This window comes from Bacillus sp. BS1807G30, from assembly GCF_040047675.1.
GTDB lineage: Bacteria > Bacillota > Bacilli > Bacillales > Bacillaceae > Bacillus > Bacillus altitudinis.
The window spans coordinates 1,900,683-1,957,036 of sequence record NZ_CP157353.1; the positions used below are offsets into that span (position 1 = coordinate 1,900,683).

Sequence of the window (56,354 nt, forward strand, 5' to 3'; positions counted from 1 at the left end):
GTAATCTCAATCCTGTCAATCTCATCTAAACGGTCTTTTACCGCGTCATGTAGAATGACAGCGGCCTCAGCGGCAGTTTGCGCATGAAATTCTGCTGGATAAGCAATTTTAAAGAGTACATTTTCGATCACATATGACCCGAGCGGCTGGGCAAGTGTGAGTGGTTTTCCTTTCATTAACACATCTTCAAATCCCCACTTTTCTGCACTGAGGGGCGTTTGATAGCCCATTTCTCCTTTCAATGTCATCATCGCCAGTCTCACCGCACGGCTTGTAGCATCCCCTGCTGCCCACGATTTCCTTGATCCTGTGTTCGGGGCATGCCGGTACGTTCTAAGCGGTGAATTATCCACAAATGCTTGTGATAACACATACTGCACATCTTCTTTCGTTCCGCCAAGCATTGCACAAACGACTGCACTTGATGCCACCTTGACAAAAAGAACATGATCCAAGCCATTTCGATTCAAACAATTTTCTAAAGCAAGCACACCTTGTATTTCATGTGCCTTTACAATCGCATGCAGTACGTCATTCATCGTTAGCGGCTCTTCTCCGTTTGCAAGGCGAGTTCTGCTGATATAATCGCTTATAGCCAATATCCCGCCCAGGTTATCTGATGGATGGCCCCACTCCTGTGCAAGCCACGTGTCATTATAATCTAACCAGCGAATCATACAGCCAATATCAAAAGCCGCTTGAACAGGATCTAATACAAATGAAGTGCCGGGCACTCTTGCTCCGTTAGGGACAACAGTTCCAGGTACGATGGGTCCAAGATGCTTCGTGCATTCTGGAAAGTTGAGCGCCAGCATTCCGCAGCCGAGTGTATCCATGAGTACATACCGAGCTGTTTCAATGGCCTCTTTGCTCGTAATTTCTCCATCCACGGCATAGGCTGCGATGTCTTCTAATAGTTGATCTGTTTGATTGGCTACTGCTGTTTTATTCATATTCATTCCCCCGTTTTTCCATCATCATTTGAGACTTTTAATCCTCTTGGTCCTAAATACCGTACTCTCGGTCTAAAAATCCGATTGTGTGAATGCTGCTCGATGACATGCGCTGCTAATCCGCTTGCTCTCGCAGCAAAGAAAATCGGTGTATATAGTGAAATAGGAATGCCGAGCACGTAATAAATCGGTGCTGCGTAATAATCAAGGTTTGGATAGAGGTTTTTCTTTTCTTTCATGTATGCCTCGCCTGCGACGCACATGTCATACAACGTCGTGTCTCCTTTTGATTCGGTAAGCGTTTTCAACGATCGTTTTAAAAGAGCCGCTCTTGGGTCCATTTTTCTCATATATACCCGGTGTCCAAAGCCCATCATTTTTTCTTTTGCGGCTAATTTACGTTCGATGAGCGCAAGGAAACCTTCTGTTGTTTTGCCTTCGAGCAGCATGTGCATGACTGCTTCGTTTGCGCCTCCGTGTAAGTCACCTTTTAATGAAGAAATCGCTCCAGTAAAAGCACCATACATGTCAGAATGAGTAGATGCAATGACTCTTGCTGCAAATGTTGAATTCGGCAGCTCATGCTCACTATAAAGCGTGAGTGTTTGGTCAAATGCTTTGATTTCGTCTTGTGCCGGAGTGCGGCCTGTTAACATCGCTAGAAAGTTTTCAGTGTAGGATTTGGTCTGGTCTGGAGTAGGTGTGGTGTCTTGTGTGAGAATATGATAGCTTCCCGCAACAATCGCTGGCAGCTGGCCAAGTAATCGAACGGCACGCGCTTGTTGGCATGCTTCTGATCGATCATTCAGTTGTTCATCGTACCCTGCAAGAGCAGATAAACACGTTCTCATGGCATCCATTGGGTGAGTGGTTTTTGGCAGTTTTGTCAAAATGGTTTGAATGGTTGGATGTAAGCTTGTTTGTGAGGAAATATCTTGCTGAAATTGGTGATATTCCATTGCATCTGGTAATCTTCCATAAATGAGCAGATAGGCTGTTTCTAAGTACGTCTTGCTTTGTGCCAGCTCGATGAGGTCATAACCGCGAATCACAATTTCTTCTTGCTGGACATCTAGGAACGAAATTGACGTTTCGCTTGCCACAATGTCTTCAAGCCCCGGTTTGTACTGCAATTGTTCAGTCATCATATAACCCCCGTTTCGTTCAATTGTGTTCTCCAAACGAGCAAACGGCCAGACATGATGTGATTCTATAGGTGGGAAGATACCGTGCAAGTCGGATACCCAATTCCCATTTTATCCAAAGCACTTCATCTTGTAAATAAAAGAACGTATGTCCAGATGGACATACGTTAGCTGTAATATGGAGAAATCATAATATATACGATGACACCTGTTAGACTGACATAGAGCCAAAGAGGCATGGTCCATCTGGCAATTTTACGATGACGTTCGACTTGCATTTGTGCGCCTCTAAAGAGAGTGATCAGTGCAAGCGGTACAATGACGGCAGATAAGACGATATGTGTGATGAGAATAAAGAAGTAAATCGGACGAATGATTCCTTCTCCCCCAAAGTGTGTATCAGCTGCCATTGAATGATACGTCACATACGAAATTAAAAAGACAAGTGTGGTTGAAAAAGCCGCAAAGATAAATCGTCTATGGGCTTTAATGTTCTTTTGTTTAATCATAATGAGCGCTGAAAGTAAAAAGATAAACGTAAAACTGTTCATCACGGCATTCAGTAACGGCAGAAATGTAATATCCAGATGACTAAATTTATCTGTTTTTGGCATGAAAAATAATAAAGCAATTAAGCCGTTTATGGCAATTGTTAAAAAGACAACAATGCCGGTGAAATTTTTCGGTTTTTGATTCTGTTCGTTCATGTTTGAAAACCTCTCTTTATTAGTTCCGACTAAGAGTATGTTATTTAACTTTCTCTCTAAAGTCAATGAATTCGCTGTCTTCGTCGAATTTTAGACAAACTTGCCGATTGCCTGCCTTCTAGCGGCTTGAAAGATCCACACACTTCCTTTAGAATGGGAATTTGTGTGGTTTTTATCAACTCTTCTATGAAAGGAGCAATAGACTTGTCAATCTTACAGGAAACAACAAAAGATGTGAAGACATTAGAGCAAGAATTACAGCAATTGCAGTTCCAAATGTATCGAATGCAAGAAAATATAAAAGATATTTCAAAAAAAGCAAAGATTATTGGCATTGATCAAGCGAAGGAAGATGAATGGATGATCGTCTCTGCAATTGAGAATGCAGATACGTGCAAAATCATGTTAAGCGATTGTGAAAAAGCTTTTCGCGGACAATCTGATTTTTCCTTGATCGCGGAATATCCTGAAGAAGGAAAGATTCACATTGCCGATATTAAAGGCCCGCCTGATAATGGCTATGGATCAATTTGTATGAAGCATTTAAAAGAAATCGCAAGAGAGCAAAACATTCCAGTCATTACTGGGGATCTCGTCAAAAGAGATTGGAACCATGTGGACCGCCTGATTCATTTTTATGAAAAACACCATTTTGATGTCCAAATTAATTGGAAAGAGCAAAGCGGAGAAATTTATTGGGTGGACAGCTAACGACACAAAAACCAGCGTTGAGATGGGCTTATACGCTGGTTTTTGTCGAAAATGCGAATTTTTCAGAAAAATATGTGTATTTCCGGCCAAAAAAAGGTATAATAAAAGCATCAGGCCGCCACCTGATGCTTTCTTCCAAAAACAATAGACTACTAGTTAAGTACTTTCACTTTGACTGATTTTACGCCCCAATTTTTAGCTTGGGATTTGCTTGGTACGTGTACATCAATTTTGTTACCTTTAATTGCGCCGCCAGTATCTGCTGCGATGGCTTCACCGTAGCCTTCAACATAAACCTTACTTCCTAATGGAATGACATTAGGATCTACTGCGATTACTTTTGCATTTGGGTTTTTGTTTAAGTTTACCCCTGTTGCAGTGATACCTGAGATGCCACCATCATTTGCTGTATAAGCCGTAGCCGTTACAGTCATTTCTTTTTGTACACTTTGACTAGCAGAAGATGATTCTGCTTTAGCTGTTTCCTTTTTAGGAGCAGCTTTTTTCGTTGTTTGCTCTTTTTGGACAGGTGCCTGTTTTTGAACAGGTTCTGAGCTTACCGGAGCTGAGCTTTGACCAGCAACACTTAGTGTTGAACCAATCATAATTATATCTGAGTTTAAGTTATTCCAAGACTTAAGATCGCTAATTGACACATTGAATTTTTGAGCGATTTTCCAGAGGCTGTCCCCCTTCTGGACTTTGTACTGCTCCTGAGTTTTCTCTTTTGAAGAGATTGTCAATTTATCTCCTACATAGATCATGTCTGTAGATAAATTGTTCCAACCCTTTAGGTCCTTTAGAGACACATCATTTTTTTGAGAGATTCCCCAAAGTGTATCACCTTTCTGTACAGTGATTTCCTTTGCAGAAGCTTGCTGTGCTCCTAATGCTGTTGTTGAGATTGCTGCAACAGCAACCAAGGACATAATAGTCTTCTTCATAAAGTAAATCCTCCCTTGTTAGCTTTTTATGGCGGCTAACGAGTGCTATCGTAACATATGTAAATGTCATTTCAATAACAAAACGATATGTTTTAGATTACAGTTCCTTTACATGAAACATCTCTCTCCATTGGTAATTCAGCCCACTAAATGGCTCAATTCCGCATCATATCAAGGTTTTGAAGGGATGGAAATCATCATGATGAAAACGCGTCCAAGTGAAACGAAAAAAATTTATTTTCCTTCTTCAAACTCTTTATTTTTTCTCTTTTTCTATAAATAAACGAATTTCTTCTAAAAAAACATCTCCATATTTCTCTCTTTTTTGTGCGCCGACACCTTTAATATTTAAAAGTTCTTCTTCTGTTTTAGGCTCTACTGCTGACATTTCCTTCAATGTTTGATCAGAAAAGACAACAAATGGCGGAACGCCCTGTTCTCTTGCCAACTTCATTCTGACCATTCTTAACTGCTCAAATAATGCATCATTTTCTTGAATAGCTTCTGCCTTTATCGCCTGCTTTTTATAGACGGTCTCCTGCCCCACTAACACTTTCTTTCCTTTTTGTGTCACTTTTAGTGTTGGAAAAGCTCCTTCAGACATGTGTAAATACTCTTCCGTAATTAAAAATTCAATGAAATCACTGATATGTTGGGCTGAATGCTGTTTCATTAAAGCATAAGTAGGAAGCCGGTCGAAACCAAAATCAAGCACTTTTTTGTTTTTAGAGCCGGCTAATACTTGAGCAATCATCATTTTTCCGAATCGTTCGTTCATTCTAACGGTACACGACAAAACCATTTGTGCTTCTCTCGTGACGTCTTCACGCTCTCTCTCGTCTAGACAGTTGCTGCATTTTTGACAAGGGGCACTTGATGATTGGTCAAAGTAGTCCATCACAAATTGCTGAAGGCACTGTTCCGTATGACAGTAGTCTACCATTTGTCTCAGCTTGAGCAATTCATGCTGATACCGTACTTCATCTTCTGTTGATTGTTCAATGAGAAAGCGCTGCACGCGTACGCCTTGCGGTGAAAACAGCAAAATGCATTCACTTTCAAGCCCGTCTCTCCCGGCACGTCCTGCTTCTTGGTAGTAACTTTCAATATCTCTTGGAATTTGATGATGAATGACAAAACGTACATTAGACTTATTAATCCCCATACCAAATGCAGATGTAGCTACCATTACTTGAATATCATCATTTAAAAAAAGATTTTGCTGTTCTTCTCTCACTTCATCATCTAATCCTCCGTGATAAACACCCGCTTTGATCTTTTGCTTTTTTAGACGATGATAAATTTGATCTGCTTCTTTTCGTGTGGCTGTATAAATAATGCCTGACTCAAGACTGTTTTTCTTCATATATTGTGTGATGAATTGGTCGCTGTTTTGCCCTTTCACTACTTGAAAAGACAAATTTTCTCTAGCAAAACCAGTAAAGATTGTTTCTTCTTCGTCCATGCCAAGTTGCTCACATATATCCTGTTGGACCTTCTTTGTAGCAGTGGCTGTTAATGCTACAATAACAGGCCTTTTTGAAAGCTTGTTTACACATTCTTGTATAAAGCGATAGCTCGGTCTAAAATCATGTCCCCACTCAGATATACAGTGCGCTTCATCTATAGCCATTAAAGGAATCGTCAATCGATCAAGCAGCTGAAAAAAACGTTCATTTTGTAAGCGTTCAGGGGTGATATAAAGCAAATCATACTCCCCCTGTTCACATTTTTTCAGCCTTGTATTCATTTCACCTGCTGAAAGTGTACTATTTAAAAAGGACGATCGTATTCCCATCTCATTTAACGCATCAACCTGATCTTTCATTAAAGAAATAAGCGGAGATACAACGATTGTCGTTCCTTCCATCATAAGGGCAGGAATCTGGTAGCAAACCGATTTCCCTCCACCTGTCGGCATAATGCAGACCGTATCCTTCCGTTTATTCACAATCGATTCAATGGCTTGTTTTTGTCCTTGTCTAAAAGCATCAAAGCCATAATATTGTTTAAGAAGTGCTTCAGCTTGTTGTAACATCCAATTCCCTCTCCGTCGTTTGTTTTGTCTATTTTAACATACATTTGTCCATCCACATTCGGTCTGTTCAAAATCGTATTTTGGACAAAATAAAAAGCCATTTTCCAAAAATGGAAAATGGCTTGAATCATCCTAGGAAAAGCTGCGGATGCCGTAATCTAAGTAAGAAAGTTTTAAACCACCACTCCTCAAAGTGGGTGTTTGCAGAAACGTTCCTGTCTTCCTCTCGAAGGAGGCGTGACATTCCGGATTCAATATAAAACTCCCTATTACAGCTTAAAGGTTAAAACTTAATTAACATTACGCGCATCGCAGCCTTTAAACTATACTACACGAAAGTTTATTAAATTTCAAGATATGTTTTTTCTAAAAAAATACTCATGTATACAAGATTTTTGTCCATGTAGACGTAGGAAAACATTATGTTGAGAAAACATAAATTCCTCTCATCATGTTATTTTTCCTCATCTACATCAACATCTTGCTCTTCTTCTAGCCTTTCATACGTATCTGAATGTAATTGATCCATTGTTTCTCTATTTGTTAAATCACGCATTTGCTCAGAGAACGAACGGTCAAATTCATTTGGATCTTGATTGGTTTCTTCATTTTTCTTTGCATCAATTGAATAACGAGTATAGGGTACTGCTTTCAAACGTTCATATGGAATGTCTTTTCCTGTTTTTTCACAAATTCCATATGTTCCGTCTTCCATCCGCTTAAGCGCTGCATCAATTTCACCTTCGAGCTGATCATCGACTTGATCCAGCGTCTGTTCGGTCATGCGGTCTAAATAGATGCTTCCGTGATCTGCGATATGGTTTCCAACACCATTTGAAATCTCATTCGATTCGGCCAGCATGGATTCTTCTTTCTTTTTTGATCCTTTCACATCTTCTTTTAATTGAATAAGTCTTTCATATAAATCAGCTTTTTGCTCTTTCGTTAAGCTCACGGTCAATCACTCCTTTCTTTTTACCTTCCCGCTCCATGCGAAATGAAAACATGAAAAAAGCCGCCGCCTCTTTGGCAGCAGCTTTCTTCATTTAAAGATTGCGAAGTGCTTCTTCTACTGGTGTATCACCTTTGATTAAGTCAAAGGCTTTATTTTTCACATTGGATTCCGTTAAGCTTTCCACTAAGACAGTGGCTACATCTTCTCTGGAAATCTCAATGTCACGATCGTCTGGAATATGAGCCGCCGCTTCTATTTTCCCTGTCTTCTCCTCATGCAGCAGTGCTCCTGGCCGCACAATGGTGTAAGAAAGACCAGACTGTTTTAAATGTTCATCGGCTTTTCTTTTCGCTTCATAATAAATCTCCATACTGCCTTGTCCTTTTCCTTGATGAGGATCGTCGGCATTATAAGAACTCAGCATCACAAAATGCTGAATATTTTCTTTTTTGGCTGTATCAACGAGGCGTTTTGCCCCCTCTTGATCAACAGCGATGGTTTTATCTGCACCTGTTTTTGAGCCTGAACCAGCTGCAAAGATGACAGCTTCTGCTTGCTTCACAGCATCTGTCACATCCTTTTCAAGATCACCGATGACAGGCGCTGCACCAAGTTCTTTTAGCGCATCTGCTTGTTTTTCATCTCGAATGAGAGCAAGCGGCTCATGTCCTTTTTCTTTTAAATATCGAATGACAAGTCTCCCTGTATGTCCGTTTGCTCCAGCAACTAATACTTTCATTGTTCATTCTCCTTTCTGTATCTGTTTCATCTTTATCCTTTTTTGTTGGGATTCAAACACATGAATAGAAAAAAGCCTTCCCCACTGTAGTGGGAAAAGCTCAAGAGATGTGCGATAGATAAAAATAAGAACAAAGAATGAGAAAAGTGCATGTGATCTATGTAATCGCATCGTTGATCAGCAAAGATGTTTTGTTAAAATGGCCTGCACGTCACTCAAATCTGTATCTTTAGAAAAATCGAGTTCAAATACTTTTGAGCTTGTAACAAGCAGCATACCAGTGTCCTGATCAAACACGCCAGCTTCTTGAATGGCAAAACTTTCAATTGATCGATACGGCAAGGAGACCCTGACTTTCTTTTTAGAAAATACGCGGTTATCGCCAAAGATCAGTCGTTTATTGGTGAAACAAATTTGGTCGTGACGCAGTCTGTAAACAGCCTCAATTCTTTCTCCTTCAATTAATAAGGATTCGAATTTTTTATGATCATTTTGTTTACTGACAGAAAAAATACCCACGTAAACCCCCTCTTCCTGCATCAAATTCCTTTATGACAAAACGGCCACACGGCTCTGTGGGTACGTTTTATTCTCACTTATAGAATACGCTATAAATCGTCGTTATTCCATTACGAATAGATTAAATTTCATTTAACTTTTTCTTTTTGATCCGATGCTCTTTCCTCTACTTATTTAGACTGTTAAAGCAGGAAAAAAGTTTCATTTTTTTTCAAGAAATCATTCGTTATGAGACCATAAAAAAACAGTGATTATGTAAAATCACTGTTTTAAATGACTATTCATCTTTCGGGGTATCAATCGTTCCTTCGGCATACACATCAGAAATCTGCTCAAGCGTAATCGCCATATCAGCATCTTCATTGTCATGCCAAGCATTTTGATGTTTCTGCTCTTCTTGCTGCTGCTTTTTCATCATCATCACCCTTTACTGTTTTTCTTAGTATGAGTGATGACCCTCAAAATCATTCAGCAGAATTGTCTTCGAAATACTCTTTGTAATACCCGCCTACTTTACCTGTATTATCAACGACAAAGAGAAATTCCTCTGTTTCATTTTTCACATCATATGTGTGTCCAACCGTTAATGCTCGGTCAACCATATATTTTTTCGCATTTGTATGTACACATTTTACTTGTTTTACCGTTTCAGCCGTTTGCCAGTTTTGATGGATCATGATTTAAAAACTCCTTTTTTCATCTATACATTTATTGTAGCCAATTTTTCGTGAAATGCAATGAGTGTTATCGATTGCTTTCAAAGATGTCGTGTAATATGATAAATGTATACGTTTACATATGTGTGCGTATAAAAATTGCTTCATGTCCACTTTTTCCACCTAGAACTCGCAGAACAACCCATATCTTTAAGGAGGTTTGTTTATTTATGAGCTCTACAACACTTCAAATCAGTTCAAAACTCGAATCTTTTCTCCAAGGGACGAAAAAACTCTACATTAACGGTCAGTTTGTCACAAGTCATGATAACAAAACATTCTCTACGCCTAACCCTGCCACAGGAGAAACCCTTATTGATGTATATGAAGCAGGTGCAGCCGACATTGATGAGGCAGTAAAAGCTGCTAAAAAGGCGTTCCATGGACCTTGGCGTTCTATGTCTGCAGCCGAACGTGCCCGCTTGATGTTTAAGCTGGCAGATTTAATGGAAGAACACCAAGAAGAACTGGCCCAGCTGGAAACAATTGACAATGGAAAACCAATTAATGAAACAACCAATGCGGATATCCCTCTTGCCATTGAGCACATGCGCTATTATGCAGGGTGGACCACGAAAATGACTGGACAAACCCTTCCTGTCAGCCAGGGATATTTTAATTATACCCGCCATGAGCCTGTTGGCGTTGTGGGACAAATCATTCCTTGGAACTTCCCGCTGCTCATGGCCATGTGGAAAATGGGTGCTGCACTAGCAACAGGCTGCACCATCGTTTTAAAACCAGCCGAACAAACACCGCTATCTGCTTTATATTTAGCTGAATTAGTGGATAAAGCCGGATTCCCAGAAGGCGTGATTAACATCGTTCCTGGATTTGGTGAAACAGCTGGTGAAGCATTAACCGATCACCCTGATGTCAATAAGCTGGCTTTCACTGGATCAACAAGTGTTGGGAAATTGATCATGGAGAAAGCAGCCAAATCCATCAAGCGTGTTACTTTAGAGCTTGGCGGAAAATCGCCGAATATTATTTTACCAGACGCCGATTTAAAGAAAGCCATTCCAGGTGCATTAAACGGCGTGATGTTTAACCAAGGCCAAGTGTGCTGTGCAGGATCAAGGGTCTTTGTGCACCGGAGCCAATATGATGAAGTCGTCGATCAAATGGCTAAATATGCGACATCCTTAAAACAAGGAGCTGGTCTTCATCATGATACCCAGATTGGGCCTCTAGTGAGTAAAGAGCAGCATGAACGTGTGTTAGGTTATATCGAAAAAGGGAAGTCAGAAGGTGCAACAGCCGTAGTCGGTGGTGACTGCCCTTATGAAGCAGGCTATTTCGTCTCCCCTACTGTCTTTAAAGATGTAGAAGATGAAATGACAATCGCAAAAGAAGAGATTTTCGGCCCAGTTCTATCTGCGATTCCTTACGATTCCATTGATGAAGTGGTCGAACGGGCCAATCAATCTGACTATGGGTTAGCGGCAGGACTTTGGACAGAAAACTTAAAGCATGCCCACGATATCGCTGCACGCCTAGAAGCAGGAACCATTTGGGTCAACTGCTATAATGTCTTTGATGCCGCCTCCCCGTTTGGCGGATATAAACAGTCAGGCCTTGGCAGAGAAATGGGATCATATGCCCTTAACAACTATACAGAAGTCAAAAGCGTGTGGATTAATCTGCAAGACTAATCATTTAAGAAAGCCGGTGACGATGTCATCGGCTTTTTTTGTGCTGGCATGTGACAGGCCGACTCCTGAATATAGTGATAAAGGAAAGGAGCATGGCCGAATGCAAGATTTAAAAACGAGAGTCAACGAATATATCGATGAACTGCACATGCAGGTAGAACGCAGACAAAGAGAAGATGGCGCATTTATTTTCTGCTTTGAAGGACCTATGATGACAAATTCTTTTTTCATTATGCTACTAAAAGCCGTTGGTGACCCTGATCAGCAATTGATCCATCAATTGGCCGAAGCAATACATGCCAAACAAAATGAAGATGGTTCCTTTTCTTTGTATCATGACCAGTCGGGACATCTCACAGCTACAGTACAAGGTTATTGCGGAATGCTCGCATCTGGCAGATTTCAAAAAGACGAGCCCCATATGGAAAAAGCAGCACAATATATTCGCTCAAAAGGTGGACTAAAGAACGTTCATTTTATGACAAAGTGGATGCTTGCCGTAAATGGCATGCACCCTTGGCCCTACTTCTATGCACCTCTTTCCCTTTTACTCATCCCTACGTCTTTTCCGCTGCACTTCTACCACCTTAGTGCCTATGCAAGGATTCATTTTGTACCTATGATGATCGCACTGAACAAACGGTATACCTCTCATGCTGCGTTTCCATCATTAGCCCATCTTGATGAAAACATGTCTAAAAATCCATTTGACTGGTTTATGGCAAGAGAAGAACGTTTGACTGATCACTTCCTCATGTATATGCGGTCATATACAGCCCTCGACAGCCGGCTCGACTTTTTCGGATATGAAGCGGCAAAGCGATACATGTTTGACCGTCTTGAAAAAGATGGGACGCTGTACAGTTACTTAAGTGCAACCATCTTTATGGTCTATGCCCTCATGAGCCTTGGATACTCCCCTGGACATCATCTCATCCAAAAAGCAGTCAGGGGTATGAAAAAGCTCGTCACCTCCTGTCAAGGCAAGATATATGCTGAGAATTCCACCTCGACTGTGTGGGATACAGCGCTTGTCAGTTACGCTTCTCAAAAATCAGGAAGAAAACGAGAAGATCCCATGATCATGAATTCCTTCATCTATTTGCTGGACCGGCAGCAAATGAAGAAAGCGGATTGGGCAGTTCATAACCGGCATGCTGCTCCTGGTGGCTTTGGTTTCTCACATATCAATACGAATAATCCTGATTGTGATGACACGCAAATTGTGTTAAAAGCGATCCCAAAGGAATACACTCCACTTCAGTGGAAACGAGGATATGACTGGCTTCTCTCCATGCAAAACCGTGATGGCGGCTTTTCTGCTTTCGAAAAAAATCAAGATCACTTTCTGCTTCGTCACCTTCCGCTTGAATCTGCGGAGGATGCGGCGATTGACCCGTCAACTCCTGATATTACTGGCCGTGTGCTCCATTTGATTGGTTTAGAAGAAAAAGATACTGCTTCACCCACGATTCTCAGGCAAAAAAATCGATGTGTAAAATGGCTCATTGACCACCAAGAGAAAAACGGATCATGGTTTGGCAGATGGGGTGTTTGTTATATTTATGGAACTTGGGCAGCATTAACAGGACTGAAAGCGGCCGGCATCCCCTCCTCACACCCTGCTGTGCAAAAAGCGTGCCGTTTCCTAAAGCAGATTCAGCTTGAAGATGGCAGTTTCGGAGAATCGTGTAAAAGTGCAGAACTGAAAACCTATGTCCCGCTTCCCTTTGGCACAGTGGTTCAAACCGCATGGGCGACAGAGGCGCTCCTCCAATATGAGAAAGCAAATAACGCAGGCATTTTGAAAGCTGTCTCCTTTTTAGTGAACCATCACCATACTGAAGAAGCCATGTACTATCCGGTCGGCATTGGACTACCAAAACAATTTTACATCACCTATCATAGCTACCCATTTGTGTTTCCGATGATGGCTTGTTCTACATTTTTAGAGGAAATGAGGCGTATACATGAATAAAGAAGAATATCGCTCACAGCTCAAAGAGTGGCTTAGCACGATTCAACATGTTTGGCAAGATGATAAAATTCATCGAAAAGTGGAACATTTACGACTCAAAATGGAGGATGACCATTCGAGTGAACAAGAATGGTACGAACTAGCCGAAAGGATTGCAGAAGACATGCAGCCACACGAAGAAGTGCGCGATGTAGCAGCTGGAAATCATCAGTTACCACCACTGCCTTATCGGTATGACGCGCTCGAACCTTATATTTCAAAAGAAATTATGTACTTGCACCATCAAAAGCATCATCAAACTTATGTTGATGGTCTAAATCAAGCTGAACTTGCGCTAAAAAAAGCAAGAAGAACCAACGACTTTACCATGATCAAGCATTGGGAACGTGAGCTTGCCTTTCATGGGGCAGGACATTATTTACATTGTATCTTTTGGTTTTCCATGAGTCCTTCAGGGAAAAGAAAACCTACTGGTCAAATGCTTCGTCTCATTGATCAATCATTTGGCAGCTATGAGGCGTTCAAGTCACATTTTTCAGCTGCTGCCAAACAAGTAGAAGGTGTCGGATGGGCGATACTTGTATGGTCTCCTCGATCTCAGCGTTTAGACATTTTACAAGCAGAGCGCCATCAGTTCCTCTCACAATGGGACGTCATCCCCCTTCTTGCTCTTGATGTGTGGGAGCATGCCTATTACCTCCAATATCGAAATGAAAAGGCGCAATATGTAGACCGGTGGTGGAATGTCGTTGACTGGCGTGAGCCAGAAGCAAGACTAAAACAGGCTCAACAAGTGAAATGGACACCTTTTTGATCGCATACTCCACATAGTTCATTTGCTATGTGGGTTTTTATTAGTTTACATAATAATATTATGAACACCCATTACAAAATCATAGGTTGTTTTTTCAGAAAATTCATTTAAAATAGAAAAGATATGAAAAGAAAGAGAGTTGAAAGATAGTATGAACACCCTTTTACACATTAGTCACTTTGCAGGAAGAACATTCGCTATATGGGTCATTGTCTTTGCTTGTCTAGGTTTTACTTTTCCTGCGGCATTTTCTTTGATTGGACCTTATATCCCTTTTTTACTTGGCATTATTATGTTTGGCATGGGGCTGACGCTGTCTTCTGAAGATTTTAAAGAGCTTTTTAGAAAGCCTCTTTATGTATTGATCGGGGTTTTAGCGCAGTATACACTGATGCCACTCATTGCATTTTTATTGGCCTATGGGTTACATTTGCCTTCTGAAATCGCTGTTGGTGTCATTCTCGTCGGCTGCTGTCCAGGCGGGACTGCATCCAATGTAATGACCTTTTTGGCGAAAGGAAATACGGCCTTATCTGTTGCCGTGACAACGATCTCGACCCTACTTGCTCCCATTTTGACCCCTGTTTTCATTTATATCTTTGCAAAATCTTGGTTATCTGTATCACCGGGTGCTTTGTTTTTGTCGATTGTCCAAGTTGTCTTAATCCCGATTATTTTAGGTGTCATCGTCAAATTGTTTTTTAAAAAACAAGTGACGTATGCTGTACAAGCACTCCCGCTTGTATCTGTTACTGGCATTGTCGCCATCATTGCAGCTGTTGTCAGTGCAAATAAAGAACAGATTCTGCAATCTGGACTGCTTATTTTTGCCGTTGTTGTTTTACATAATGCTCTTGGTCTATTATTGGGTTACCTCATTGCAAAATGGTGTAAAATGGACATTCCTTCTCAACGAGCAATTTCAATAGAAGTAGGGATGCAAAATTCTGGACTTGGCGCAGCCCTTGCAACCGCACATTTTTCTCCACTTGCCGCCGTCCCCAGTGCCATTTTTAGCGTATGGCATAATTTATCTGGCTCTTGGCTGGCAACATTTTGGTCAAAAAGAGGCTACCCAGAAAATAAAGACCAAAAAAGCTAGTACCCTCATCGGTACTAGCTTTTTCTTTCGATTATCCTTCAAGCAATAGCTGTTCAGGATCTTCAAGTAGATTTTTAATCGTGACAAGGAACCCAACAGCTTCTTTTCCATCGACAATACGGTGATCGTATGAAAGAGCTAAATACATCATTGGACGGTTTTCAAAGCGTTCTTCATCAATTGCAACAGGACGAAGCTGAATTTTATGCATACCTAAAATTCCAACTTGAGGACTGTTTAAAATTGGTGTTGAAAGCAGAGAACCAAATGTTCCTCCGTTTGTGATCGTGAATGATCCACCTTGTAATTCATTGAGCGATAATTTGTTATCTCTTGCTTTTTTCGCAAGATGACCGATTTCTTTTTCAATTCCAGCAAACGATAGTCTGTCTGCATCACGGACAACTGGTACCACAAGCCCTTCATTGGCGGCTACAGCAATACCGATGTCATAGAATTTTTTAATGACAAGCTCATCACCTTGAATTTCTGCGTTGAGAAGTGGATATTTTTTAAGTGCTGCTACCACTGCTTTTGTGAAGAAGGACATGAAGCCCAGTTTCACATCGTTTTGTTCAAGGAAGGCATCTTTGCGACGCTTTCTTAAATCCATGACAGCTGTCATATCGACTTCATTAAATGTTGTCAGCATCGCTGCCGTTTGTTGAACTTCAACTAAACGTTTTGCAATGGTTTGTCTGCGGCGTGACATTTTTTCACGCTCAACTGGTTTCCCTGCTTGATCATTTTGCACCGCAGCATTTGCTTTTGGCGCGGCTTTCGGTGCACTTGCAGGAGCTTCATTCTTTTGGTAAGAAGCTACATCCTGCTTTCGTACCCTGCCCAGCGGATCTGCGGTTGGAATCTCAGATAAGTCTAACCCCTTCTCTCTTGCTAGTTTTCTAGCTGCTGGAGAAGCGATCGTTCTGCCATTACCAGATTTCGGCTCTTCTTTTGCTGCCTCTTCTTTTTGTTCAGCTGCTGGTTCTTCTTTCGAAGCTGGTGCAGAATCTTGCTCAGGTGCTGGAGCTGCGGACTCGCTTCCGCCAGCTTCACCTGCTGCAATCGTTCCGATGACTTCTCCAACTTGGACAGTGTCACCAGAATCTTTCAGTACTTCTTTTAGAACACCAGATTCTTCAGCTGTCAATTCGACATTGACTTTATCTGTTTCAAGTTCTAACAGGTATTCCCCCTGCTCAACATAATCGCCCGGCTGTTTTAGCCACTGAGCAATTGTTCCTTCCGAGATTGATTCCGCTAGTTCAGGTACTTTAATTTCCGCCATTTTTCATTTCCCCCTTAGTTTTTGCGAGTCAAGCTATCAGATACAATTCGTTCTTGTTCTTTTTTATGAACAGTTGGATCACCCTCAGCCGTACTTGAACGTCTTCTGCGGCCGATGTAACGTACTTTCACTTTTTCAGATGCAATTTCACGTAAATATGGCTCAATATATCCCCAAGCGCCCATATTTTGCGGTTCTTCTTGCACCCATACGATTTCTTCTAAGTTCGTCAGTTTTGATAAAATAGCTTTAATATCTTTGGCTGGGAATGGATATAATTGTTCCACTCTCGCAATATGAAGCCAATCTTTTGGGTCTTCCATTTGAGTAAAACGATCACTAATATCGATCGATACCTTCCCGCTCGATAGCACAAGGCGTGTTACTTTTTCATGATCATGCACAAGGCCCGGCTGTTCAAGAACTGGACGGAACTGTCCATCTGTTAGTTCTTGGACTTCGGATAATGTGTTCGGGTTTCGAAGCAGACTCTTCGGTGTCATGATGACAAGAGGACGAATCTCTTCACGAAGCAGCATTTTCGCCTGTCTTCTAAGAATATGGAAGTATTGAGCTGCACTTGTCAGGTTCGCAACTGTCCAGTTATTCTCAGCAGCTGATTGCAAGAAACGTTCTGTTCTTCCACTAGAATGTTCTGGACCTTGTCCTTCATATCCATGTGGCAAGAGCATCACAAGCCCTGACTTTTGTCCCCACTTGGCGCGGCCTGCTGAAATAAATTGATCAAAATACACTTGAGCCGCATTTGCGAAGTCTCCAAATTGAGCTTCCCAAATCACTAATGTTTCAGGAGAATAGACATTATAACCATATTCAAACCCGATGACAGAGCCTTCTGACAGTGGACTATTATGGACTGTAAATGATGCATTTGCATCACTCAGTTCATGAAGAGCAATGAATTCATCACCCGTTTGACTGTCGTGAAGAACAAGGTTTCTTTGAGCAAATGTGCCTCGCTCAGAATCCTGTCCGGTCATTCGAATCGGCGTACCGTCTTTTAATATAGATGCAAATGCCAGTGCTTCACCAAGTGACCATTCCACTTTGCGATCATCTGTAAACACTTTTGCACGTTTTTCAAGGATCCGCTTTAGCTTACCGAATACTTGGAAGTCTTTCGGCCAGCTAATTAATTCTTCATTCAGCTTTCTTAATACATCAAACTCTACAGATGTATCAACTGCAGGGAAGCCGTTAGATACAGGCTCTGGCAGTTCGATTTCTTGAATCGTATGTTCTTTCTTTGAAGGTACTTTTTTATAAGCTTCTTCAATTTTTGCCGTGACAGCCTGCTCAATTTCTTCTCTTTGTTCTTTTGACAGAAGGCCCTCAGTGACAAGCTTATCTGCGAAGATATTCTTGACCGTTTTGTGCTTTCTGACCGCATCGTACAGCATTGGCTGAGTAGTAGAAGGCTCATCCATTTCGTTATGGCCATATCTGCGGTAGCCAATCAAATCAATTAAGAAATCCTTTTTAAACCGTTTACGGTATTCTACCGCCAGCTGAACAGCTGCTAAACAGGCTTCTGGATCGTCTGCATTGACGTGAACAATTGGAATCTCGAAACCTTTTGCAAGGTCACTAGCGTATTTCGTTGAACGAGATTCATTGCTTTCTGTGGTAAACCCAATCATATTGTTGGCAATGATATGGATCGTTCCCCCCACTTGATAGCCGACTAATTGACTTAAATTTAATGTTTCTGCGACAATTCCCTCTCCAGGAAATGCAGCATCCCCATGAATTAAGATGGCTAACGCTTTTTCAACGTCTTGAACTGGATAGCCTTTTTGAGTACGCGATTCTTGCGCTGCACGAGTGCTTCCTTCAATAATCGGGTCAATAAATTCCAAGTGACTTGGGTTATTGGCAAGTGTGACTCTTGCACTCTTTGTATCTTCATCTTTGATTTGGCGGTCAGCACCGAGATGATATTTTACATCCCCTGTCCATCCGTAGCTGATGCCAATAGAGCCTTCTGATGGTACAAGCTCTTTATTAGGTGCATGCTGGAATTCTGAGAAAATGATCTCATATGGCTTTCCTAACACATGTGCTAATACATTTAAACGGCCTCTATGTGCCATTCCAATGTTAATATTTGAAGTCCCTTGTGTAACAGACTCGGATATAATTTCATCAAGTACTGGAACAAGTGCGTCTAATCCTTCTATAGAAAAACGCTTTTGTCCAACAAATGTTTTATGAAGGAATTGCTCAAATTGCTCGACTTCTGTTAATCTTTTGAGTACAGAAACTAGTTTATCTGCTGGTTTTTTCTTAAATAATTCACCAGACTCAATAGATTTAGAGAGCCAGTTTCGCTCTTCGAAGTCATGTACATGATCAAACTCAAATGAAATGGTACGCTTATACGTATTTCTCAAATGGTTAATGGCTTCTATGCCGTTTGAAATGTGTTTAGGTGCATCTGGACTAATAATTGATATTGGAATATTCTTAACGTCTTCTTCAGTTAAACCGTATTCCTTTAATGGAAACAGCTCTTGTAATTCCTTTTCTTTGCGAAGAGGATTGACGGAAGCATTTAAATGGCCATACGTTCTGATGTCTTCTGCCAGTTTAACGACTGATGCTATCTTTTGGATTTGTTCAGAAGTAACTACGCTATTTTCTTTTTTCCCAATTTCCTCCTTCATTTCACTCGGTGGTGCACCAAGTTCATCAAATATGCCTCTTATGTCTTCATCAACACTAGTAGGATCTTGGACATATTGATCGTAGAGCTCGAGCACGTAGCCGAGGTTCGGACCATGAAATTCTTCCCAACTCAACGGTTGTTTCACATCATTTTGAAACATTTTGAACACTACCCCCAACTTTGATCATCAAGTGATTGAACACTATCTCGATATAACTTCCAGAACACAATGACCAAATTTATGTAATAAAACGCTTCCAATCATATTCTACCACTGTTTCGGATTACTTTCTACATTCTTTGTTCAATTAAAGATAAAAAATTCAAAGAAAAACAAAAAATTTAAATCATTCCGAAAAATATTTTAAAGAAAGGGGCAAAACCTTATGCCCCAATGCTTTTATGCAGCAATTTCTTGAGTAATGGATAGAGCACATCTGGCAATGTATCGACATCCGGTACAAAAATGCTGAACTTGCCATACATATCTTGGATCGTTTTCATCTGCGCCTCTTCAATCGGAGAATTGGATAAAAACACATTGATCACTTCAATTCCCTTTTTTCTCGCTTCGAGAACCGCTTCATGTGTATCCACGATCCCATTTTGTTCGTAGCTGAATGCAGCCGGCTCTCCGTCTGAGAAAACAATGAGGAATTTTTGCTCTTCTCTTCGTTTTAAAATCATTTTTGTCATTTGGCGAATCGCATATCCATCCCGGTTATCCTCTTCTGGCTCAAGTGACATAATGGATGGTCCTGCGTCAAATAAGGAATCTTTGAACGATACGACGGTGTTAAAGTAGTTCGGTTGACTTGTTTCAGTTGCGTCATTTGTATCTTCCCAGAACCCTACAATTTGATGAGGTACCTGAACTGATTTTAATGCTTCATGAAACAGAACAATCCCTTTTTTTGTCTCATCCATCTTGTCAAACATACTCGCAGAGCAGTCAACTAATAAAGTGAACACAGCATCAATTTGAGAAGATGGCGCTTGTTTTTTATAAAATAGTCGAGGATTGGACTCTGTAAAATAACGAATAAGCTTTTTGCTGAGACGTCCTGCATGAAGATCTGTTTTTGGCCATGATTTTTTATGCTCAAGTGTTTTTTGAATCATTTGTTTTAAGCGTTTCTGATAAGGCTCGATTGCCTTTGCGTGCTGCTTGTACACATCTATTTGCTCTGGTGCAGGAGGTTCTGGTGAAATCATGACTGGAAATGCATATTTGTTTTCTTTTCCATTCTCATGCGCATCTGCCCCGCTTTCTTCTCCTTCTGCCTCTTCTAGTGCTTCAAGCTTTGAATAGTCTTTTCGATGGGTTTGTTTGGCTGAACCTTGAACCGTTCCAAGCGCCTGATCTCCATCGTCACCTTCTCTTGCCGCATCTTTACCGAGATCGCTTTTACCACCGTGTTCTAAATCAAATTGAAGGAAACTTTTAGATGGTGCTTCTGTTTCTCTATGCCATACTTCCATATATTCATTATGGATGTCTTCATCCCCCTCTTTTTCCCGATCGACTTTTATATCCTCACTTAATTTAGGCTTTCTTTTGAGGTCATGGAAAAGCGGTTCTTTTGCCGCTTTTTCATAGTCCAATTCTGGGAAGAAAAAGTATGTGTTCAGCATATCCTTTTCAAGGAGCTCATCGAAGCCTTCTGTCAATTCCTTCACAATGATGGCGATATCAGATGTCGAGCGTGCGTCATATACACGTTCAAGACTTGACTCAATAAACGGAATCATTGGATCTATCCGCTCATGAAGGGGTGGAATTTCTTCAAGCGGAGATTCGGCTGTCAGCTTCACGTATATCGCACAAAAGAGTGCATCTGTTAAAATACTGCGCTCTTGGTTAATCGTTAATTGTGTTTTAAAGTGACGTCTGTAAAGCTCTCTTCTCCGTTTAAATACCTTTTTTGTTCCTGGGCGGTCACGTTTAATCCGCTCTTCAATCCGGATATCTTCAAACAGCATAAACAATTGTTTGCACACATCAGGAATGGATAATGTGTGGGCATAGCGAATGATGTCTTCAAATACTGTAAGATCGCTATACACTGTCCCTACTGCTCGCAGAAACACATCACTTTTTAGGCCTGCTATCATATCCTCTTGATGACGATCATCCCAAAAATGGCTGATGAAAATTTTCTTTTCAAACGGTTCATAGTACGACTGAACTCCGTATTCAAGCTCCACATCATCACTTTTGGCAAGTGTTTTGGCTAAATCCGTTAATTCCATAAATAGAAATGAATCGATTCTGCTGTCATTAAATTTGATGAATTTCAAAAGTCAGAACCTCACTCGAATAATGTTTGAGCGATATTTCTTACCGCTGCTTTTTCCCGGTCATCTTCTAGCTTCTCTACAATTCCTCGTTCAATTGCACGAAGCGGCGGGATATATTGCGCAAGATCACATGTATCTAACAGTGCGCGAATGGATGCGGCTTCTTCACTGACCTGTCCATTGTGTGCTTGGACGATGAGATCTGATGAGAGCTGTACGAATTGATCGATTAAACGCTCATCCTTTAATACGGATTGAGTGTGCAGTACTTCTTTTAAAATGCCACCGCCAATGTAAGGAACTTCAATGACGACAAAACGATTTTTCAGCGCTTCATTGAGCGGCACTGTCCCCACATATCCCTCATTGATTGCTGCAATCACGCCAAAACCTTCTTCTGCTCTAACGACTTCACCTGTAAATGGGTTTGTCATCATTTTTCTGTAATCAAGCACACCGTTTAAAATAGGCAGTGTTTCTGGTTTAGCCATGTTGATTTCATCAATATATAAAAGGTGTCCTTTTTTCATTGCTTTTGTAACGGGTCCTTCAATGAATTCTATAGAAGCAACTTGCCCATCATTATGGATGGTTTTATAGCCAATAAGACTTTCTGCATCAAGGTCAACTGAGCAGTTTATACTGTGCATCGGCTGTTGAAAGAATGCGGATAAAGTTTCTGCTAGTTTTGTTTTACCTGAGCCCGTCGGTCCTTTTAACAGAACATTTTTTCCTAGGGCAAGTGCAATCATGGCATCTTGAATAATAGACGTATCTTGTGATTCATAGCCGCCTGTTCCGATAAGCGGACGAAATTCTTCTTCGAGAACTTTTCCTTTTGCTTCGATCATTGCTTGAATTTCTTCTGGGAGTGATGGTTGGTTAAACATATATGATTAATTCCTCTCTTCGATCATTTTCCTCACCAAGTATACTAAAAAAACCTTTATGCACTCAATACATAAAGGTTCGTCTTCTGTTATTTTACCATTTCTTTTGTGATGGCTCCGCAAGCAATGCGTTTCCCTGAGTTGCCAGAAGGGTTGCTTAAGTAATCATCTGCTTCTGCATGGATGATAAAACTTCGCCCGTTTTGATTAACTAATTGATTCTGGCCTCCCTTTAACGTCACATCTGGTACATTCACGACAACATCAATTTGTCCATCTGCCCCTACCTCTAAATTAGGCATATCTCCAGCATGGTGCCCCTTTGGGTTGTCGAAGCCATGCTCTCTATGGGTCGGATTAAAGTGAGCCCCCGCCGTTTCAAAATCTGGCGTTTCACATATTCCTGTTTCATGAATATGAAAGCCGTGAGGACCTGGCGGCAGTCCTTTCGCTTTCACATGCAGATCCAGCCCATTTTCTGAGGACTCTCTTATTTCAATGCTCCCTATTTTTTGACCGCTTTCGTTTATGAGTGACGTTGTGACTGGTGCTTGTTTAGGTGCGGCAACTTCTCTTGTTTCTTCTGTCGTTTCTTTTTTCGGCGGTGCATGACATGCTGATGCGGTAAAGATCAAACATATCATGATCATCCACACTGACTTTTTCATTTATGACTGCCCCCTTTTGCTATCAGTATGGACAAACTGATGAGAAGGCAAACAAAAAAAGCCGAAAATCGGCTTTTTTAGAAGAAACGTTTCGCACCTAGGTACGCTTTTTTCCAATAAGGATTGCTTAAGTTTGAAATTCCTACTCCGCTGTCACTTGCATGAAGGAAATCTCCTCCACCTAGGTATAGTCCCATATGAGAAGGACCTGCTTTGTACGTTGTGAAATAAACAAAATCTCCAACTTGTGGTGTGCTGACAGGCGTCATCATATTCCAGTATCCTGCTGTACTCAATCTAGATACTGATGAAACCTTATTAATGAGATAGTAAACAAAGCCGCTGCAATCAAATCCAGCTGGTGTATTGCCGCCCCATCTGTAAGGAATGCCTGTGAGTTTTTTACCTTCTTGAATCATTGTCGTGATTTTTGCATTCATTGGAACGTCATTTTTATTATTGTTGACCGGTGTTGTTGAACCGTTTGACGTAGAACCATTAGATCCAGTTGAACCGGAAGCTGTTCCGTTGATTTTTAATACTTGTCCAATTCTAAGCACATCACTTTTCAAGCTGTTTGCTGCGCGGATTGATTGAACCTGCACCTTAAACTGATTCGCAATTTTCCATAATGAATCACCTGATTTAACCGTATAAGATGTTGTTTTACTACTTGAAGACTGATTGCTGTTTGAAGGCGTGCTAGGTTGAGCAGGTGCTTTCGGCTGACTTGGTTTTGACGTCACCGTTCCTTTTACCTTCAATACTTGATTTGGATAAATCGTATCAGATTTTAGCGAGTTCAATGTTTTAATTTCACCAATCGACATATTTAACGAATTGGCAATTTTCCAAAGTGAATCGCCTAATTTCACTTTATATGTACTAGATGCTGACGACGAACTATTAGAATTCGTTGATTTGTTACTTGAGCTAGAATTAGATGTTGAGTTTGAATTTGTGGACTGGCTGCCGCTCGTTTTCGTCGTTCCAGACACTTTCAGCTTTTGTCCAGGACGAATGAGGTCACTGTTTAAGCTGTTCAAACTTTTCAAACTTGCAACTGACATTTTGTGATTCTTCGCAATCAGCCATAATGAATCCCCAAGCTTGACTGTATAGCTAGATGTTGTTGAAGCACTTGATTTCGTTGCTTTTGAACTTGTTGATGAGCTGGATTTTGAACTTTTTGCACCAGGAATCTTTAAGCTTTGTCCTGCAAAAATCATCGTCGTTTTTAATTGATTAAGAGATTGAAGTTCCGAAATACTTGTGTTGTACTGTTCGGCAATCTTCCAAAGTGAGTCACCGCTTTTCACCTTGATCGTCTGTGCTTCTGCCGGTGCAGCAATAACAGCTGAGCCTGCGATCGCTGAAACTGTGAGGCCGGTTACTACTTTTTTCTTCATAGATAAATCTCCGCCTTTCATGATTTCGTTCCATAAGACTTATGTACTAGTTTTGAGTTTAGCATTTAATGGTTCTGCTTCTCTTGCACTATTTTATCTTTATTTCTATTATATTACTCGACATGAAGACGTTGGGCAATACTAAATAGGTTAGAGCAGCAAACTCAAAATGCTAAAACAAAGCCATATCGTTTCTATCGGCTGTTTGCTGTATTTATCAACATTTTTTAAGGAATTTTTAAGTTGACGTTTAGAAATTTGTCAAAACAAGCACGTTGCTAGTTTCATAGTTCTATTCTACATGACAAATTTTTCTGTATCAAATGACTTTTTACTTAATTGCCTGTTTTTTCTTCTCAATAAAAAAAGCACCCTTCCCAATGAAGAATGCTGTGTTCATGTTTACTTTCTGATTTCTTGATCTTTTACAGTTAACGGATAGAGGACGCCTTCTTTCGCAAACGACATTTTCCCTGTTTCTTCTGATACAACAAGAACAAGGGCATCGGTCATGCCAGAAAGTCCAATGGCTGCCCGGTGTCTTGTGCCAAGAGAAGGGCTGACTTTTTTTGAGGTGAGCGGTAGAACGTTTGCAGCGGAAACAAGCGTATTTTCTTTTACTAAAAGAGCGCCATCATGAAGTGGGTTTCCAGGATAGAAAATGCTTTCTATTAATGATGCGCTAATTTTCGCATGGAGGTTTGTCCCTTTTTGTATATAATCCTCAACCTCGTCTCTCCTTTGAATCACAATCAGTGCGCCATGCTTTTGTTTTGATAAGTTCTCAATGGCTAAAGAAAATTGAGCAAAACCTGGTGTGAATTCTTCCATATATGCTTGTAAATAAAACGAGGAAGCCTCTGCATGCATTTCATTAAACTGATCATGCAATGATTCGAGTTCACAAAGAAGGCATTGTTCGGTCTGGTCAAGCGAATCGACGATTTTCCTTGCATCCATCATAATTTGCGTCAAATGAGATTTCATTTCTAACTTAAACATCGCTTCTTCATTTGTGCGATTGATCATCTCACCATGTCCCTCCTTCTTTCGCTTGTGTCATAAAATAACAAATTGTGCACATTCTATTTGTATGGAGGTGAATTCAATATGACCATTCAAAAAGTGATTCAATATGCTTGCAGCATTTTAGGTGTTGTCAGTCTTTCTTTTATTTATGCCCAAATGTTCAAAAAAACGAAGCCCTCAAAGAAAAATAATCCGACAGAGAATTGATTTTTTTACATAGCATGATATAATTCCTCTCGTTATTTCTGTTCAGAGAGGAACTTATGATGAGAGAAACGAATAGTATTCGAGCAAAATTGGCACAATTTTTAACCATATTGATTCCGATTTTAATTACACAGGCAGGTCTTTCGCTTATCACATTTTTAGACACGGTGATGTCTGGAAAAGTGAGTGCAGAAGACCTGGCAGGTGTAGCGATCGGTTCGAGCATTTGGACACCTGTTTATACTGGTCTTGCTGGTATTTTAATGGCTGTTACCCCTATAGTGGCTCAGCTGATGGGCGGCGGCCGCAGAGAAGACGTTCCTCGGGCAGTCTTCCAGGCCATTTATTTATCTTTTCTTTTAAGTATCGTGGTGATTGTTATTGGATCGTTATGTGTTCCTTTTATTTTAGGGAGACTTGGGCTTGAACCATCCGTAGAAACCATTGCCCGTCATTTTCTCAGCTTCCTTGCTATTGGAATCATCCCGCTTTTTGGTTATTCAGTCATGAGATCGTTCATTGATGCATTAGGAAAAACACGTGTGACGATGTTCATTACGTTAACCGCACTTCCTATTAATTTTGTTTTAAATTATCTCTTTATTTTTGGAAACTTTGGGTTTCCAAAGCTTGGCGGTGCAGGGGCAGGTCTTGCATCTGCGCTGACGTATTGGGCGATTTTCATCATGAGTATTTGTATTGTCATCAAAGCCGAACCGTTTGCATCCTTTCGGTTGTTTCAGACATTACCTCGTTTTAACGTCTCCCGAATGGGTCAAATACTGAAAATCGGTATCCCTATTGGGTTTGCGATCTTTTTTGAAACAAGTATTTTTGCAGCTGTCACGCTCTTAATGGGTCACTTTGATACCGTGACAATCGCCAGTCACCAAGCAGCGATGAACTTTGCTTCTATTTTATATATCCTGCCGCTTAGTATCTCAATGGCTTTAACGATTGTTGTAGGTTTTGAAGCCGGTGCCATGCGGTATAAAGACGCAAAAAGCTACAGCTATATTGGCATTGCAACAGCTGTTTTGTTCTCATTATGTACCGCAGCACTCATCTTGTTATTTAGACCTGAGATCGCTGGTTTATATACAACTGAATCAGCTGTTTTACAAATGACACAGCACTTTTTGATGTATGCGATCTTTTTCCAGCTGTCTGATGCGATCGCTGCACCCATTCAAGGGGCTCTGCGCGGCTATAAAGATGTGAATTATACACTGATTGCTGCGTTTGTCTCTTACTGGGTCATCGGCCTTCCAGCTGGCTACTTGATTGGCACGTATACCTCATTTGGAGCGTTTGGTTATTGGGTTGGGCTGATTACTGGGCTTGCCGCAGGTGCCATCGTCCTATTTGTTCGTCTCAGGTTGATTGAAAGACGTATGCATTCTGCTACAACAGGAAAAGGCAGCTGACTGAAGTCAGCTGCCTTTCATTTAGTCATTCCATTGATACGTCCAGAAAATTTCTTCATCAAACCATTTTTGAACGACTGGTTCTTTGTTTTTCAGCTTTTGTTCAAGCTCTCTTAGCATGCCTTCTGTTTGTGTTCTATGCGCTCTTAGTGCATTTAATTTGATATCGGCTACATCCGTAATATCAATCACAATATCGGCATTTCCTAGCACTTCTTCTCGATTTTTCGTAATGGCCATGCAGTATGTGACAGGACGGTCTTCTTTTTTCTTGCGGTATAGAGCACGAATGACCGCTTCACCTGTCGCATCATGATCAGGGTGTACGCCATGACCTGGATAAAACGTGACAATAAGAGTTGGTTTCACTTCATCAATTATGCTTTCCATCACATCCGCTAAATACTCATCATCTTCAAATTCCAACGTTTTATCCCGAAGACCAAGCATTCGCAAGTCTGTGACATCCATTTCTTTACATGCATTGATTAATTCCTGTTTTCTTAATTCAGGAAGTGTCTCACGGTTAGCATATGTTGGACTTCCCATATTTCTTCCCATTTCTCCAAGTGTCCCGCATGCATACGTCACTGGAATTCCACGTTTTCTGCTTTGCGCGATGAGCCCTGCGACCCCGAAGGATTCATCGTCGGGGTGAGGCAGCATCACAAGTACATGTTCGTTCATCACTGTTCCCCTCTCTCCTACACCTGAAATGGTGTTTCACTAATTTGTAATGAGATCGCTAGTTTTCCGTCTGGCAGGTGTCCTGCTAACAGCAGGCGACCTTGTTCATCAAACACGTAATCGGTTAAACCTTCTGCGTAAATCCAGCCATCTTCTGTTTTCATCCCGACACGGTATGGACCTTGTCCTTTTATTTTTGCCTGTGAATAGACGACTTTTGCGTTGCGGATATACGCCACGACCGTCATATTTTGCTCATTCACATGCGCTGAATAAGAACCAGTTGTCGTTTCAAGATGAACGAAGACTGGCCGATTTAAAAACGATTCAAGATGTGCTGTGACATCTTCCGTTTGAATTGGTTTCATGAGTGGTTCCTTCCTTCATTTTGAATTAGTTCTCGCAGCTTTTTCGTATGTAAGCTGATCAGCTGTAGTTGATGACCCTGTTCAATCGTGCTTTCTAAAATTCTTTCCACAGCGAGTACATACTTTTGATGTAATGACTTTCTTGCGCGAGGATGGGTGCGTGCATCAAGCAAATCATCTCGTATCGCCTCGTGTAATGAAGTCATATCCACTACATCAAGCTGCCGATTTTTCCATAAAGATTGATAAGCGTGTGCAAGCTCATCGACTGATGACATGTGATCACCTCTACAGTTTTGGTAACAACTTATTATGACATGATCCGCCTGCAAAAAAAAGCAAACTGCTTCGTCTCTTTAATGAGAATTCGCTGTTTTTTTCATTCGCAGTTGAGAGGTTGTAAATAGTAAAATCGCCACCCAAATACAGAGGAATGTCACGATTTTTGCTGCAGATAAGTGTTCGTGATACACAAACAGCCCCAAAAAGAGTGTAATGGTCGGTGCAATATACTGCAAAATACCAACTTGGTATAAAGGAATTCTTTTGGCCCCTTCAGAAAATAAAAGAAGCGGTACAGCTGTAAAGACACCTGCAAAAAATAATAGCCCAAGAGAGCCGAAGCTGCTCGGATTCATCGTGACAACAGGTTCTTTTAAGAAGAAGAATAAGTAAACAAGCGCAGCTGGTGCAAGAAGCAGTGTTTCAATGGTTAATCCAATGGCACTCGTAAAACTCATTCTTTTTTTAATCAGTCCATAAAACCCAAAACTAAAAGCCAATACGAAAGCCACGACAGGAAATGAGCCGTACTGAACAGTTGAGATGATGACCCCAGCTGCGGCAATGAGAATGGCGGTGGTTTGTATTTTATTCAGTCGTTCTTTTAAGAAAATGATGCCTAGTAAAACTGATACAAGCGGATTAATATAATACCCTAAACTCGCTTCCAGCATCAGATCGTGATTTACCGCCCAAATGTATACATACCAGTTGACCGAAATTAAAATAGCCGATAAAAGTAATGAAAAAAGTGCTTTTCCATCTATCATCAGACCTTTCACAGTCTGCATCGCTGGACGGACTTGCTTTAAATATAAAAGAATACCGCACATAAAAACAAAGGACCATACGATTCTGTGCGCTAAAATTTCGCCTGACGAAATATGCTCCATCAGTTTCCAATATAATGGGAACAACCCCCATAATGTAAAAGATGCAGCCGTATACAAGACACCTTTTGATTGTTGTTCGTTCAATCTAACCATTCCTTTCTAAACCTATCGTATATTATAGCACGCACATCACTTTATGGGCATATACTAATTCAGGGCATTTAGAAAGGATGATTTGCATGTTTGACTGGAACCGATTATTTCCTTTTCAAAAGCAATTTTCAAAAGAAGCGTTAAAAAATTCAGATCCTAAAGACGTTGAGCAATATGTCAATCAAGTCATGGAAAGTGTTTTCGGCTCCAATTATTCTGCTCAATTCCCCTTTCAGGATCCGCTGTCTCAGAAGCAGAAAACAAGAGAGACAGACGATAAAAAAAAGAAAGAGCCGAATGTTGAAGTATTTGAGACGACAGATCACGTGTTTGTCAAAATAGAGCTCGATCGTCCGAACACTGAAAAAGTAAAAATCAAACATACAGCCAATCTGCTGTTTATTGATCATTTTCCTGAAGAGAATAAACAAAAGAAGGTTGTCCTGCCTGCTGCTGTGAAAAGAAAAGGAACGAAGGCTTCGTATCAAGATGGTATTTTAGAAATTATGTTTTTAAAGCATGATGATCCAGGCATCTCTGAAATTGATATTCCATTATAAAAAGCCTGCTTTGAAATGGAAGCAGGCTTACTCTTTTTTCTTAATAATATGGTGGATATCCGCCGCCATAAGGTGGTGGAACAGGCGGTGGTGGTGGCGGGTAATATGGACGAGGATAATTAAAAATCGCACTTCCTAGAAATCCGCCAAGCAGTCCGCCGACTAAAGGAGCGCCAAAACCAAAAAACAAAGGGACTCTAGATTCATATGGCGGAATGCCAGGTGCACCGCCTCGAAAATACGGAGTATGAGGGTACATGCTTTTCTCCTCCTTTGTCATGTGCCTAACATCAGCATATTCATTAGGAGACAAAACGTTTGGGCAAACCTAAAACTAAGCTTGCTCCTTTTTTACATGAGATCCAGCATACTCCCCTGCCCAGCGCGATACTTCTCCGAACACACCATGTAATGCACTTCCTTTTTCGGTTAGACAATAGATGACTTTGACTGGCGTTTCAGGAAGTACAGTGCGCTTTATGATTCCTTCTTGCTCAAGCTCTTTTAAGCGTTCTGCGAGCATTTTTTGACTGATGGATGGAATAATGTCCGTCAGGTCTTTAAACCGCTTCGGACCATCAAGCAATACATGAATGATGAGACCATTCCACCTTTTGCCAAGAAGTAAAAAAGCTTGCTGAATGTTTGGACATAATTGAAATTCCATATTTTTCAGCCTTTCTTTTCATGATCGTTTGACAAACTAACGGTATACAATTTAAAATATATCTCTAGTTACAATAAGTAAGTTTCTCACTTTTTTATTTATTGTACCATACTATTTGCAAAAACGGGAGGAAATATCCATATGGCGAGCGATCAAAAAACGATTGACATTTTAAAAGAAAGAGCTTCAGTAAAAGAGTATGATACAACTCATGAAATGACAAAAGAAGAGTTAAAAGAGCTTCTTGATATCACAACAAAAGCACCATCTGCTTGGAACCTTCAGCATTGGCATTTCACTGTTTTCCATAGTGCTGAATCAAAAGCAAAACTTCTTCCAATTGCTTATAACCAAAAACAAGTCTCACAAGCATCAGCTGTGATTGCAGTGCTTGGTGACCTTGAAGCCAATCTAAATGGTGAAAAAATCTACAGTGAGCTAGCAGAACAAGGTTTCATCACAGAAGATATTAAAGAAACACTGATGACACAAATCAATGGTGCTTACCAAAGCGAGCAATATGCACGTGAAGCTGCTTATTCAAACGCTTCGTTAGCTGCTATGCAATTAATGATTGCGGCGAAAGCAATGGGATATGATACATGCGCAATGGGCGGTTTCAGCAAAGAAGCGTACGTGAAAGAATTCAATGTGAGCGGTCGATACGAACCAGTGATGTTGATTTCTGTCGGCAAAGCAGCAAAAGAAGCTCATAAAAGCAATCGTTTTGACATCGAAGAAGTATCTGATTTCCTATAAAAAACGGCACAGTCTCAGCTTCATGCTGGGGCTTTTTTATTTGCTCTAAATATTATTCTTCCATACTTATTTTCAAGTCTTCCTTTCTCTCTATTCACTATTTACCTCTTTTTAAAAATGAAAGCGTTATATTAGTATGATATTCATAAAAATGATTGTTTTTTCTGAAAATGGTCTTGTGATCTAATCTGACAACTGCTATTATTATGAAATTACAAAATATTAGAGGAGGAAAACATGAACAAAAAACTGATACTGACACTACTCATCGCGATTCCATTCATTGGGCAGCTTGCACTGCTCCCCTTTGTGAATCGTATTCATCCATTTGTCATCGGGCTGCCCTTTTTCCACTTCTGGCTCTTACTATGGATTGTACTCACACCCGTTTGCACATTTATCATTTACAGGATGCAACATTCAAATGGAGGAACTGACGAATGCAAGGAAACTTAACAGCTTTATTGATTACTGCAAGTATTATTTTTATCGTCGTGGTCATCGGTTTTGCCGCTGGTCGTGATAAATCATCAAGACAATCAGTAGAAGAATGGTCTGTTGGCGGGAGAAAATTTGGCGGGCTTCTCGTCTGGTTCCTTGTTGGCGCAGACTTATATACTGCTTATACCTTTTTAGGGCTCACAAGTACAGCTTATACAGCGGGAAGTGTTGCTTTTTTCGCTATCCCCTATTCAGTTCTTGCTTATTTTATTGCGTATTTCTTCTTACCAAAACTTTGGACGGTTGCAAAAAATCACAAGCTGACAACACTTGCTGATTATGCACGTGAGCGATTTGACAGTAAACTGTTATCCAGTTTGATTGCCATTGTCGGTGTACTCATGCTCATTCCATACATTTGTCTTCAGCTCAGCGGGATTCAAGATACGTTAACTGTCGCTGGAACGGGTTATATTAATGTAAATGCAGTTGTTATGATTTCATTTATTTTAGTTGCACTTTATACATTTTTCAGTGGTATTAAAGGTCCTACATATACAGCTATTATTAAAGATATTCTTGTTTGGGTGATCATGCTCTTTATGGTGGTTTCCCTCCCGATTATTCATTTTAACGGCTGGACGCCGATGATGAATACGTTAGCTAAGGAGGCCCCACAGCTTCTGACGATACCTGAAGGAGGCCCTAAAGGCATTTTGTGGTTCATTACCGCATCAGGTGTTTCTGCACTCGCATTATTTATGTGGGCACATGCAGCAACTGGCGTTTTCACAGCCAAAAGCGCAGATGCCATCCGTAAAAACAGTATGTTTTTACCTCTTTACAACATTGTATTGATTTTGGTCATCTTCCTTGGCTTCATTGCCTTTTTAGTCTTACCGGAAGATACAAATCCAAGATTTGCTCTTCTTCATTTAATTCAGACGTCATATGGCGGCGTGATGCAGGGGCTTGCGTATTCAACGATTGCACTTGCTTCTCTCATTCCATGCTCGATCATGGCCATTGGGGCGTCGAATTTATTTGCCAATAATTTGTACCGTGATTTAATCCATCCAAATGTGTCACCTAAACGTTTAACGATCATTACACGTTCGATGGTATTTATCGTGATCGGGCTTGCTCTTTTATTCGGTATGCTGTTCCCGACTGCGCTTGTCACGCTTCAGCTGATCGGTGTTTCTGGAATGGTTCAAATTTTCCCAGCCATTGCCATCAGCTTATTCTGGAAAAAACAATCTAGAGAAGCAACGATCGCAGGGCTCATCGTAGGAATTATCATTACCTTTACAGCGAATATGACACAAATGACATTCGGCCTTTATGAAGGCTTTCTCGGCTTACTAGCAAACGTTGTGGTCATCTTGATATTGAATCCATTCTTCCAGAAGAATGTCGCATCTAATTCTGTGACAAGTGATTTGTTTGAAAAGAATGGGAAAACAACGGAACCTGTGGCTAACAAAGCGTAACACAAGAAAAAAGCAGTCCCCTGATAAGGACTGCTTCAGCGTGTAGACAAACCCTCGCATTCTTTGTCAGTCCTGCGTGCTGGTGCTCACGAATGTCAAATTCGCTCCGCTCCAGTACTCGTCCTTCCTAGACTTCAAAGGTTTTCTATCACGCTGAGCTGAAAAGAAGACAAAGGGCTAAAATAAAGTTCATTTTAGCCCTTTGTCAACAATTTGAAGCAGTCCCCTGATGAGGACTGCTTTTTCTATTTCATTTCTTTTTTCAACACTTCAATGGCTTTTTTCATTTGCGTGTCATTTTTCTTGAGCTTATCTTGGATGTTTGTCATCAGTACCGTCGTTGTGTCCCCTGTCAGAATACCATCAGCCTTTAGATCGTGATCTGATTGGAAACTTTTCACGATCGACTGGAATGCTTGATCATATTCTCCATTGGCTTTTGCTTTGTAGCCAAGCGCTTGGAACATTTTTTGAGCTGCTTTGACTTCATCTCCATGATCATTCAGTTGATATGTCTTTTTCGGACTTAAGTATGGCAGCTTCGCATAACTCGGCAGAGATGCTTTTACCTGTGGCTCAATTCCTTTTTTGTGAATCCAAGACCCGTCTGGTGTCAGCCACTTGGCAATGGTTAATTTCACACTAGAGCCATCATTGTAGCTTTGCGCATTCTGAACAGTTCCTTTACCAAATGTCTTTTCTCCAACAAGTTGAATGCTAGAGGATTGGTGTAGAGCCGCCGCCATAATTTCAGCAGCACTCGCTGAACCACCGTTTACAAGGACAACTGCCGGCTGATGAACTTTACGTTCTTTTTCCGCTTTGTACACTTGTTTCTTTCCTTTTTCCTCAACTTGCATAATGACTTTTCCTTTATCGATAAAGTCATTGCTCATTTCAATCGCTTCTGTCATAATGCCGCCTGGATTATCTCTCAGATCAATGACAAAACCTTTTGCCCCTTTTTTCTCGAGGTCATCAATCGCTTTATCCAATTCTTTAGACGTGGTTTCAGCAAAAGAAGTGATTTGGATTTCGCCTATTTTATCTTTTGTTAGTTTTGCATAAACCGTTTCAAGCGGAATGGTATCTCTTGTGATCGTGACATCCACATTTCCAACACCTTGTCTGTTCAAATGCAGTTTGACATCCGTTCCTTTTTTCCCTCTGATAAGAGAAACGGCTTTATTCACTGACATGCCTTTTGTACTTTTACCATCCACTTTTAAAATACGATCATGAGGTTTCAAACCAGCTTTTTCAGCAGGAGAGCCTTTAATCGGTGCGACAATTAAAATTTGTCCATCCTTCTCTTCTACTTGTGCACCAATTCCTTCAAATGAAGATGAAATCGTGTTGTTAAATCCTTCGGCTTCCTCCTGATCCATATATGTAGAGTATGGATCATCAAGTGATGCAATCATTCCTTGAATCGCACCGTCTACTAGTTTTTGATCATCCGTTTTTTCGTAATACTCGTTTTTTACCTTCGTATATGCAGCCATGAGTTTACTAAACTTCTCATCTCCTGAAACGCTGACAGCACCTTGTTTTGTCATAACAAATGTAATCGCTGAGGAAAGCGCTGCTGTCACCAGAATGGCTATCACGAACTTGAATTGTTTTTTCAAAAAAACACCACCTTTATCTCCTTTCATTATTATCAAGGACGATTCTTCATCCGTCAACCAAAGGATCAAACTTCTATTTGAAAAGATAAGCCATTTAGCCCTGCAATGCATAATCTTTAGAGAGAAACATGATAAGGAAAGAAGGGATTCCATGAGTGACTATGTAGAAATGCTTGCCTATTTTGGTGTATCAGGTGCCCATCCTGGTGGAATTGAGCTAACAAAAACGATGATTGAGCAACTCAACTTGACGTCTGAAGATCGTATACTGGATGTTGGATGCGGCACAGGACAAACAGCCGCATATTTAGGACATTTAGGTTATGAAGTAGAGGCGATTGATACACACCCTTTGATGATTGAAAAAGCCAATCTGCGATTCGAGCGGGAACAACTACCTTTCCGTGCACAGCAAGCATCGATCGAACACCTGCCATTTGCGGATGACTCGTTCTCTCTACTGATCAGTGAATCTGTTTTAAGCTTCACCCATTTACCTGCTGCGCTTGCTGAGATGAAACGGGTACTTGCTCCTGGAAAACAATTGATCGCTAATGAGGCTGTGTTAAAAGTGCCGCTTCCCTCAAAAGACCAGGCAGCCATTCGGGAGTTTTATGGGTTTCACTCCCTCTTTTCATTTTCTGAATGGCAAAAGCAGTTAGCGTCCGCAGGATTCCGTGAGATTCGGATTCTCTCATTCGATGAGCACATGGTGCAAGAGGAGCCGACCGAAATGGAATTATCAGATCAAATACCACCTTCTCTTTATGATACATTGCAGACACACTATGACCTGATTCAAACACACCGAGAACATCTGAGTCACCTTGTATTTGAATGTACAGTATAAAATGAGCGAATCTCCTATATGTTTTGTCCAAACTCTATGAAGTCTTTCGCATAGGATAAGAGTGAAAAGAGTTTGTCATAAGGAGGAAAAACATGGAGCGCTACTATAAACTTTGTCAGCAGCATATGGGGAAAGTAGCTAGAATTACTGATCGAAATGGCAGAGTACATGTTGGACGTATTGAGCGGGTGTCAAACCGCAAAGTTTATATCCGGCCAGTCGGCGGGTCCCGCGGGGGCTTTGGTTATGGATATTACGGAGGTTATTATGGCTGGGGTGCAGCTTATGGCATCGGTCTCGGTTTTATTACCGGCTTCGCTTTAGCAGGTTTGTTCTTTTTTTAAAACGGCGTATAAAAGAAGGCCTCCCAGCTTCGGGAGGCCTTTTATTTGTTTATATTTTCTTCACTTTGTTCATATACTCTTCGAATGTTAAATCATGATCATGCATCGCTTTTGCAGCTTCTTTCCCTACATAGCGCAAGTGCCACGGCTCATATTCATATTTCGTGATGTCTTCTTTCCCTTTTGGATAACGGATGATAAAGCCATATTTATAAGCGTTTTTGGCTACCCATTTACCATCAGGTGTTTCGCCAAATTTTTCAGAGATTTCAAAGCCGGCACTTTTTGAGGAAATATCCATGGCAAGACCTGTTTGATGCTCACTTTCGCCTGGTAAGGCTACGGCTTCTTGGGCTTTTTCTTTCCCTTTTAGTTTCACTTCACTATCAAAAATGACTTTTTGACGATCATAGGAACGATAGCCAGATACTGCAGCAAGCTCAAAGTTTTCCTTTTTAGCACCTTTGAATAACTTTGCAAGTGCCTCCGCTGCTTCTTTTCGAATATATCGTTTTTCAATATCCTCTGAAAAAGAGAATTCCACTTTTGGTACAACGAGATCAGAAGGTTTATAGGTTCCTGGCAGTGCATATTCTTTGTTCACTAAAGCAAGCACATTTTCAGGGTTTTGAATGGTCTTCAGTCCGCTCACTACCTTGATGTCATTGAAATATTCACTCTTTAACGTCAGCTCTTGATTAGATGAATCTGCCGTATCGTTTGAGTTTTGCTGGGATGATGAACTGGCTTCGCTCTTTTGTTCGTTTGTTTTGTTAGATTCAGTGGTACCGCTTTTCTGATCCAGCAACTGGCAGCCTGATAATGCGGCCGTCAAACCAAGAATCGATGCGATTGAGAGTATTTTATAGCTTTTCTTCATGACATACCTTCCTTTTGCTCTACTAAAAAAAATAAAGATGCGCTACATCGTAGCACACCCTTTATACTATTATAAAACAGAATCTAGTGCAATTAAGATCATTTCGTCAAATGTCGTTTGACGCTCTTCAGCAGTTGTTTCTTCTCCTGTTAGCACATGATCACTCACTGTCAGGATCGACAACGCTTTTCTGCCAAATTTTGCAGCAAGCGTATAAAGAGCCGTTGTCTCCATTTCAATCGCTAGAATTCCATATTGGTCCATCAGCTCAAGTGGTTTTTCATTATAAAATTGGTCTGCTGTAAATACATTCCCAACACGCACAGCTACATTTTTCGCTTCTGCTGTGTCGTAGGCTTTTTTCAGTAAACCAAAATCAGCACATGGTGCGTAATCAATAGGTCCAAATGCCACACGGTTCATTTGAGAATCTGTTGATGATGTTTGAGCTAAGATGACGTCACGTACATTGACATCCTTTTTGATCGCTCCGCAAGAACCGACACGGATTAAGTTTTGAACATCATAGCTTTGGATCAGCTCATTCACATAGATCGAAATAGACGGTACGCCCATTCCAGTACCTTGTACAGAAATGCGTTTTCCTTTATATGTCCCAGTATAACCATACATGCCGCGCACTTCGTTATAGCACACTACATCTTCTAAATATGTATCTGCAATATATTTCGCACGAAGCGGATCGCCTGGAAGCAATACCGTTTCTGCAATTTGTCCTTTTTCTGCTCCAATATGTACACTCATTTTTTAGCCTCCACTTACGTTTAACATGTGTTTAGTCCCATTTATTATAAACGATTGAGATCAAAAAAGAAAATACCAGCTGAAAGTAAAGCTGGCATCGTCGTTTATATTTAACTCATCGTCATTAGGCGTTCACTGCGTTTCCATCCTGCCGGAAAGAGCTGGTAGTAGCACTTCCCTTTTTTCTGGTCATCGATCACAACGATATCCCCTGTTGTGATAAACCGTGCATTGTAATCATTAGGGACTGTATCTTGTACATTAAATGTCGAGAATGCTTTTTCCAGTACATCAAGGTGTGTCCTGCCGCCAATCTTTGTCCGGTACACAGGCTGATGTCCGCTTGCAGCACCATATTCAGGTGTTTGGTAGATGGTTAAGTGATAAGCTGAAGGTTTCTTTTGAAAAAATCTCAACGTCAATTGCATTCAAATCCCTCCCCTTTTATATAAAATTGGCTGGGATCTATGAATTTCCTTCTTCTATTTTTGTCGAATGACGGACAATTTTTCGTCAATCTTTTTACATATGAGAAATAAAGCTAGTCCTATCGCAAAGCCTCCTGCTACATCAGTGACATAATGAACACCGATATACATCCTGCTGATGCCGATCATCAGCACACAACATCCTGTCACCATGTAGACTGCTTTTTGTCTCTTTTTCAGCCACGGAACCATTTCAATGAATAGATAGGCGATAAATGGATAGATCGTTGCTGCATTCATAGAATGTCCGCTCGGAAAGCTGTAATAGGTCTCATTCACTAGATGATCAAAGGCCGGACGCTCTCTAGCAAACAGTCCTTTCAGTTCATGATTGACCGTTTTTTCTGCTATATATAGTAGAAAAAGCAGCATAATAGAGTGGTAGCGTTTATACATAAACAGCATCACGCTAAAGATGAGCATGATTGGGACAAGCAGCGCACTGATACCAAAGTCAGTCAAAGTCAGCATGACATCATTTAAAAAAGGAAGTCTAATGTTCTCAAACGATAAGATGATCTGGTTGTCCAATTCCTGAAACTTACCAGATACCATAAGCGCAGCGATGGCGCCAAACAAAAGGAAAAAAATGATCACATACACGCGAAACAATTCCCCCTCCCTTTCTACTCAGAATCTCTTCAAAGTATAGTGCCTACCGTGCCTCTTCTTCAACTATCATTGCTTTCCTCAGCATATATTCAAATGTAATATCGGCAAGCTCAAACGTTTCCAGCTCAGATGGTATGTACCCTCTTTTGACCAGCTCCATGTAGAAGAATTCTGCAATTTCCTCTGTATCAATCACCAAATCTGCTTCTTTCATTGCTTTCCGCCTCCTTTTTTATGATGTATGAACGTCGCCTTATTTTTATTACAATTTGTCATAATGGCTCATTCCATACATATAAATGCAGTAAACGAAAAGAAAAGGGGCATGAGGCAATGAAATGGTTAAGCATATTAGATGGTCATACTTTTGATCAGGTGATGGGCCGTATCTTGAGGGGATGGTTTTATGTGATTGCTTTTTTCTGTGTTCCTTACTTTTTATTCGTGTTAGGACAAGTCTTCTTTTAACCAAAATGCTCGTTTAAACTTTCCAAAATAAAGTCCATCATATCCTTATATTCTGGATCATTGAAAAATTCATAGAGAATTTTATAATCATTGTAAATATCAAGAAGCTCATCCACTATAGATACAGCGAGAAATTCTAGTGATGCTTCGCTTTCTTGTTTCTCTTCTAACTGTAATAGAGCGGTTTGCACCATATCTTCCTCTATTTCTTTTGAGGTTTCTCCAACGTAATGCACAAAAAGAAGCTGATGAACAAACTGATCCATCTCATATTTCCTTAGAACAAGCGTCAAGTCTTCTTCTTCTGTTTCCAGCCATTCTCCGTCTTTTAACCTTGTCAGTTCATAAATGACATCTTCCCAGCCATCTTCAAGGTAGCGCCATATCTCAGTCCGATGGCCAATGATTTTAAATAGCTCTTTCCCGTAATCCTTTACATATACAACATCGCCAATGAGGAACTCATATTCAATGTCCAGCTTTTCTGTATCTACAATCACCCCGTCGTACTCATCGTAAAGCTGGAGTGATGTTTCAAAATAAAGCACCTCATTATGATTGACCTCATATAGATAATGTTGGTCAATTTGATGGACTTTTGTTATCGTTCCAACTGTGCCGTACATGACAACGACGACAATATCCCCTACTTTATATTTTGGTGCTTTCGCCTTCATTCTGTCTCCCCCTTGCCCGACTTTTGGTCTTAACGTATCGTATGCCGGCGCAAGGAATTCTGCATGGGCAACCACACCATGCAAAACGCCATTTTATTTCTTCATGAAAAAACCGCTTCTTCCATACGGAACAAGCGGTTGTGTGTGTTATTTTTTTTTGACTTCTACTTCGTATTGCTCAAAAGCCTCGTCAAATGTCGTCATGGAGCTTAAATAGTCCCCATTTAACTCTAAATAGGCACATAACTCATGATAATCAGTGGATGCTTTAGGAAAGCTGTGATCTTCATAAGCAGCATTTGCAAAATGACTGATTTCATCCTTCGGTTTTGGATGTCTGTACTTCATTAAATAATGGTAAAACGACTTCACCTGTTTTTCCCTCCGCGACACTCTATTTTGTTGTTATATTATACAGGAATTTGATGACTTGTATAGGCGGAGGTACAACTTATGAAGAAAAATCAAAGTAATTTCGCTTTAATAACCGCTCCATGCTCATTAATTCTTCATATGAGATTTTTTCTGGAAGTTTTGTTTGATCGACTAAAATTAATTGATCTTCTATCTCTTTTACTGTCTCATCCTTCTGATACGTCATCCCGCAATGCGTGCAAGAAATCGAAGGCGTTTCCAAAATCTCAATCGATTGTGTGCCCGTGATGAGTTCCCAATAGACTGTGGTCTGTCCTGCGTTCGCTTTCTTCTCCTCACACCAATCACATGTCAGCAACGTTATTTCTCCTCCTTTACGGTTTGTTCTTTTTTGAGCTGGGCTTGATATTTCTTTTCTTTTAATTCATCTCGTTTTTCACGTTTGTTTTTGAGCGTATCATGTTCAGGATTCGTTTCATAAGACTCTCTTCGTTTCATTCGGCTTAAATTTTCAGGCGTAAAGGATTTTGCTTCATCCTCAAATAGAGCTGTCACGCCAATGGCCGGTTCTTTCTTTTCTTCGTAGATTTCATTAAAATACGCATCCGCTTGGCCGGCGACGTAATGTTCTGGCTCTGGATAAGAGGTAATCACACCTTCAAAGTTACGCAGTACCACTTTCTCTGGGCTTTGAGATAATAAATAATTTGGCTGTAAGGCGATCTTCCCCCCTCCGCCTGGTGCATCTACAACAAAGCTTGGCACGGCATAACCACTCGTATGTCCTCTTAAGCCTTCAATGATTTCAAGGCCTTTTGAAACCGGTGTTCTAAAGTGGCCGATCCCCTCAGATAAATCACATTGATAAATATAATAAGGTCTGACGCGAATCTTCACGAGATCATGCATCAGCTTCTTCATAATTGGAACGCTGTCGTTAATTCCCGCTAGAATCACCGCCTGATTGCCAACAGGCACGCCAGCATTGACAAGGCGCTCACACGCTTCTTTCGCTTCTTTTGTGATTTCAATGCTTGTATTAAAGTGAGTGTTCAGCCAAACTGGATGATATTTTTTCAAGATCTCACACAATTCATCTGTTATTCGCTGCGGAAACACGACCGGGGCACGTGTTCCAATTCGAATGATTTCAACGTGAGGAATGTCTCGTAAGTTTTTCAAAATGTATTCAAGCACTTGATCATTAATTAACAGCCCGTCACCGCCTGAAATTAACACATCCCGCACTTCAGGGGTTTCTCTAATATATCCAATGGCGGCATCTAATTGCTTTTTCGGCACGCCCATCCCGATCTGACCGGAAAAACGTCTTCTCGTACAATAGCGGCAGTACATGGAGCACTGATTTGTGACAAGAAACAGCACACGATCTGGGTAACGGTGCGTTAAACCTGGAACAGGTGAATCCTCATCTTCATGGAGCGGATCTTCGAGGTCATATTTTGTTTTATGAAGCTCCTCTGCAATTGGTACAGACTGCATACGAATTGGGCATCTTGGATCGTCTGGATTCATCAGTGAGGCATAGTAGGGTGTAATGTTGAGTGGAATGGTTTTCGTGGAAATCTTCACCCCTTCTTTTTCCTCTTCTGTTAAGTTCACGACTTTTTCTAAATCTTCAAGCGTTTTGACCGTATGCGTCAGCTGCCAAATCCAGTCGTTCCACTTTTCCTCGGGTACGTCCTTCCAAAGTTCAATGTCCTTCCAATGTCGCGCAGGTTGATACAGTTTTTGATTCATATCCATTCCCCCTATCAGCATTCACTTTATACTATGCAAGTTATGTGCCAACATGGGAAAATGCCCCTATTCTTTACAAAAGGAGCTTTTCCGTCACATTCAACTGTTTGAAGTGCCTACTTTTCGGCATCTGTATATTTTTTTAGCTTATACTGCAATGTTTGTCGAGGAATCTTTAAAGCGGCTGCCGTTTGCTTAATATTCCCTGCGTGCTTTCGTAAAGCTTCTTGAATCAGCGTTTGTTCAAATGACGTCACTTGACTTTTTAATGAGGACTCTGGTGGATGACTTTCTATCTGATGCGTCCGCAAATGAGCAGGGAGATATGCTGGGGTGATTTCTTCTGCTTCCTTTGGCATCATCAAGACGGCATGCTCAATCGTATGTTTTAATTCTCTGACATTCCCTGGCCACTGATGGGCCATAAATACTTGGACAGTTTCTTCAGAAAGGCGGTTGACGTTTTTAGAAAATTGCTGATACGTTTGAATAAAGTGGCGGGATAACAGCTGGATATCATGCTTCCTTGTGCGAAGCGGCGGGATATGAAATGATGACACATGCAGTCTATAAAATAAGTCTTCTCTTAACATTTGTTTTTTAACGGCTTCAAATGGGTCGATATTGAGTGCCGTAATCACTCTGACATTTACTTGAACCGCTTTTGCATCACCTATCCGGCGGACGACACCATCCTCTAACACACGCAGTAGTTTTGTTTGCAGCGTAAGCGGCATCGCTTGCAGCTCATCAAGAAAAAGCGTACCGCCATCTGCTAACTCAAACAGCCCCTTGCGATCTATTGCACCCGTATAACTTCCTTTGACAGACCCGAATAAAAGACTTTCAAGTAGCGATTCTGGAAGGGCAGCGCAGTTTTGTGGGATAAAGACTTGATCTTTCCGATCAGATGCATGAACAATCGCTTGTACGAGTACCTCTTTTCCTGTCCCAGTTTCCCCGAAGACCATAACGGATGAAGGATATGCAGCAGCTTTTTTAGCTTTCTCCAGCATCTCTTTTAAGTGTGGATCATTTGTTAAAAATGAAGAAAAATCGAGCATTTGAGTGGTCTCCGCGGCACCATCCGTTCGTTTTTTTTGATCTAAACGATTCGAAAGTGCCGACAGCTTCGACACATCCTTCGCTACTTCTACCGCCCCAATTAACTTGCTGCCTTCTATAATGGGCAATGTGGTGTTGACGGTCTCAATTTTTTCTCCATTTTTATTCAAATAGGTTTGCAAAGAATGATAAATGGGTTTTCCTGTTCTAAGTACATGCATGAGTGTACTTGTCTTTTCAGTTAATGAAGGATACACATCCAGTATGTACTTGCCAATCACCTCTTCTTTCGCTAAACAGTCGAACTTCGCTGCATTATGATTATAAAAGATGGTGACCCCTTGATCGTCTACAACGTGAATCGCTTCATCGATGGCTTCTAAAATTAATTCAAACCAATCCGCTCTTTCGACAACCTTCCCCACTATTTCCCCCTCACTTTCTATGCCGAAAATTCGGCACTGTATTGCCCAATTTTCAGCGGCTTGATGATGTTCAACGTGTTCCTCTATCCTTTTCACGTTTCGCTTTTTCCTTTCGATCTCCTGCTTTTTTCGTCAATTCGAAAAAAAGCACCCCTCTTATGAGGAGTGCTTTCGTCCTGACATCTGATAAAGAGACAAGTCAAATTCCTGAAGTGACTCCATATACAGCGGCACAATTGGCTTTCCTTCTTGAAAAAATGCAAATTGAGAAGGCTGTAGTTTGATTGGCTGATGGTAAAATGCAAATATTTTCACTACCTCAGGGACAATCCGGCAAAAGGTATCATGCACAAATAAATAGACATCTTGTTTCCATTTGAACAGCCGTCTATTTGGCGGGCTGAATATTGGAGATACTTGAATGATGCTGCCTTCCTCAAACGTCTCCAGCTGCTCTTTTGTTACCGTGTATATCTCCTTTTGGTGAAACTGAAAATATTGCACATCACGTTTTGAAGCAAACCGTCTTTTTGTCTGATGTTCAATATAATAAAATGTTCTGCCGTTATCTGCGGTGACGACTGTATAATTTGGGACTGTCAGCGGCTCGTTCATTTCATATTTCATCGCACATAACGAGGGAACACGAATCGCACGCCTGTTTTTTTCATTCACCCAGCGCCTGTCAATACGATGAAGATATCCGTGAGCGATTTGATAATAAGCGCCTTCTCTTTCAATCACAGCTCCGTCAATTAAATCGTAGGGCATACTCGCAAACATATGATGGAATGATTGTGGCGTTTTATATGTGGTATCAAGTACTTCTTGTAATGGAAAGAACGCAGCAAAATGATTCAGTCTCATCCAAAACACAGAGTCAGCATGATGCCAATGTTTTGGTTCGTCAGCCCAGTATTGTCCATATTTTTCATGAATAAGCGAAAGCAGCCGGCTTCTATGCATAACAGAGCAATGGTCGACTTGAAAGGATGCATGCTCCAACACTTGATCTGCTTCTCGAACGAAGCTCGCCGTTTCCACCAAATGCTGATTCACATGCACGACACGTTGCGAGGAATAGACGATATCTATGTGAGGCTTCGATTGAAAAACCTCGACCATTTTCTCTAAACGATCTTTTCTGTATACTGTATCATCAGTTACATAACAAACCAGCTCACCTGTTATACGTGTTAATGCTTCATTAATTAGCGTTGCATAACGTACAGTCTTCAGCCGGTTTGCAGGATGAATTTGATGAGAATACAATTGAATGCGCTTATCCACTAAATAAGGCTGCATCTTTTGGATCGTTTCTTGTTCAGAGCCATCATCCATGATCAAAAGCTCCCAATGCTGATACGTTTGTTCTACCACACTCTTTAGCACACGTTCAATGAAATCAGGTTTGTTGTAGCTTGTTAATATCACTGATACTTTCATGACCATTATCCTTTTTTAAATAGATTAAAAAGCCCCCCAGCTGACAATGTTCACATAAGGAACACTTACTCTTAGCTGATTTGTCGCATTTTTAAAGACTGCTACTGAGTCAAACAATTGTACGACAACCACGTTTTGCAGCACATCTCCATTGACTAAATGAACACGCGGCAGCGGAATGCCGAGCTCAAGCCATGGGCGCAACAATTCTTTAATCTCTGACGCACTCCCTTCCTCACTTTCCTCTAAAAGATGAAGAAGAAGTATAATCAACACAACTTCAAGTATTCCTTCTGTTTCTAGTAATTCTTCGTTCCAGCCATTTAATAGTTGTTCAAATTCCATTCAGATTCCCTCTTTCTTCTCGTTTGATCTTTACTAGAGTATGAGGATCACTTCATTTAGCATCAGCATTTGAAAACATTTTTCAAAAATGTGTGAAGTCATTAAATGAAAAAAGAACAAGGAATGAGCATTCTGCTTATACCAAAAAAAGAGAACGGCATATACATAGTGGTGTGTTTGAATGGATGAAGAAAGGATGGGGAAAACATGAGCGAAAAGCGTGCCGAATTAAAAAAAGAGCTATTAAAGCTGTTTTTCAAACCGCTTAGTCATGCGTTAACAGTTAATCTCGAAGAAGGAGGAGTTCAAGTGGAAGAAAAATTGAACGATTTATTTAGTGAGGTAGCAGCTGAAGCATCACCTTCAGATTCTGCTACAACACTCGACGTATCTCAACCAGCAAGATGGATTTTTGCAAGACTTGCACCTGGAACAGTCATTAGCATTGTCATGGACTCAGGTGACTTAATCGGACCCGTTCAATTCGTATCATTCGATGCTTCAACAGGTGTTGTTTTCGTCACACAAGAAAGCTCTGTGACACCTACGGGCTCTGCAACGACTCTATTAGATGTAGATAAAGTAGAAAGTGTTACGTTCACATCTTAATGTGAGAGGGCCATCATGAAGCTTCTTTATATCAGCTCTGGCTACGGTGGAATCTATCGGATGTTCGATCAATGGATAGAAGATAGCTTCATTGATTCCCCCTTTTCATGCATCAGGGTGGAAAGGGAAACTCTACCCGCTCATATGCACAAAATCCGGACATTCTCTCCGGATTTTGTTTTCATGATGATCGGTGATCATATTCCAACAGAACTGCTTCATCAATTCAAACAAGAAAAGATCCCCGTTGTACTGTGGATGACAGAAGACCCTTTTTATATAGATGTGTCAGCCGCATGCGCAAATGATGCACAGCTGATCTTAACGATTGACGAAGGTGCTTTGTCATTTTACAAACAACTGGGCGCTGATCACACGCACTACTTTCCCATTCCGACCAATACACAAGTATTTCAGAAAAAAGAATCACCACATGAGTCGTGCATCTATGACATTGCACTCATTGGCTACCCTTATCCAAACCGCATCAAAGCCATCGATACACTCTTACATCAAAACAAATGGCGCATTCTCGTTGCAGGTAAAGAATGGCATCGCCAGTTGAATAAATCACGTAGACGATATCGCGAACTCACACTGATGACCCACTGGCTGAATCCCGAGCAGATGGCAGACATCTATCAAACATCAGCCATTGTTCTGAATCCGCACAGACCCGCGCAATTTGCCTATAATCAAAACAAAGCCAATGTTCAAAATATGAGCCTCAACAACAGAGCATTTGATATCGCTGCAAGCGGAGGCTTTCAGTTGACAGATCTACAACCGTCACAGGCATTTTCAAGCTTCGCTTTTTACACACATGAAAACGATTTGATTGAGCAGGTCGAGCACTATGTAACAAACCCTCAGCAAAGACAATCGGTTGCAGAGAACAATTACGAGCAAGTCGTTCGCTGGAACACATTTGATACGCTGCCATACAGACTTTATGAAATAGTCAAAAGCGCCCTATGACCGGGCGCTTTTTCTAATTGCCATCATCTTATATCGTTCCTTCTGCATCTTGTCGAGCCAATAAAATCTTCTCTGCCTTTTTCCAATCTTCCTCACTTTTCACAACAAGCGATTGCGCATGATCCATCATATATGCACCAACAGATCCTTCTAAAAAGGAATGAATGCATTCTTTTGCATATGGAACATGAAACGCATAGACAGCTCCATTTAAACGCCCATACGTATAAGGGTGCTCCTGAGTTGGTACAAAAAAATAATGATTGTCCTTATACAGGCTGGCTTCATTGGTGTCATGAAGTGTCCAAGTTTCATTTGGATTTTCTAACGCCTCTGTAAAAGAAGCCGCACAATCATATCCCCCCTCTACTAGAAGCTGCAAGCAGTTCTCAATATCTGCCGTCTGCCTTAGTGGTGATGATGGATGCAAATACAAAACAATATCAAATGTCTTTCCCTCTCGTTCTAAATAAGCAAGCGCATGCTTCACAGCTACTAAAGAAGGTGTTTGTTCCGTCACATGTGTGCTTGGCAGTTCAATCACATTTGCTCCATAGTGGGACGAAATGATTTGAGTATTCACATCCTCTGAAGATACGATGACTTCATCTAATTCAATCATTTGTAATAATGGCTGAATGGTCCAATAGATCAGCGGCCGCTCCGCCAATACACGAATGTGTTCAGCATGATGCTCTTGCTTGCTGCTAAAAGCTGGTATCATGGCTAAAATACGATTTCCCCTATACATGTATGATCTTCTCCCCTCGCACAGCTCAGTATCAGTGAATACATTCTGAGAGCTGAGCTGATCGCCGTACTGAAGTCTTCAGGTGCCTCGCTATTCTACTTAATCTTCTATCTCTACATATTCTATTAAGTCGTCAAGCAGATGGTTATAATTGGTTCACCTAATTTATGCATGAAGTGGTTCTTTTCCTCAAACGTCTTCCACTCTTTCACATATGATGCAAAGTAGAGAATTGAGAGTTGGGGGATTAGATATGTCCAAACAAATAGAAACGAGTTTGAAGACCTTTTTTCGTGACAAAATCATCTTGGTCACAGGCGGTACGGGTTCAATCGGCCGGCAGATTGTGAAAAAATTAACAGCCTGCTCTCCTAAAAAGGTCATTGTCTTCAGTAAAGATGACAGTAAACAATACATGATGAAAAACGAATATGCGGCGCATCCAGAGGTCGTATTTGCACTTGGAGATGTGAGGGATGCCAGCCGCGTCAGGCAGCTTGTCAAAGGGGTAGATATCATCTTCCATGCAGCGGCACTCAAACAAGTACCCACCTGCGAAGATAATCCGTTTGAAGCTGTCCAAACCAACATCATCGGCGGACAGCATGTCATCGAAGCAGCACTTGAACATGAAGTCAGTCATGTTGTCAACATTTCAACCGACAAAGCGGTTTCTCCGACAAATGCCATGGGAGCTACAAAATTAATTTCAGAAAAATTGTTTTTTCAAGCGAATGAAAGTATTTCAAATCAGAAAACGAGGTTTTGCTCTGTCCGGTTTGGCAATGTGCTGGGATCAAGAGGTTCCGTCATCCCCATCATGCTTCAACAGTTGTTAAATGAACAACCTCTAACTGTAACTGATCCTAAGATGACACGCTTTTTTATGTCTATCGAAGAAGCTGTATCCCTCACGCTTGAAGCAGCTATCATGATGAAAGGCGGCGAAACATTCATTCTCAAGATGGAGTCATTACAGCTGGCTGATCTATTGAAAGCATTTCATGAATATGCCGGTCAGATCAACGTTCCTTCTCCTGATATTCTCGTTGTCGGCAAAAGACCTGGAGAAAAACTTCACGAGGAACTCACATTCCCTCACGAGGCAGATGCACTGTTTGAACATGAACAATTTTATGCCATTTTACCAAGACCACATCTTCACCCTCATTTTCAAAAAGTCCATTTGACCCATTACACATCAAACGAAGCACCGCTCATTACAAAAGAGAAGCTATTTCACATCATTGAACAATTACATCATACACACCATAAAAAATAAAAAAATCGTCACACGGAAGCAGCTGACTTCCATGTGACGATTTTTAAAATCAATTATTGAAAGATGTGTTTCAAATGGCCATAGCCTTCTTTTTCAAGATCATCCTTCGGGATAAACTTTAAAGCCGCAGAATTAATACAATACCGAAGACCGTTTGGCCCTGGGCCGTCAGGGAATACATGACCAAGGTGAGAGTCGGCCGTCTTGCTGCGAACTTCTGTCCGCACCATTCCATGGCTCGTATCTACTTTCTCTTCTACCTCTTGATCTTCAATCGGTTTTGTAAAACTTGGCCAGCCGCAATGGGCATCAAATTTATCTAAAGAAGAAAACAATGGTTTGCCTGAAACGATATCTACATAAATGCCCTCTTCCTTATGATCCCAAAATTCATTTTGAAATGGCGGCTCAGTGCCATTATTTTGCGTCACTTCGTACTGCATTCGGTTTAATTCTTTGATGCGCTGCTCTTTTTCGTTAGCCATTATTTATCACTCCAATGAGATTGAATAAAACCTGCTCTGCCCGAACCGACATGGTATCGTTCGTAGTGCATTTTGTTCTTTTTATAATAATGCTGATGATATTCCTCAGCAGGATAAAAAGGACCAGCCTCTAAAATTTCTGTCACGATTGGCTTTTGGAAAATTCCGCTTTGGCTCAGCTGCTCTTTTGATGTTTCTGCAAGTTGCCTTTGTTTTTCATTGTGGACATAAATCCCTGTACGGTAGGACTCTCCTCTATCACCAAATTGTCCTCCATCATCTGTTGGGTCTATTTGCTGCCAATATAGTTCTAATAGCTTCTCATACGGAAAAACGTCTGGATCAAAGGTAATTTGAACGGCTTCTCTATGGCCTGTCGTATTTGTACATACTTCCTCATAGGTTGGATTCACTGTATGTCCGCCAGTATACCCTGATTCAACTTTGATAATGCCTGGCTGTTCATCAAAAGGTTTAACCATACACCAGAAACAGCCTCCAGCAAATGTGGCTAATTCTTGTTTTTCAGACATATTAGTGCCCCCTTCATTTAAAAAATGGTATCATCATATTATAACATGATAAAAAATAATGAAAATGATACGACTTGTATACCTAAAAACAAAAGAAAACATTCTGTCGTATCTTAAAATATAATGGGGGTTTAATGATTGGAACAAAGAAAACAAATGATGTATGAAATGGATACTTTACTGAGAACCGTATTTAAGCAAATACGTTATGAAATTAACAGCCTGCTTGAAAACGAATTATCTCGGAATGAATTTCTCATTTTAAATCTGCTGCGTGAACAAGGCGCAAAAAAAGTAACGGAATTTGCCTCAATTCTCGGTGTATCAGCAAGCCATATTACAGCTGTAACCGACACACTTGTAGAAAAAGGCTGGATCACTCGTATCCGTTCAAAAGAGGATCGACGCATCATCAAAATCCACTTAACCGATAAGGGTAAGGAAATTACTGAGCATTTTGAGAAAAAGAAAACAGAATACTTCATGGAACGATTTGAATCATTTGATGATGAAGAACTGAAAACGATGATCAAATTATTTAAAAAGCTGGATAAAAGTCAAAAGGATTAAGCATAGATTTTAGCGTGGAGGACATGCTACGGATAAAAAGGTGGAATGAACCATGACAAATCCATATCTTTGTCCGAACTGCAAAACCAACAGAACGCGTTTTAATCTCATCGAGCAGCATCCAGAACCTGTGAAACTTGATCCAGCAACTGGAGCTATTGTCGAAACATATGAAGGAGATCAGCTTTCTCCTTTTCACATGAACTATCAAGGACCGAAAATCAAAGTCCAGTGCGGCGTTTGCGGATTAATTGAGGATGAAAAAACGTTCATTAAGCTGGCTGAATATCATCAATATTCATCTCCTTCTTAATACAAGTGCCTGACACTTTTTGTCAGGCTTTTTTCTATGCTTCTTTTGCCTATACAGATCGTCCCTTTCTTGCATACGCTACAAAAAACACATTGCAGAGAAAGAAGGGATAAAGACGTGCAGCAGCTCTACGAGATGAATCAATTTCTATATCGTCCATTAGCTACCTTTCCCCCATACCATCCGAGAAACACCATTTCCAAAGCTGTTATTCGATTATTTCACGCTGCACCGGATTTAAGTGAGCTTGCTGTATTTGTAAATCAGCAGCCAATCCAAAAAAAGCTGCCATACGGTCAGCTGTCTGCTTATATGGAATGGGATGAGGGTGTTTATGAGATAGAAGTATTCAAGCTGGCTACAAAAGAAAAAATTCTTTCTTCTCGTATGATGATTAATGGAAACGAGACTTACACGCTATGTATCACAGGAGCTCATACCGGCTTTGCGCTGCTCACAGAAAAGCAAGACTCGCTGATTAAGCAAGATGAGCTATCAGCACTCACGTTTATCCAGCTGTCACCAGACCTCCCTTTCATTGATATATATGAACGAGATCAAGGCATGTTATCAAAGGAGCTCGGATATGTAAACGGCACCCAAACCCACCACTTCTCTCCGAATAAGTATCACTTTGAATTAAAAGCTGCCGGTACTCAAAGTGTACTGCTAGATATTCCGAAAGTTCACCTGCAAACAAAGCGGGCCTATCTTATTTTACTTCATGGATTTGCAAACGGAGAGCCAGAGCTAATGGCAAAAGTCGTCTTGTCTCACCAAATGTAAAAAGAGCCTTTCCAGATGGAGAAGGCTCTTAGCGTGTAGACATACCCTCGCATTCGGTGTCAGTCCTGCGTGCCGGTGCTCACGAATGTCACATTCACTCCGCTCCGGTACTCGTCCTTCCTAGAATGCAAAGATTTTCAATCACGCTGAAAAGAAGACAAATAGCCTTTCCAAATGGAAAAGGCTATTTACGAGACATCTTCAGCTTTTTCTTGTTTTTGAAAATCAAAAGCAAGAATCATGGTACCTAAAAATAATGCACAATAGGCGATATTTAAGTAAAACTGGTCGATATTTTCTGCTTTTAAATGAGAGGCAGCTGTCATGCCAAAGTATGCAGCAAATAAGAGCGACAGTAAACTAAAATATTGATAGACTCGCTTCATCGTTTCACTCCTGACTTACACGTTCTATTGCTTTGGATGATAATATGAGAATTCAATTTCATCATTCTCAAGATCAATTTTGTTCGCTTTGACATACATATCATTCGTCAGCGGCATTTCTGAAAGGCGCACTTCCACCGTTTTTTGGTCTGGTTTCACATGAACGAAATCAGGCAGTTCATAGAATTGACCCATGTAGCTTAAAACAAAACTGATTGGGATGCTTAATTGCCCAATTGAAAAGTCATCTACTTTCAGCAAAACATCCCCGTTATCTTCAACAGTTGGTGTAAATGATACATTTGCATTAATCGTTGAAGAAAAAGCTTTGATTGCACCTGTTACTTTCACATCTTGGTCAATTGCAACATGAAAGTCTGGCATATCGCTTGATCCTTGATTTTTCAAATAATCATTGACAAAGCTAGTGAGTGATTCTTTTGAACTAGAAATATTAAAAGCATACTCGCTGTTCACTTCTTTTTTCGAAGCGGATTGATCGCTCGGCAGCAGCATAAAAATACCGCACACAAGAACAATCAATAGATTAATTGACAGTAAAATAAAAAATAAACTCTTCCATTTTTTCATCTTTTCACCCTATTCCTTCGGCAGTCCTTCTTTTTTCACTTCTGAGAATAAACGATTTGCCATAAGAGAGTACCCCTTTTGGTTTGGGTGGAAATCATCATCTGCCAGTAATTTTTCATCTTTATCATCTTCAAATAAATCTGCTACATCGATCATATCAGCATTGCCGTCTTTTTTTAGTTCTTTTTCGGCAGCAGCATTCCAGTCTTTGACGACCTCATCAATATCTCTCAGCTCAGACAAGCTGAACTTAAAAGGATTGTACATACTGACATACATGATCTTTGCATGGTCATTATGCTCTCTTAATTGAGCAAGAATGGTCTTAAAACGCTCTTCAAAAGGACCTTGCTCTTTTTGAAAAGGAGCAAATGTCAAGTTGAGCACATTTTGACGGACGACATGCATTAAGTCATTTCCGCCGATCGTAAAGAAAATATAATCAGCGTCTTTCAGTCCATCCTGCACTTTTTTTTCTTTTAATCTTTTTAATAAATCTACCGTTCTACTGCCTTTAATGGCATAGTTTTTTAATGTAACAGACTGTACGCCGTCCACCGCTTCTATCTTGTCACGGGTGATACCTGCATACCCTTTTTTATTTTGATCTCCGATTCCTTCTGTTAAGGAATCTCCAACCGCTGCGATCGTAATATGTTCTTTTACGTTTTGTGTGTCTTCTAGTTTATCCTTTATGCCAGCCTCTTGCGCGGAACATGCAGAAAGAACAAAAGCTAGAGACATCACAATCAAAATCAAACGAGCCTTCAAACGATGATGTCCCTCCTTTTTCTGATTAAAAAAGTGTATCATGTTTTCGCTCATTTGAACATCCTTATGCTAGCTTCGATTCAGTGTTTTGATGTCCTTGATGATTTCATCATATGGCGTATTTTGAACGCCATCATAATTTTTCATCACTTTTCCTTCTTGATCAACGAGGAAAAACAGAGATTGATGTATCACTTGGTCTTCGTCTTCAGGTTTTTTCACAATCGTCTTAAAGCTTTTCATTGCAAATTTTTCAATCGCTGACTGCGAGTAACCAGTGAGAAAATCCCAATTTTTAAAGGATAATGGATATGCTTTTGCAAATTCCTTTAGCTTTTTCGGTGAATCCACCTCTGGGTCGACGCTAAATGAAATGATGTGCGCATCCAATTTTTCTTCTTTTAACCGTTTTTGTAGCTCTGTCATATGTGCCGTCATCGGCGGGCAAATCGTTTCACAGCTTGTGAAAATAAAATCTGCCACCCAGACTTTCCCCTTTAAATCGTCGAGCGACACCTTTTGACCATCCTGGTTTTGATACTCAAACGGCTGGATTTGATAATTTAACGCATCCTTGATTTGTCCATTTGAACATGAGACTAAAAGAAGCACGCTTATGATCGTAAGCGCACCAAATAAGGCTCCCCTTTTTGTGTACATGACAATTACATCCCCTTTTCAATCAATCGGTATAAAAAGTAAAGCCTATAGCGCCCTTACCAGTATGACAGGAAATAATCGGTGTTGTATAAGCGATGTCAACTAGTGCATCAGGTGTGTGATCAAGCAGTGCTGCTTTAAGCTTTTCTGCAAGTTCTAATGCGTCTGCATGTGCAATCCCAATTGCCTGAACGGTTTTCCCTTTCACCGCCTGTACATACTGTTTTGTCAAATAGCGGACAAGAGCGGAGTAACTTCTCACATTCGCTTCTGGTGTGTATATGCCGTCTGTTAAGCTGGCAATTGGTTTAATATGAAGAAGTGAACCGATCAGCGCCTTTCCTCTTCCAATTCGTCCACCTTTCACGAGATTTTCTAATGTATCGATTGTGACAAATAGCTTTGTTTTAAGACGAATTTTGTCCATTTCTTTGAGGATGTCATCACGGCTTGCCCCTTTGTTTGCAAGCTCTGCTGCTTTGGTGACTTGAAACCCTAAACCATAGGAAATAAAATTCGAATCAATGACAGTGATATTCCCGTCTACCATTTTAGAAGCGCTTTCAGCAGTTTGAACCGTACCACTCATCCCACCAGTTAAATGGATACTAATGACTTCGCTTCCATCTGCCGTCAGTTTTTCATATAATTCGACGAATTGACCGATCGCAGGTTGAGACGTTTTCGGCAGTTCCTCAGCGGCCTCCATTTTTTCAATAAATTCATCTGGCTGTATGTTCACTCGGTCAATATAATCAACCCCAGAAATGGAGATATTGAGCGGAATGACATGAATGGAAAGATCATTGATTTTTTCTTGCGGAAGGTCCACAGTTGAATCTGTTACAATTTTAATTTGTTTCACTATCGTCTCATCCTTGCTGTCTTAGTCTTTACTTAAGATATTACCTTATTTCCTTCAATCTTCAAAACAACTGTCAGAACGTTTTTGAAATTGTCACATTTTCTTCTTTTCATGTAAAAAATCCTTGCCAAACTGAGCAGGCGCACTTGAAGCGGCCTTTTACTCCTTTGACAAAGATTCTTATTTACGCATTGTGTTTCAATGTAGGCTCTTGATAGATCTGTTCATATGTGCTCCACTTGACGTTACGTTTCACATCCTCCCTGAAAGAGTACACATGCCTCTTTCCCTTAGATACATAGACTTTTTTCAAGAAAGCTTCAAGTCTAAAGGTGAGCATGAAACCATAGGATTCATCTCCCTTTAAAACAGGGACTTCTGTTACCTTGATCTGAGCTCCATCCATCCGTCTAAAACATATTGTTTTGAGCAGCACAAACGATCAATCCTCTTTTCCAATTATCTGTTAAGCCTAAATAAATAGGTGGAATAAATCTTGATCTTTATTCACTTCAACATAGTGAAAGCCTTTTTTATTCATTCGGTCAATCAGCGCTGCATAGTCATCTCTTTCTTTCAATTCGATACCAACAAGCGCAGGCCCTTTGCTTCGGTTATTCTTTTTCGTATATTCAAAGCGTGAGATATCATCATTTGGCCCTAACACTTCATCTAAAAATTCCCTGAGAGCACCTGCTCTTTGCGGAAAATTAACGATGAAATAATGCTGGAGACCTTCATAAATCATGGAGCGTTCCTTGATTTCTTGCATCCGGCCAATGTCATTATTGCCTCCGCTGACAATACAAACGACATTTTTCCCTTTAATCTCCTCACGATGTGCATCTAAAGCCGCGATCGGTAAAGCACCCGCTGGCTCAGCTACAATTGCACATTGATTATACAGCTCTAAAATGGTTGTGCATACTTTTCCTTCTGGTACAAGACTAATCTTATCGACAACGGACTGAAGCGACGTAAACGTCTTTTCGCCAATCCGCTGAACCGCTGCTCCATCTACAAACTTATCTATTGAATCAAGTGTGACAACCTCCCCTTTCTCATGGGAAGCATGAAGTGAGGCGGCACCAAGCGGCTCGACTGCAATAATTTCTGTTTCTGGTGCGATATTTTTAATATATGTGCCAACGCCAGATAACAAACCTCCGCCCCCAACACTTGCAAATAAAAAGTGAGGCTCCACTTCGATATCATTTAATATTTCTACAGCAGTTGTTCCTTGTCCTGCCATGACATCTAAATCATCAAATGGATGGATAAATTCCCGCTTTTCCTTATCTCCGCATTTGACTGCTTCATGATACGAATCATCAAAGGTATCTCCGGTTAAGATAATGTCGACATATTCTTTTCCGAAAAGCTCCACTTGAGATACTTTTTGCCTTGGCGTGGTAGCAGGCATAAAAATTTTCCCGTGGATACCTAAATATTTGCAAGAATAGGCAACGCCTTGTGCGTGATTTCCTGCACTGGCACAGACAATGCCGTTTTCTA

Annotated in this window: 65 protein-coding genes and 1 other RNA gene (2 of these 66 cut by a window edge); 19 read left to right on the top strand and 47 right to left on the bottom strand. The window is 40.7% G+C overall.

Going from position 1 to position 56,354, the window contains the following annotated elements; genetic code table 11:
* The 3 genes from ABG082_RS09610 to ABG082_RS09620 all read right to left on the bottom strand — a co-directional run.
* Positions 1-953: the 5' portion of a bifunctional 2-methylcitrate dehydratase/aconitate hydratase gene (locus ABG082_RS09610; RefSeq protein WP_348936045.1), read on the bottom strand. The gene continues 484 nt to the left of window position 1, outside the view; only the first 953 of its 1,437 coding nucleotides appear in the window; its start codon is at positions 951-953; its stop codon lies beyond the left edge, outside the window.
* A 2-nt stretch (positions 954-955) separates the two neighbouring features.
* Positions 956-2,098, bottom strand: a complete 1,143-nt coding sequence (gene mmgD / locus ABG082_RS09615) for a citrate synthase (RefSeq protein WP_019743303.1) — start codon at positions 2,096-2,098, stop codon at positions 956-958.
* Between the two features lie 167 nt (positions 2,099-2,265).
* Positions 2,266-2,805, bottom strand: a complete 540-nt coding sequence (locus tag ABG082_RS09620) for a DUF420 domain-containing protein (RefSeq protein WP_008346516.1) — start codon at positions 2,803-2,805, stop codon at positions 2,266-2,268.
* A gap of 204 nt (positions 2,806-3,009) precedes the next feature.
* Between ABG082_RS09620 and ABG082_RS09625 the strand changes: the two genes are divergently transcribed.
* The gene (locus ABG082_RS09625) at positions 3,010-3,516 is read left to right on the top strand and encodes a GNAT family N-acetyltransferase (RefSeq protein ID WP_008346514.1); all 507 of its coding nucleotides are present in this window, start codon (positions 3,010-3,012) and stop codon (positions 3,514-3,516) included.
* A gap of 152 nt (positions 3,517-3,668) precedes the next feature.
* Here ABG082_RS09625 and ABG082_RS09630 read toward each other — a convergent pair whose 3' ends face one another.
* The 8 genes from ABG082_RS09630 to ABG082_RS09665 form a co-directional block, all read right to left on the bottom strand.
* A complete protein-coding gene (locus tag ABG082_RS09630) occupies positions 3,669-4,460 on the bottom strand; it encodes a 3D domain-containing protein (protein ID WP_135227097.1) in 792 nt (263 codons plus the stop codon).
* Between the two features lie 256 nt (positions 4,461-4,716).
* Positions 4,717-6,498, bottom strand: coding sequence for a DNA helicase RecQ (recQ, locus tag ABG082_RS09635; RefSeq protein ID WP_057079425.1), 1,782 nt, complete (start codon positions 6,496-6,498; stop codon positions 4,717-4,719).
* 135 nt (positions 6,499-6,633) lie between these two features.
* Positions 6,634-6,819: non-coding RNA, 6S RNA (gene ssrS, locus ABG082_RS09640), on the bottom strand.
* Between the two features lie 133 nt (positions 6,820-6,952).
* Positions 6,953-7,453, bottom strand: coding sequence for a TraR/DksA C4-type zinc finger protein (locus ABG082_RS09645; protein ID WP_017367441.1), 501 nt, complete (start codon positions 7,451-7,453; stop codon positions 6,953-6,955).
* Between the two features lie 91 nt (positions 7,454-7,544).
* Entirely contained in the window at positions 7,545-8,192 is a 648-nt protein-coding gene (locus ABG082_RS09650) for an SDR family oxidoreductase (RefSeq protein ID WP_017367442.1), read from the bottom strand.
* A 177-nt stretch (positions 8,193-8,369) separates the two neighbouring features.
* Positions 8,370-8,711, bottom strand: coding sequence for a PH domain-containing protein (locus ABG082_RS09655; protein WP_008346505.1), 342 nt, complete (start codon positions 8,709-8,711; stop codon positions 8,370-8,372).
* Between the two features lie 277 nt (positions 8,712-8,988).
* Positions 8,989-9,126, bottom strand: coding sequence for a YozQ family protein (locus tag ABG082_RS09660; RefSeq protein WP_017359491.1), 138 nt, complete (start codon positions 9,124-9,126; stop codon positions 8,989-8,991).
* A 49-nt stretch (positions 9,127-9,175) separates the two neighbouring features.
* Positions 9,176-9,388, bottom strand: coding sequence for a DUF6501 family protein (locus ABG082_RS09665; protein WP_017367443.1), 213 nt, complete (start codon positions 9,386-9,388; stop codon positions 9,176-9,178).
* 209 nt (positions 9,389-9,597) lie between these two features.
* Between ABG082_RS09665 and ABG082_RS09670 the strand changes: the two genes are divergently transcribed.
* The 4 genes from ABG082_RS09670 to ABG082_RS09685 all read left to right on the top strand — a co-directional run bounded on the left by ABG082_RS09670 (position 9,598) and on the right by ABG082_RS09685 (position 14,976).
* On the top strand, positions 9,598-11,082 hold the full coding sequence (locus ABG082_RS09670) for an aldehyde dehydrogenase family protein (protein ID WP_348936046.1): 1,485 nt from the start codon (positions 9,598-9,600) through the stop codon (positions 11,080-11,082).
* A 100-nt stretch (positions 11,083-11,182) separates the two neighbouring features.
* Positions 11,183-13,060 (top strand): prenyltransferase/squalene oxidase repeat-containing protein, encoded by a 1,878-nt coding sequence (locus tag ABG082_RS09675; protein WP_348936047.1) that lies wholly within the window; start codon positions 11,183-11,185, stop codon positions 13,058-13,060.
* Positions 13,053-13,874, top strand: coding sequence for a superoxide dismutase (locus ABG082_RS09680; protein WP_348936048.1), 822 nt, complete (start codon positions 13,053-13,055; stop codon positions 13,872-13,874). The genes ABG082_RS09675 and ABG082_RS09680 overlap by 8 nt, the downstream gene beginning before the upstream one ends.
* Positions 13,875-14,025: 151 nt before the next feature.
* Positions 14,026-14,976 carry a bile acid:sodium symporter family protein gene (locus tag ABG082_RS09685; RefSeq protein WP_159159725.1) on the top strand — a complete coding sequence of 317 codons (951 nt, stop codon included), beginning with the start codon at positions 14,026-14,028 and terminating at the stop codon, positions 14,974-14,976.
* A 31-nt stretch (positions 14,977-15,007) separates the two neighbouring features.
* Here the strand turns inward: ABG082_RS09685 and odhB are convergent, their stop codons facing one another.
* From odhB to cdaS, 7 genes are all read right to left on the bottom strand, one after another.
* Positions 15,008-16,264: a 2-oxoglutarate dehydrogenase complex dihydrolipoyllysine-residue succinyltransferase gene (gene odhB / locus ABG082_RS09690; protein WP_007500721.1), complete on the bottom strand. Its 1,257-nt coding sequence runs from the start codon at positions 16,262-16,264 to the stop codon at positions 15,008-15,010.
* 14 nt (positions 16,265-16,278) lie between these two features.
* A complete protein-coding gene (sucA, locus tag ABG082_RS09695) occupies positions 16,279-19,113 on the bottom strand; it encodes a 2-oxoglutarate dehydrogenase E1 component (protein ID WP_019743271.1) in 2,835 nt (944 codons plus the stop codon).
* A gap of 224 nt (positions 19,114-19,337) precedes the next feature.
* A complete protein-coding gene (locus ABG082_RS09700) occupies positions 19,338-21,254 on the bottom strand; it encodes a VWA domain-containing protein (protein WP_019743270.1) in 1,917 nt (638 codons plus the stop codon).
* An 11-nt stretch (positions 21,255-21,265) separates the two neighbouring features.
* Positions 21,266-22,144, bottom strand: coding sequence for a MoxR family ATPase (locus ABG082_RS09705; RefSeq protein WP_272511629.1), 879 nt, complete (start codon positions 22,142-22,144; stop codon positions 21,266-21,268).
* A gap of 89 nt (positions 22,145-22,233) precedes the next feature.
* Positions 22,234-22,812: a superoxide dismutase family protein gene (locus ABG082_RS09710; protein ID WP_019743268.1), complete on the bottom strand. Its 579-nt coding sequence runs from the start codon at positions 22,810-22,812 to the stop codon at positions 22,234-22,236.
* A 77-nt stretch (positions 22,813-22,889) separates the two neighbouring features.
* Complete coding sequence (locus ABG082_RS09715; protein WP_348936049.1) at positions 22,890-24,221, bottom strand: LysM peptidoglycan-binding domain-containing protein; 1,332 nt, start codon at positions 24,219-24,221, stop codon at positions 22,890-22,892.
* 402 nt (positions 24,222-24,623) lie between these two features.
* Positions 24,624-25,250 (bottom strand): sporulation-specific diadenylate cyclase CdaS, encoded by a 627-nt coding sequence (gene cdaS, locus ABG082_RS09720; RefSeq protein ID WP_024718575.1) that lies wholly within the window; start codon positions 25,248-25,250, stop codon positions 24,624-24,626.
* Positions 25,251-25,331: 81 nt separating this feature from the next.
* Between cdaS and ABG082_RS09725 the strand changes: the two genes are divergently transcribed.
* Together ABG082_RS09725 and ABG082_RS09730 are read left to right on the top strand one after the other, a co-directional pair.
* On the top strand, positions 25,332-25,457 hold the full coding sequence (locus ABG082_RS09725) for a hypothetical protein (protein WP_003215647.1): 126 nt from the start codon (positions 25,332-25,334) through the stop codon (positions 25,455-25,457).
* Between the two features lie 59 nt (positions 25,458-25,516).
* Positions 25,517-26,884: an MATE family efflux transporter gene (locus tag ABG082_RS09730; RefSeq protein ID WP_348936050.1), complete on the top strand. Its 1,368-nt coding sequence runs from the start codon at positions 25,517-25,519 to the stop codon at positions 26,882-26,884.
* 21 nt (positions 26,885-26,905) lie between these two features.
* Here the strand turns inward: ABG082_RS09730 and bshB2 are convergent, their stop codons facing one another.
* The 4 genes from bshB2 to rarD all read right to left on the bottom strand — a co-directional run bounded on the left by bshB2 (position 26,906) and on the right by rarD (position 29,207).
* Positions 26,906-27,571 carry a bacillithiol biosynthesis deacetylase BshB2 gene (gene bshB2, locus ABG082_RS09735; RefSeq protein WP_024718573.1) on the bottom strand — a complete coding sequence of 222 codons (666 nt, stop codon included), beginning with the start codon at positions 27,569-27,571 and terminating at the stop codon, positions 26,906-26,908.
* 17 nt (positions 27,572-27,588) lie between these two features.
* On the bottom strand, positions 27,589-27,939 hold the full coding sequence (locus ABG082_RS09740; protein ID WP_008346474.1) for a YojF family protein: 351 nt from the start codon (positions 27,937-27,939) through the stop codon (positions 27,589-27,591).
* Positions 27,936-28,217, bottom strand: coding sequence for a hypothetical protein (locus ABG082_RS09745; RefSeq protein WP_008346472.1), 282 nt, complete (start codon positions 28,215-28,217; stop codon positions 27,936-27,938). Before ABG082_RS09745 ends, ABG082_RS09740 begins: the two co-directional genes overlap by 4 nt.
* A gap of 78 nt (positions 28,218-28,295) precedes the next feature.
* Positions 28,296-29,207 (bottom strand): EamA family transporter RarD, encoded by a 912-nt coding sequence (gene rarD / locus ABG082_RS09750; protein ID WP_348936051.1) that lies wholly within the window; start codon positions 29,205-29,207, stop codon positions 28,296-28,298.
* Between the two features lie 86 nt (positions 29,208-29,293).
* Between rarD and ABG082_RS09755 the strand changes: the two genes are divergently transcribed.
* Positions 29,294-29,767: a spore gernimation protein GerT gene (locus tag ABG082_RS09755; RefSeq protein ID WP_348936052.1), complete on the top strand. Its 474-nt coding sequence runs from the start codon at positions 29,294-29,296 to the stop codon at positions 29,765-29,767.
* Positions 29,768-29,807: 40 nt separating this feature from the next.
* Here the strand turns inward: ABG082_RS09755 and ABG082_RS09760 are convergent, their stop codons facing one another.
* Both ABG082_RS09760 and ABG082_RS09765 read right to left on the bottom strand, forming a co-directional pair.
* The gene (locus tag ABG082_RS09760) at positions 29,808-30,026 is read right to left on the bottom strand and encodes a hypothetical protein (RefSeq protein WP_003215921.1); all 219 of its coding nucleotides are present in this window, start codon (positions 30,024-30,026) and stop codon (positions 29,808-29,810) included.
* Between the two features lie 75 nt (positions 30,027-30,101).
* Positions 30,102-30,434 (bottom strand): winged helix-turn-helix transcriptional regulator, encoded by a 333-nt coding sequence (locus ABG082_RS09765; RefSeq protein ID WP_008346466.1) that lies wholly within the window; start codon positions 30,432-30,434, stop codon positions 30,102-30,104.
* Between the two features lie 141 nt (positions 30,435-30,575).
* Here ABG082_RS09765 and ABG082_RS09770 point away from each other — a divergent pair, with 141 nt between their 5' ends.
* The 3 genes from ABG082_RS09770 (at position 30,576) to ABG082_RS09780 (ending at position 33,127) form a co-directional block, all read left to right on the top strand.
* Positions 30,576-31,193 (top strand): nitroreductase family protein, encoded by a 618-nt coding sequence (locus ABG082_RS09770; RefSeq protein WP_113747251.1) that lies wholly within the window; start codon positions 30,576-30,578, stop codon positions 31,191-31,193.
* 237 nt (positions 31,194-31,430) lie between these two features.
* Positions 31,431-31,649: a DUF3311 domain-containing protein gene (locus ABG082_RS09775; RefSeq protein ID WP_008346461.1), complete on the top strand. Its 219-nt coding sequence runs from the start codon at positions 31,431-31,433 to the stop codon at positions 31,647-31,649.
* Positions 31,634-33,127 carry a sodium:solute symporter gene (locus ABG082_RS09780; RefSeq protein WP_348936053.1) on the top strand — a complete coding sequence of 498 codons (1,494 nt, stop codon included), beginning with the start codon at positions 31,634-31,636 and terminating at the stop codon, positions 33,125-33,127. The genes ABG082_RS09775 and ABG082_RS09780 overlap by 16 nt, the downstream gene beginning before the upstream one ends.
* Before the next feature lie 245 nt (positions 33,128-33,372).
* On the opposite strand, the gene ABG082_RS09785 is transcribed toward ABG082_RS09780, so the two are convergent.
* Complete coding sequence (locus ABG082_RS09785) at positions 33,373-34,758, bottom strand: S41 family peptidase (RefSeq protein ID WP_142155298.1); 1,386 nt, start codon at positions 34,756-34,758, stop codon at positions 33,373-33,375.
* 151 nt (positions 34,759-34,909) lie between these two features.
* Here ABG082_RS09785 and ABG082_RS09790 point away from each other — a divergent pair, with 151 nt between their 5' ends.
* Positions 34,910-35,608, top strand: coding sequence for a class I SAM-dependent methyltransferase (locus ABG082_RS09790; protein ID WP_281215246.1), 699 nt, complete (start codon positions 34,910-34,912; stop codon positions 35,606-35,608).
* 92 nt (positions 35,609-35,700) lie between these two features.
* Complete coding sequence (locus tag ABG082_RS09795) at positions 35,701-35,952, top strand: hypothetical protein (RefSeq protein ID WP_008346452.1); 252 nt, start codon at positions 35,701-35,703, stop codon at positions 35,950-35,952.
* A gap of 49 nt (positions 35,953-36,001) precedes the next feature.
* Here ABG082_RS09795 and ABG082_RS09800 read toward each other — a convergent pair whose 3' ends face one another.
* The 12 genes from ABG082_RS09800 to cgeC form a co-directional block, all read right to left on the bottom strand.
* Positions 36,002-36,832 carry a M15 family metallopeptidase gene (locus tag ABG082_RS09800; protein WP_072368227.1) on the bottom strand — a complete coding sequence of 277 codons (831 nt, stop codon included), beginning with the start codon at positions 36,830-36,832 and terminating at the stop codon, positions 36,002-36,004.
* 69 nt (positions 36,833-36,901) lie between these two features.
* Positions 36,902-37,597, bottom strand: coding sequence for a purine-nucleoside phosphorylase (gene deoD, locus ABG082_RS09805; RefSeq protein ID WP_007500754.1), 696 nt, complete (start codon positions 37,595-37,597; stop codon positions 36,902-36,904).
* A gap of 110 nt (positions 37,598-37,707) precedes the next feature.
* Positions 37,708-38,025: a hypothetical protein gene (locus tag ABG082_RS09810; protein WP_148944120.1), complete on the bottom strand. Its 318-nt coding sequence runs from the start codon at positions 38,023-38,025 to the stop codon at positions 37,708-37,710.
* 54 nt (positions 38,026-38,079) lie between these two features.
* Positions 38,080-38,688 carry a phosphatase PAP2 family protein gene (locus ABG082_RS09815; protein ID WP_281215247.1) on the bottom strand — a complete coding sequence of 203 codons (609 nt, stop codon included), beginning with the start codon at positions 38,686-38,688 and terminating at the stop codon, positions 38,080-38,082.
* A gap of 52 nt (positions 38,689-38,740) precedes the next feature.
* Complete coding sequence (locus ABG082_RS09820) at positions 38,741-38,911, bottom strand: YozD family protein (RefSeq protein ID WP_065460573.1); 171 nt, start codon at positions 38,909-38,911, stop codon at positions 38,741-38,743.
* 250 nt (positions 38,912-39,161) lie between these two features.
* Positions 39,162-39,842: a hypothetical protein gene (locus ABG082_RS09825; RefSeq protein WP_125590358.1), complete on the bottom strand. Its 681-nt coding sequence runs from the start codon at positions 39,840-39,842 to the stop codon at positions 39,162-39,164.
* Between the two features lie 147 nt (positions 39,843-39,989).
* Complete coding sequence (locus ABG082_RS09830) at positions 39,990-40,214, bottom strand: YozE family protein (protein ID WP_003215834.1); 225 nt, start codon at positions 40,212-40,214, stop codon at positions 39,990-39,992.
* A gap of 79 nt (positions 40,215-40,293) precedes the next feature.
* Positions 40,294-40,575 carry a YokU family protein gene (locus tag ABG082_RS09835; RefSeq protein ID WP_024718564.1) on the bottom strand — a complete coding sequence of 94 codons (282 nt, stop codon included), beginning with the start codon at positions 40,573-40,575 and terminating at the stop codon, positions 40,294-40,296.
* A gap of 2 nt (positions 40,576-40,577) precedes the next feature.
* Positions 40,578-41,978 carry a lysine 2,3-aminomutase gene (ablA, locus tag ABG082_RS09840; protein ID WP_148944125.1) on the bottom strand — a complete coding sequence of 467 codons (1,401 nt, stop codon included), beginning with the start codon at positions 41,976-41,978 and terminating at the stop codon, positions 40,578-40,580.
* Positions 41,979-42,094: 116 nt separating this feature from the next.
* Positions 42,095-43,468 carry a sigma 54-interacting transcriptional regulator gene (locus ABG082_RS09845; protein ID WP_348936054.1) on the bottom strand — a complete coding sequence of 458 codons (1,374 nt, stop codon included), beginning with the start codon at positions 43,466-43,468 and terminating at the stop codon, positions 42,095-42,097.
* 156 nt (positions 43,469-43,624) lie between these two features.
* Positions 43,625-44,920, bottom strand: a complete 1,296-nt coding sequence (locus ABG082_RS09850; RefSeq protein WP_348936055.1) for a glycosyltransferase family 2 protein — start codon at positions 44,918-44,920, stop codon at positions 43,625-43,627.
* An 18-nt stretch (positions 44,921-44,938) separates the two neighbouring features.
* Positions 44,939-45,259, bottom strand: coding sequence for a spore maturation protein CgeC (gene cgeC / locus ABG082_RS09855; RefSeq protein WP_007500768.1), 321 nt, complete (start codon positions 45,257-45,259; stop codon positions 44,939-44,941).
* Between the two features lie 207 nt (positions 45,260-45,466).
* Here cgeC and ABG082_RS09860 point away from each other — a divergent pair, with 207 nt between their 5' ends.
* Complete coding sequence (locus tag ABG082_RS09860) at positions 45,467-45,868, top strand: hypothetical protein (protein ID WP_007500770.1); 402 nt, start codon at positions 45,467-45,469, stop codon at positions 45,866-45,868.
* 183 nt (positions 45,869-46,051) lie between these two features.
* Positions 46,052-46,846 (top strand): DUF3880 domain-containing protein, encoded by a 795-nt coding sequence (locus ABG082_RS09865; protein ID WP_348936056.1) that lies wholly within the window; start codon positions 46,052-46,054, stop codon positions 46,844-46,846.
* 28 nt (positions 46,847-46,874) lie between these two features.
* Here ABG082_RS09865 and ABG082_RS09870 read toward each other — a convergent pair whose 3' ends face one another.
* Positions 46,875-47,597, bottom strand: coding sequence for an acylneuraminate cytidylyltransferase (locus ABG082_RS09870; protein ID WP_348936057.1), 723 nt, complete (start codon positions 47,595-47,597; stop codon positions 46,875-46,877).
* Positions 47,598-47,850: 253 nt separating this feature from the next.
* Here ABG082_RS09870 and ABG082_RS09875 point away from each other — a divergent pair, with 253 nt between their 5' ends.
* The gene (locus tag ABG082_RS09875) at positions 47,851-48,879 is read left to right on the top strand and encodes an SDR family NAD(P)-dependent oxidoreductase (RefSeq protein WP_017359692.1); all 1,029 of its coding nucleotides are present in this window, start codon (positions 47,851-47,853) and stop codon (positions 48,877-48,879) included.
* 53 nt (positions 48,880-48,932) lie between these two features.
* Here the strand turns inward: ABG082_RS09875 and msrB are convergent, their stop codons facing one another.
* On the bottom strand, positions 48,933-49,364 hold the full coding sequence (gene msrB, locus ABG082_RS09880; protein ID WP_217815871.1) for a peptide-methionine (R)-S-oxide reductase MsrB: 432 nt from the start codon (positions 49,362-49,364) through the stop codon (positions 48,933-48,935).
* A complete protein-coding gene (gene msrA / locus ABG082_RS09885; protein ID WP_017367464.1) occupies positions 49,364-49,897 on the bottom strand; it encodes a peptide-methionine (S)-S-oxide reductase MsrA in 534 nt (177 codons plus the stop codon). Before msrA ends, msrB begins: the two co-directional genes overlap by 1 nt.
* 138 nt (positions 49,898-50,035) lie before the next feature.
* Between msrA and ABG082_RS09890 the strand changes: the two genes are divergently transcribed.
* The 3 genes from ABG082_RS09890 (at position 50,036) to ABG082_RS09900 (ending at position 51,566) form a co-directional block, all read left to right on the top strand.
* Entirely contained in the window at positions 50,036-50,467 is a 432-nt protein-coding gene (locus ABG082_RS09890; RefSeq protein WP_007500780.1) for a MarR family transcriptional regulator, read from the top strand.
* 52 nt (positions 50,468-50,519) lie between these two features.
* Entirely contained in the window at positions 50,520-50,780 is a 261-nt protein-coding gene (locus ABG082_RS09895; RefSeq protein ID WP_268359797.1) for a DNA alkylation repair protein, read from the top strand.
* Between the two features lie 117 nt (positions 50,781-50,897).
* Positions 50,898-51,566 carry a DUF4397 domain-containing protein gene (locus ABG082_RS09900; RefSeq protein ID WP_008346411.1) on the top strand — a complete coding sequence of 223 codons (669 nt, stop codon included), beginning with the start codon at positions 50,898-50,900 and terminating at the stop codon, positions 51,564-51,566.
* Positions 51,567-51,754: 188 nt separating this feature from the next.
* Here ABG082_RS09900 and ypmT read toward each other — a convergent pair whose 3' ends face one another.
* From ypmT to ilvA, 7 genes are all read right to left on the bottom strand, one after another.
* Complete coding sequence (gene ypmT, locus ABG082_RS09905; RefSeq protein WP_008346409.1) at positions 51,755-51,952, bottom strand: protein YpmT; 198 nt, start codon at positions 51,950-51,952, stop codon at positions 51,755-51,757.
* A 24-nt stretch (positions 51,953-51,976) separates the two neighbouring features.
* On the bottom strand, positions 51,977-52,543 hold the full coding sequence (locus tag ABG082_RS09910; protein ID WP_007500787.1) for a YpmS family protein: 567 nt from the start codon (positions 52,541-52,543) through the stop codon (positions 51,977-51,979).
* Between the two features lie 9 nt (positions 52,544-52,552).
* Complete coding sequence (locus ABG082_RS09915; protein ID WP_017359696.1) at positions 52,553-53,314, bottom strand: SGNH/GDSL hydrolase family protein; 762 nt, start codon at positions 53,312-53,314, stop codon at positions 52,553-52,555.
* Between the two features lie 69 nt (positions 53,315-53,383).
* Positions 53,384-53,974 carry a cytochrome c oxidase assembly protein gene (locus ABG082_RS09920; RefSeq protein WP_007500791.1) on the bottom strand — a complete coding sequence of 197 codons (591 nt, stop codon included), beginning with the start codon at positions 53,972-53,974 and terminating at the stop codon, positions 53,384-53,386.
* Between the two features lie 22 nt (positions 53,975-53,996).
* Positions 53,997-54,839 carry a DegV family protein gene (locus ABG082_RS09925; protein WP_135227108.1) on the bottom strand — a complete coding sequence of 281 codons (843 nt, stop codon included), beginning with the start codon at positions 54,837-54,839 and terminating at the stop codon, positions 53,997-53,999.
* 184 nt (positions 54,840-55,023) lie between these two features.
* Positions 55,024-55,275 (bottom strand): YpmP family protein, encoded by a 252-nt coding sequence (locus ABG082_RS09930; RefSeq protein WP_008346400.1) that lies wholly within the window; start codon positions 55,273-55,275, stop codon positions 55,024-55,026.
* Positions 55,276-55,311: 36 nt separating this feature from the next.
* Positions 55,312-56,354, bottom strand: partial view of a threonine ammonia-lyase IlvA gene (ilvA, locus tag ABG082_RS09935; RefSeq protein WP_045035067.1) — the 3' portion only. It continues 226 nt past the right edge of the window; 1,043 of the gene's 1,269 nt are visible here — the last part of the coding sequence; its start codon lies off the right edge, out of view — the gene reads right to left on this strand; its stop codon occupies positions 55,312-55,314.

What these genes read in the sequence shown, in the direction of transcription:
- mmgD (WP_019743303.1), bottom strand. Translation starts at nt 2,098, where the DNA reads ATGACTGAACAATTGCAGTACAAACCGGGGCTTGAAGACATTGTGGCA.
- ABG082_RS09825 (WP_125590358.1), bottom strand. Translation starts at nt 39,842, where the DNA reads ATGAAGGCGAAAGCACCAAAATATAAAGTAGGGGATATTGTCGTCGTT.
- msrB (WP_217815871.1), bottom strand. Translation starts at nt 49,364, where the DNA reads ATGGCTAACGAAAAAGAGCAGCGCATCAAAGAATTAAACCGAATGCAG.
- ABG082_RS09760 (WP_003215921.1), bottom strand. Translation starts at nt 30,026, where the DNA reads ATGTACCCTCATACTCCGTATTTTCGAGGCGGTGCACCTGGCATTCCG.
- ypmT (WP_008346409.1), bottom strand. Translation starts at nt 51,952, where the DNA reads ATGAAGCGAGTCTATCAATATTTTAGTTTACTGTCGCTCTTATTTGCT.
- ABG082_RS09820 (WP_065460573.1), bottom strand. Translation starts at nt 38,911, where the DNA reads ATGAAAGAAGCAGATTTGGTGATTGATACAGAGGAAATTGCAGAATTC.
- ABG082_RS09705 (WP_272511629.1), bottom strand. Translation starts at nt 22,144, where the DNA reads ATGTTTAACCAACCATCACTCCCAGAAGAAATTCAAGCAATGATCGAA.
- ABG082_RS09870 (WP_348936057.1), bottom strand. Translation starts at nt 47,597, where the DNA reads ATGTATAGGGGAAATCGTATTTTAGCCATGATACCAGCTTTTAGCAGC.
- ABG082_RS09630 (WP_135227097.1), bottom strand. Translation starts at nt 4,460, where the DNA reads ATGAAGAAGACTATTATGTCCTTGGTTGCTGTTGCAGCAATCTCAACA.
- ABG082_RS09710 (WP_019743268.1), bottom strand. Translation starts at nt 22,812, where the DNA reads ATGAAAAAGTCAGTGTGGATGATCATGATATGTTTGATCTTTACCGCA.
- ABG082_RS09800 (WP_072368227.1), bottom strand. Translation starts at nt 36,832, where the DNA reads ATGAAGAAAAGCTATAAAATACTCTCAATCGCATCGATTCTTGGTTTG.
- ABG082_RS09685 (WP_159159725.1), top strand. Translation starts at nt 14,026, where the DNA reads ATGAACACCCTTTTACACATTAGTCACTTTGCAGGAAGAACATTCGCT.
- ABG082_RS09755 (WP_348936052.1), top strand. Translation starts at nt 29,294, where the DNA reads ATGTTTGACTGGAACCGATTATTTCCTTTTCAAAAGCAATTTTCAAAA.
- odhB (WP_007500721.1), bottom strand. Translation starts at nt 16,264, where the DNA reads ATGGCGGAAATTAAAGTACCTGAACTAGCGGAATCAATCTCGGAAGGA.
- ABG082_RS09790 (WP_281215246.1), top strand. Translation starts at nt 34,910, where the DNA reads ATGAGTGACTATGTAGAAATGCTTGCCTATTTTGGTGTATCAGGTGCC.
- ABG082_RS09920 (WP_007500791.1), bottom strand. Translation starts at nt 53,974, where the DNA reads ATGTACACAAAAAGGGGAGCCTTATTTGGTGCGCTTACGATCATAAGC.
- ablA (WP_148944125.1), bottom strand. Translation starts at nt 41,978, where the DNA reads ATGAATCAAAAACTGTATCAACCTGCGCGACATTGGAAGGACATTGAA.
- deoD (WP_007500754.1), bottom strand. Translation starts at nt 37,597, where the DNA reads ATGAGTGTACATATTGGAGCAGAAAAAGGACAAATTGCAGAAACGGTA.
- ABG082_RS09740 (WP_008346474.1), bottom strand. Translation starts at nt 27,939, where the DNA reads ATGAAACCAATTCAAACGGAAGATGTCACAGCACATCTTGAATCGTTT.
- ABG082_RS09775 (WP_008346461.1), top strand. Translation starts at nt 31,431, where the DNA reads ATGAACAAAAAACTGATACTGACACTACTCATCGCGATTCCATTCATT.
- ABG082_RS09650 (WP_017367442.1), bottom strand. Translation starts at nt 8,192, where the DNA reads ATGAAAGTATTAGTTGCTGGAGCAAACGGACATACAGGGAGACTTGTC.
- ABG082_RS09745 (WP_008346472.1), bottom strand. Translation starts at nt 28,217, where the DNA reads ATGTCATCAGTCGATGAGCTTGCACACGCTTATCAATCTTTATGGAAA.
- bshB2 (WP_024718573.1), bottom strand. Translation starts at nt 27,571, where the DNA reads ATGAACGAACATGTACTTGTGATGCTGCCTCACCCCGACGATGAATCC.
- recQ (WP_057079425.1), bottom strand. Translation starts at nt 6,498, where the DNA reads ATGTTACAACAAGCTGAAGCACTTCTTAAACAATATTATGGCTTTGAT.
- ABG082_RS09865 (WP_348936056.1), top strand. Translation starts at nt 46,052, where the DNA reads ATGATGATCGGTGATCATATTCCAACAGAACTGCTTCATCAATTCAAA.
- ABG082_RS09860 (WP_007500770.1), top strand. Translation starts at nt 45,467, where the DNA reads ATGAGCGAAAAGCGTGCCGAATTAAAAAAAGAGCTATTAAAGCTGTTT.
- rarD (WP_348936051.1), bottom strand. Translation starts at nt 29,207, where the DNA reads ATGGTTAGATTGAACGAACAACAATCAAAAGGTGTCTTGTATACGGCT.
- sucA (WP_019743271.1), bottom strand. Translation starts at nt 19,113, where the DNA reads ATGTTTCAAAATGATGTGAAACAACCGTTGAGTTGGGAAGAATTTCAT.
- ABG082_RS09875 (WP_017359692.1), top strand. Translation starts at nt 47,851, where the DNA reads ATGTCCAAACAAATAGAAACGAGTTTGAAGACCTTTTTTCGTGACAAA.
- ABG082_RS09665 (WP_017367443.1), bottom strand. Translation starts at nt 9,388, where the DNA reads ATGATCCATCAAAACTGGCAAACGGCTGAAACGGTAAAACAAGTAAAA.
- ABG082_RS09715 (WP_348936049.1), bottom strand. Translation starts at nt 24,221, where the DNA reads ATGAAGAAAAAAGTAGTAACCGGCCTCACAGTTTCAGCGATCGCAGGC.
- ABG082_RS09620 (WP_008346516.1), bottom strand. Translation starts at nt 2,805, where the DNA reads ATGAACGAACAGAATCAAAAACCGAAAAATTTCACCGGCATTGTTGTC.
- ABG082_RS09795 (WP_008346452.1), top strand. Translation starts at nt 35,701, where the DNA reads ATGGAGCGCTACTATAAACTTTGTCAGCAGCATATGGGGAAAGTAGCT.
- ABG082_RS09680 (WP_348936048.1), top strand. Translation starts at nt 13,053, where the DNA reads ATGAATAAAGAAGAATATCGCTCACAGCTCAAAGAGTGGCTTAGCACG.
- ABG082_RS09895 (WP_268359797.1), top strand. Translation starts at nt 50,520, where the DNA reads ATGACAAATCCATATCTTTGTCCGAACTGCAAAACCAACAGAACGCGT.
- cgeC (WP_007500768.1), bottom strand. Translation starts at nt 45,259, where the DNA reads ATGGAATTTGAACAACTATTAAATGGCTGGAACGAAGAATTACTAGAA.
- ABG082_RS09730 (WP_348936050.1), top strand. Translation starts at nt 25,517, where the DNA reads ATGAGAGAAACGAATAGTATTCGAGCAAAATTGGCACAATTTTTAACC.
- ABG082_RS09725 (WP_003215647.1), top strand. Translation starts at nt 25,332, where the DNA reads ATGACCATTCAAAAAGTGATTCAATATGCTTGCAGCATTTTAGGTGTT.
- ABG082_RS09765 (WP_008346466.1), bottom strand. Translation starts at nt 30,434, where the DNA reads ATGGAATTTCAATTATGTCCAAACATTCAGCAAGCTTTTTTACTTCTT.
- ABG082_RS09850 (WP_348936055.1), bottom strand. Translation starts at nt 44,920, where the DNA reads ATGGTCATGAAAGTATCAGTGATATTAACAAGCTACAACAAACCTGAT.
- ABG082_RS09770 (WP_113747251.1), top strand. Translation starts at nt 30,576, where the DNA reads ATGGCGAGCGATCAAAAAACGATTGACATTTTAAAAGAAAGAGCTTCA.
- ABG082_RS09660 (WP_017359491.1), bottom strand. Translation starts at nt 9,126, where the DNA reads ATGAAAAAGCAGCAGCAAGAAGAGCAGAAACATCAAAATGCTTGGCAT.
- ABG082_RS09910 (WP_007500787.1), bottom strand. Translation starts at nt 52,543, where the DNA reads ATGAAAAAATGGAAGAGTTTATTTTTTATTTTACTGTCAATTAATCTA.
- ABG082_RS09810 (WP_148944120.1), bottom strand. Translation starts at nt 38,025, where the DNA reads ATGCAATTGACGTTGAGATTTTTTCAAAAGAAACCTTCAGCTTATCAC.
- ABG082_RS09670 (WP_348936046.1), top strand. Translation starts at nt 9,598, where the DNA reads ATGAGCTCTACAACACTTCAAATCAGTTCAAAACTCGAATCTTTTCTC.
- msrA (WP_017367464.1), bottom strand. Translation starts at nt 49,897, where the DNA reads ATGTCTGAAAAACAAGAATTAGCCACATTTGCTGGAGGCTGTTTCTGG.
- ABG082_RS09780 (WP_348936053.1), top strand. Translation starts at nt 31,634, where the DNA reads ATGCAAGGAAACTTAACAGCTTTATTGATTACTGCAAGTATTATTTTT.
- ABG082_RS09675 (WP_348936047.1), top strand. Translation starts at nt 11,183, where the DNA reads ATGCAAGATTTAAAAACGAGAGTCAACGAATATATCGATGAACTGCAC.
- cdaS (WP_024718575.1), bottom strand. Translation starts at nt 25,250, where the DNA reads ATGATCAATCGCACAAATGAAGAAGCGATGTTTAAGTTAGAAATGAAA.